The sequence below is a fragment of the Shewanella intestini genome (assembly GCF_018221465.1).
Classification (GTDB): domain Bacteria; phylum Pseudomonadota; class Gammaproteobacteria; order Enterobacterales; family Shewanellaceae; genus Shewanella; species Shewanella intestini.
In genome coordinates this window covers 173,015-230,685 of sequence record NZ_JAAIKR010000002.1, presented here as the reverse complement: position 1 = coordinate 230,685, position 57,671 = coordinate 173,015, and the positions used below count along the sequence as shown (strand labels likewise).

Below are 57,671 nucleotides of genomic sequence, written 5' to 3'. Positions count from 1 at the left end.
TGTCCAACCATGCCATTACCTATGACCACTAACTTAGGTTTTGTGATTGCCATTACCTGCTCCCTTGGTTGTGCAAAACTGCCTGTGTCGATGTTGTTAAACACTTCGGTTGCAACTACGCATTAATAATTAGTCTTGGTTAAATATTGCAGCGACTGTGCCAATAATATAAGCATCTGTTAAATAAGTACTTTGTGATTTTATTACGCCACCAACGCCGTTTTAAATGCGCTATTAATGAGCAATCGCACCAAATCAATGCGAACAAGCAATGTTTTTAAGATGCTGTTTTTAAACATAAAAACCTTCAATTACATACCTCTTTATATGTATCCAATCTATTGTAAATGATGGACTTAAACAGATAAGTAAGGAGAAAGTTAGACGCAAGAGAGAATAATCATAAAGCAGAGATTAAATTGGCCAATTTTCGGTTTTCTTTACGCTTTAACGGCCTTTGTATAACCACCAGCAAGCGGTAAATTAAGTGTGTGTTCCCCCAAAAATAAACAAGCCTCGCAAGTGCGAGGCTGAAGATATAAATGTTTCAAGCCTAATCACCTTGACGATTAGGCTTGGAAATTACCTATGACGATCGTCCCAACATTGTTTGGCGTAATTAAGCGCTGATTGACTCAACTCATTAATGTCGAACATGTTGTTTGATTCGCTGTGTTGCATCATGTCAGAGTCTGAAGAGTATATTTGTAAAACATTAAACAACAACGCGAGCGTGACAATAACACTGGCATTAGCTTGAGTTAACTGTTGATTTTTATGTTCGGTTTGTTGCTTAGCACTAAATAATCCTGCGCCATTTTTTTTAGCTACAAACCTACTGTCACTAGAACTGTCACTAGAACTGTCACTAGAACTGTCACTAGAACTGTCACTAGAACTGTCACTAGAACTGTCACTAGAACTGTCACTAGAACAAAGCTTGCCATCAGCCCACAGTGAATGTAAATCTTCAGCTGTTAATTGTGCCTGACCAACTTTTGCCCCTGAAAATGCTTCAAGAACAGTGGGCACAGTCACTTGCCTTAGCTTAGTGTGGCTTGTTGAACTATCATCGAGAAATAGCTTATCGCTTCCCCTTATAGACTCAACAATACTGACTTTAGTCGTCACTCTTGGGTTAATTTCTGTCTCGCCTTGTAAGCCTTTAAAAATAACAATTTTTGTTGTTGGCTGTCCCGTGTTATCGGATTTCGATAGAATGCTTGTTGCTTTTGTCGCTAAAAATGCTGCCATTAACTTGGCAATTTCAATATGGCTAGTATCTAAACCAGCATGAAAATAACTACGAAGTGAGATTGCAGCATTGGTCGGATTAACACACCGAACCGCCATTTGAACCAAACTTCTAAGCCCAAGATGCTGGTGAATAGCGCGGCAACGACCCACCACGGGTAGCATATAACTGATATCCACATAAACAATATTGTGTTGATTAAGATGATATTGCGCCTGCAAAGGTGTGTGGCATGACTCAATTCCTAATGCATGAATATAATTAGCAACATGGCGACGATGTGAGAGTGATTGATGATCGCCATGTAAAAACACTTTAATCCCCTGTTTAGCTAATACCTTTGCTGCCAATAATAGCCAAGGTAATTGTTCACGCTTACCAGCGTACACAGGCCAATCTATATCTGTGGTCAACTGTTCCCAATTAGGGTAAAGTAAATGCTTTAGCCCAAGCGCTACACCTGCTAGCTCTTGATTTGTCTCCCCTCTGACTCGCATTAACATCAATGCGGTTGCCATTTGCATATCGCTGACTTGTCGGCGAGCAAAGCCGATAAAAAACGCCATTGATTCAGTTACAGACAAAGTCCGCGATCCTTTTTTACCTCTACCAAGTGCCTTAATTGTTTGGGTAAAATCAGTGTTTTTCACATCAAGTTGTTGTTCGATAAAATGTTGCTCATCAGGTTGATAGTTATTGTCGCTCTTATTGTCATTGTCTTCTACAGGCATTGTTGCCACTAACTCTTGCGAGAATGTCGAATTTATTGCGCTTGGCGTTATCTTGCTAATTTGTATATCTTCGTTACGCGCAGCAAGCACTGAAGCGACATATTGTGGGGCTGATAGTGCTTTAGCAATTTGATGAGATATTTGATTTTTACTGCTAATCCTATGGTTATCAGTCATTGTGCAACGACTGCCATCATCATGAGTTGTCTGCACTGCGTTAACTTTACTCACACTTGGCATAACCAGCCTCTTGTGACTTATTATCGATATCTTCTATCAAGGTCTGTAGTTCATGTCCCACTTGCACAACCTCGCCAATAATCATCAATGTTGGGCCGCTACTAATGATATTTTTTGCTTGCTGAGGCATTTCTGCAACCGTGGTATAACGGATAATTTGGTTTCGTCTGCCGCCATTAGTGACAAAAGCGACCCCAAGTTGCGGCGCACAACCTGCCGCTAAAAGCCCGGCACTAATAGATGGCGCTTGTTCTTTGCCCATATAAAACACTAACGTTGATTCAGCTTGCAGCAGCGCTAACCATTGACGTGCGCTTTTATCATAATGCTGAGCACTTTGTTTGGTACCAGTAATGAGCGTAACACTTCGCGCTACCCCACGATAGGTTAGTGGAATATGACTACTTGAAGCACAACCTAAAGCCGCCGTTACCCCTGCAACAAAGTGGCTTTTAACGCCATGTTGCGCTAAATATAATGACTCTTCAGCCCCACGACCAAAAATATGCGGATCGCCCCCTTTCAAACGCACAACTTTTTTACCTTTTAAGGCCAACGCTAATAGCAATGCATTGATGTCATCTTGTTTTGCACTTGGTTGACCGCAACGCTTGCCAACAAAATGGCGCTCACATTCTGCTGAAACCAAGGTTAATATGTCGTGACTGACCAAACTGTCATACACTAGCGCTGTAGCCTGTGACACGGTATTAGCTGCTTTTATGGTCATGAGTTCAAGCTCACCACAACCGGCACCAACAATCGCCACCTCGCCAGCCATTAACCCAGTGTTAATGGTGTTGTTTTTGGCGAAGTTGAGAATATGACTCATTCGTGCTTGTTTATCCATTAAGCCACACCCTCTTTTGTTGTTAACAGCCTTTTTGCCGTCGCACTATGTGGTTCATTATTGATTAGTTGCCATTGTTGCTGCACGCAGCGTTGCACCTCGCTTTGACAACTGCCGCACTGCCTGCCACAACCTAACTTTTGTTGCGTATTTTCCAATACCCTTACCAATTGCCAGTCGGTGTCCGACCCGTTAGAACCTTGTCCAATTGCTGAGCGTAGCTGCGTTAGCTCAGCGGCAATATCGGCCTCAGTAACACCGGTGCACACACAAATTAGTGGGCTACTTCCCGCCTTTAACAGTCCATGGAGTTGGTTAATCAATGCAGAATTTAGTGGTTGTGAAATAAGTTGCGACATTGCTTCTAAGTCAGCACTAATTACTGTTTGTGACAGGATTTGAATACCCGTAATTCGGTCTTTGTTAGCCAAACAAGTAATTTGAATTTGCTGTGATGATGGCAAGTGTAATGACCAGTTAAGTTGGCGTTGACTGGAATATTGAGCATCATGACTATTGCAAGCGAAAGCCACATGAAAGCATTGCCCATGTTTCAGGGTTTGTTGCACTTTCCAACGCAGTTCACCATTAAGCTCAGCATTGGTTTCAACCTCACCAAACCACATGCCTTGTAACCCAACTTCATAGCGACTGACACGCACAAGTTGATGCTTGAACGCAGGTTGCTTTGAAATATTATCAACCAAATAGTGGGTTGCGTAATTAACTCCAGCAGTAAGTGAAAATTGCTTAGACCAATGCATGCTTGTATTTAAGGTGTTTTCCAATATTGTTTCGTCAAAAACAACGCGAGCAACATATCCACCACCCAGGATATCTTGTGAATTAATTTCACACTTAATAAAATCATGTTCAGTCAGTTGTATTAGCTTTGCTGTTTTAGGATGAATAGCCACAGTAGGCTGGGCAACACTGGCACGTAATGAGGCTATATGACCTGTGCGGGTCATGGTATGCCATTGATCTCGTGAGCGCCCAGAATTGAGTAATAATACATCAGGGGCATCTGCTACGGGTTGATGATGAGTATCAACATTAGCAGCAACAAAACGGGCCTTACCAGAAGCAAAGCTAAACTGATGATCTTGGTACACCCTTGTAGAATATTGCCCAATATCATCGCTTGACTCTATTGGCCACTGTGTTGGTGCTAAATTATCGTACTGGGCTTTAGTCAGTTTCTGCAGTCCTGAAATAGTAAATTTTTGTTGGTTAAATGTGTGTTTTACTTTGGCAGATAAGGCGGCGAACTCGGTGAAAATTTGATGACTTGATTGATAATCAAAACCTTTAAAGCCCATCGTTTTAGCCACTTGGGCTAACGCCCACCAGTCAGCTTTAGCTTGACCACTTGTGCTAATAAAAGCGCGTTGGCGGGTGATCATACGTTCGCTATTGGTCACCGTGCCATCTTTTTGTGACCATCCTAACGCTGGTAACAATAGATCAGCGTATTGCGCAGTATCCGTATCTGCACACACATCTGAAACTACCACAAAGGGACATGCCTTTAAGGCTTGGTTTACTTCATGGCTATTAGGCATCGATACCGCAGGGTTTGTGCCTATTATCCAAATGGCTTTAATTTTGCCTTGTTTCACCGCTTTAAACATCTCAACTGCACTTAATCCAGCTTTACTGGCAACAGATGTTGTTTGCCAAAAATCTGCCAATAAAGCTTGCTGCTGCTGACCAAATCCCATATGACAACTCAACTGCGTTGCTAACCCACCGACCTCGCGTCCCCCCATGGCATTAGGTTGGCCTGTCAGTGAAAAAAAGCCGCTACCCGGTTGTCCTACTTGGCCTCTGGCTAAATGACAATTGATAATTGAATTGCTGGTGTCTGTACCGCTAACGGATTGATTAACCCCTTGACAACTTGCAGTAACGACCTTAGTTGAGGCACTAAACAAATCAAAGAATAGCGCTAACTGTTTAGCGGATAATCCAGTAATGTCCTGCACACTTAACGCGGTTGTATTATTGACCTTGTTCACATGTGCCGTTGCTTGAGTTCGATGTTGGCTGTTTTGCGCAATGCGACCAGTTTTTGCATCAGTCTTGCTGGGTGATGTCATTTGTTTAACAGCATAAGCCGATGTTAACGCGAGATTTTCACGTGTTTGTGCAATAACAGTGTCAAAATCTTCAGTGTGTGCACGAATAAATTGATGATCAACTAACTGATTATCGACTAAATGCAATAACAGTGACTGAAACAACACATTGTCGCTACCGGGCTTTATCGCCAAATGTAGATCCGCTTGCTGCGCGGTAGCCGTTGTTGCAGGGTCAATTACGACAATGTGCGTGCCGCGTTTTTCACGCGCCTTCATCATTCGCTGAAAAAGCACGGGATGCGTCCATGCAGCATTAGAGCCGATTAAAACGATAACATCACATTGTTCAAAATCATCATAACAGCCAGCAACAACATCTTCGCCAAATGCACGTTGATGCGCTGAAACCGCTGATGACATGCATAAACGCGAATTAGTATCGACATTTGCCGTTTTAATGAAGCCTTTAGCTAATTTATTAGCAACATAATAATCTTCTGTCAGTAACTGACCTGACAGATAAAATGCCACTGAATCTGGGCCGTATTGTGTAATGGTGTCAGAGAATTTGCCTGCAATCGTGCTGATGGCTTGTTGCCAATCAATTGGTTTAGCCGCGCTGTTTAATGGATATTTCAACACCGAAGGTTGATCTAAGCTCTGTAACAAGCTTTCACCCTTAGCGCATAATTTACCGCGATTTGCAGCATGGCCACTATGACCACTTACGACTAAGTTAGTTGCGCTTTTAGCAGGGAATGTATTTTCATGAATAGCAAATGTGTTAGCATCAATGCATGCTTTAGTCGATACCTTTACCCCACACCCAACCCCGCAATATGCGCAGCTCGTAATGACAGACTCCATTGTATACCTTTAAGATTAATCCTTATAAAGTATAGAAAGCGATTCTTATGCCAATACCTAAGATGTTGTAAAGTTAGCCTTTTTTATAATGTGGATGTGTCAGGTGCGCATGAATCGTGCATAAGCGTGCACCAAAAATGCCCACAAGTAGCATCAGTGTTGATTTTTATAAGCAAAAAAAAAGCCAGCAAATGCTGGCGTTTTAATCGTTAGGTTCGTATTACTGCTTGTTGATTTTATCAGCAGTACGACCGTCATCATGACAAGAACTACATTCTGGTCTGTCACCGACATTTGTGTCATGTGGGGCATGACAATCAGCACACATCAGTTTGCCATCATGTGATTGGTGAACTTTATCCATTTCTGATAAAGCACCGTGACAGCTTTGACACTGTTCAAACTCATATGCACCATCAGCAGACGGTTCGCCATCAGCATGACAGTTTTCACAGCCACCCATTTCAACATGGAAATCTGCAAGGTTTTGTTTTTCATCAGCAGCGAAACTCGCCGTTGAAGATAATAATGCAAAACCCGCAGCAAATAGTGCAGTTAGTAATTTATTGCTCACTTTAAAATCCTCCATTTGCAGTTAAATGCTCTCATTCTTTTGTATTGATGGGAGTCAAAAACTGAATTAATCACAACACTCAATCCACTAAAATACATTTAACAAACATAGTTAACGTTGCCCAAATTGGCAACCATAAAGCAGCCACGTAATTTAACAGCTTGTTCTTTACTAAAACGTGCTCTACTTCATGTAAACCATTCAAGTATTAAGGTTATTTTAAGATAATCAATTGTGAGACAAAAAAAAAGGAGCAAAGCTCCTTTTTTGTAAATGATTTTATTTTTAATTAACGGTTCTGCAAAGCAGCAATACGTTTTTCTAACGGAGGGTGACTCATCATTAACTCAGCCATACCACGTTTACCATTAATACCTAACGCTGACATTTGTGCAGGCATTGCACCAGACTCAGGCCCTTGGCGTAAACGCTCTAACGCTGCGATCATTTTGTGCTTACCCGCTAAGTGAGCAGCACCTTCATCGGCTTTGAATTCACGAATCCGTGAAAAGTAAGCCACAATCATGGAAGCTAAAATACCAAATAGCATATCAAGCACGAAAACCACACCGATATAAGCAAACGTACCTAACCCTTCTCCTTCTTCATCATTGCTAGCCACCACGTTATTGATAATGCCTGCAACCACACGCGCAGCAAAAATAACGAAGGTATTCACTACGCCTTGGATCAAGGTTAATGTCACCATATCACCGTTAGCAACATGGCTTACTTCATGGGCTAATACGCCTTCAATTTCATCTTGGGTCATGCCATAAAGCAAACCCGAACTCACGGCAACCAATGCGTTATTTTTAGATGGGCCTGTCGCAAATGCGTTTAGCTCTGGTGATTGATATATCGCCACTTCAGGCATATTAATGCCCGCTTGTTTTGCTTGGCGCGCAACGGTATCAACTAACCATTTTTCGATATTGTCACGAGGTTGAGTGATCACTTCACACCCCATGGTTTTCTTGGCCATCCATTTAGAAATCGCTAAGCTAAGGAACGCACCACCAAAACCAAATATTGCAGCGAAAATTAATAGCCCAGTCATTGAAGAAGTGTTAACCCCTAAAATAGACATGACAATCGATGCAACAAGTAAAATAGCCATGTTGGTGGCAATTAATAAAAAAATCCGCTTCATATAAGCTCCTGTTTGACGAAAGGGTCAATTACAATGGTTTAAGACATAATATGTCCAAAATAATCAATTTCAAGGGTTGATTAATTAAATAATTTTTAGATGATTATTTTTAAAAGACATGCCATAGATTTTGCGGATTCTACTAAGTGAATATTAATAGATACTTAATCTGACGATTGATTTATCACGACTTTTGGTAAGTTATTTTCTTTGCTACACTGCCAAAAAACCAATGAATTAAAGGAAGTTATATGTCAGTTAATGCCTTAATGTTAAGTGCCTCACGCGTTGGTGATACCCCTTATTTATCTCATACAATCGATTTTATTCGTCCGTTATGTTCACCTGGTCAAAAGTGGTTATTTATTCCTTATGCCGGTGTCAGTATGGATTACGATCATTACCTGACGCTTGTCCAAGAAGGTCTAGCACCCCTTGGGTTATCCATTGAAAGTATCCACCAATTTAACGACCCTAAACAGGCAATAAAACAAGCCGATGGTATTTTCGTCGGTGGTGGAAACACATTCCACTTATTGCATGAGCTTTACCGTTACGACTTAGTGCAGTTAATTAACGAACAAGTTTTGTCAGGTAAACCCTATGTAGGTTGGAGTGCAGGCTCGAATATCACTGGGCAAAGCATCCGAACAACAAATGACATGCCAATTATTGAACCCGTGTCTTTTACTGGCTTAAGAATTTTACCTTTTCAGCTCAATCCTCACTACAGCAATGCCACACTCGCTGGACATAATGGTGAAACCCGCGCCCAGCGACTGCTTGAATTTACAAAGGTAGACCCAATAACCCCTGTTATTGCGATTCAAGAAGGCACCGCATTACGACTTAAAGACCAAAAGCTCACACTAATTGGTGACAAAGAAGGTTATTTATTTAAAGGCGATATTCAAGCACAACCGATTGCTGTAGGAACCGACCTCAGCGTTTATTTAGACAAGAAACCAACCACATAATCTCGCTGGTGTCCTTATCATGTTTAGGGCTTTAGCCTGGATAAGAACCTCCTTGTTCATTCACAATGAACGCTTAACGGTCAACTAGCGGTTGTTACAAGATAGGCAACAAACACTGTATGCGATGCCAATCTTGACACTGTCTGTCGATCACTATTTTCATTAATCATTACTGACCTTAACTATTGATGTGCACTGGCATTGCACATCAATAGCGGCAACCTAAATACCACTACTGACACAATTCCTGCCTTTAATTGTAATTTATTGATTAACCTCACCTGACATATCTTGTAAAATAGCGCTTTAAAAATGTTCTATATTTTCAGTATGTTTTACGATTACTGAATCTTTACAAGGTAGCTTCACCCATAATATGAACAGCAAACGCACATACAGTATCCACAGGCATTTTGGGTTGTCATTATGCTTACTTTGCACATTAATCTCTCCGCTATCTCACGGCGCAGATATTGCCTCCAGTGTTTCCCAAGGCGAAACAGACCGTTTAGCCGATGGCGGCTATTTTGAGCTTGGTGCAGGTGCTTTTTCCTCAAACAAAGTTGACGTTCGTCAAACCGATCATCAAACCATTGAACCTGCATTGTTAATAAGCGGCGTATATCAATACAAAGGCTTATTTGCCGAAATGGTGCATCAATCTCAAGATGGTATTAACCTTGGCTATAATATCTGGAACTCAGCGCATTGGTCAGTTGATATCCTTTTAGCCAACATTCAAACCACGTGGCGTCGTCCTGAAGGGATTGATCCCAAACTGCTCGATGAAGCCGAGCGCAATGTATATTTATTATCAGAAGAGTCTATTTACGTTGGTGCAGGCATTAGAGCAACACGTTACTGGGACGACCATTATGTGTTTCAATTTCGTGCTGTCAGTGATTACTTTGACGACCAAGGACTGCAAAGCAGCGCTCGATTCGGAAAATCTTGGCAAGTGCGTAATTGGAATTTTCATGCCTTAGGTAGCGTTACTTATTCATCAGCCAAATTGAATCGCGCTTTATTTGGTGTGACCGCTGATGAAGCGACTGATTTATTTCCTCAGTACACACCTGATAGCTCTTTAAGTTATGGCATTGAATTAGGTGCAGCCTACCCCATTACCTCAAATGTCGTGTTTAGGGCAATGTATCGCTATAACCTACTCCCTGATGTCATTACCGACAGCCCCTTTAATCAAGCTGGATATGCGTCATTTTTGAACGCCACTATCAGCTATGTGTTTTAAGGTGGCTTATGACTAAATTACTCACTCGATGGTGGCATTTATTATGGTTGGGATTGATTTCCCCCGTCAGCCATGCACAAACAGATATCACTGACTTTACCGCCACACCTGAACAATGTGTCGCTTTGCACAAAGGTCAAATGTGCTATCAGGATGTCACCTTTAAATGGTCTACTCCCAATGCAGGCAAATATTGCCTTATGCAGTCTAATACGAATGAAAATCCCCCTCAGCAACCCATAACCTGCTGGGAAGGACAAGCTCTGACCCAATATTCTTATAGTTTTGAAAATACCACTACCACAACATTTCAATTAATTCGCCAAGGCCAACCACAACCGCTAGCCAAAGTGAAAGTGGTTGTGACCTGGGTTTATAAAGCACCCAAACAAAGTCAATCCGGTTGGAGACTGTTTTAATGCAAGATGAGCAAAAACATATTTTAGTAGTAGAAGATGACTGTTCATTAGCAGAATGGATCAGCGATTACCTGTTAGACCACGGCTATACCATTACCGTTGCCAGCCAAGGTGATTACGCCCTAGAGATGATTGAAGAAGAAGTGCCAGATTTAGTCTTACTCGATGTAATGATGCCAGTTAAAAACGGCTTTGATGTCTGTAAAGAAGCACGTTCATTTTACCGCGGCCCTATTTTGTTTATGACCGCTTGTGTTGAAGATGGTGATGAAATTAAAGGCCTAGAAGTCGGTGCTGATGATTACTTAACCAAACCTATTCGTCCACAAGTCATGCTCGCGCATATTAAAGCGCTGCTGCGACGTGCTACAGATGACAAAGTTAAACAACAACTTGAATTTGGCGATTTAGTATTAAATGCCAATGCTAAATCGGTCAAAATTGGTTCGTTTTCACTTGAGTTAAATGCGAATGAGTTTGACGTATTTTGGCTACTGGCATTAAACGTCGGCACTGTCGTTGCGCGTACCGAGCTGATAACGCAATTACGCGGCATCGAATACGATGGTTTTGATCGCTCAATAGATATTAGAGTATCACGGCTACGTAAAAAACTGCTCGACGCCCCCAATCAACCCTACAAAATAAAAACCGTGCGCGCCAAAGGCTATTTATTTTGCCGCGAAGAACAAACTGAAGATTAATCCCGTCGCCACATACCAATGGCATCACCACTAAGCAAATGGCATCAATATGAAAAAGCTCATTATTTCTTTGGTTTTAGTGGTAATTATTGCCATTGCAAGTTTAGGTTGGACCATCACCCAAATTGCCGCAGTAACCGAATCTACAGATGGGCAAGCGAACACCATTGAGAAGATTAATGCCTTGAAATGGGTAGGTGAATCACTTGCTAAAACCTTAAACGACCCTCTCATTGACCAACAACAGTTTATTCGTCATTGGAACAGCATAAATGACGAAAAAATGTCAATTATTGCTGAATCTGCCTTTGCATTGCCGCCGTCACTACACAAACAATTTATTCAACAAGCAGCATTAGTACTTGATTCAGATGAAGGGATTTCACTGCATTATCATCTGGACAAAACCCAGCAAGTATTAAATATTAGCACCACTTTAGTGACCCCTGATGAGCAACTACAGTCCAGTAATGAACATTACACCATGCTATTTTACGGCGGTGTCAGCCTGATTTTATTGCTATGGATATCTCCGCTAATTCGCCAACTGATCAACTTAAGTAAAACCACAAAAGCGTTTGGTATGGGACAATTACAACAACGTATTAAAATCAAAAACACCTCTTATATTAGTGAAATTGAAATCGAATTTAATCGTATGGCCGATCGCATTCAGCAACTTGTTGACGATAATAAATTGCTCAGCCGCGCGGTATCGCACGATTTAAAAACGCCGATAGCCAGATTACGTTTTGGCATTGAAGCATTAGAAGAAACCAGCAATCCCGCCCTAAAAGTGAAGTACTTTGCACGTTTAAACACTAACCTCGACACCATGGAAGAGTTGGTTGCGACACTATTAAGTTACGCCCGTCTTGATGAAGCGAATATCTCGCCAGCATTAAGCGTATTTGACCTTAATCAATGGTTAATCGAACGCTATGCAAACCAGCACTTTGAGCAGCATACCTTCACGCTTTTGTCAGCGTCACAGCCCATATTGATTCAAAGTGATCGCCAGTATCTAGCCATGCAAGTTAGTAACTTGCTCAGTAACGCCGAGCGTTTTGGGCAACAACATATTCAAATAAGCATTGTAGTTAACCCTGATACCGTTCAAATACGGGTTGAAGATGACGGCAAAGGCATTGATGACAATGAAGCCCTAGAAGTGATTAAGCCGTTTGTTCGTGGTCAACATAGCCGAGATAATGCAGGGCATGGTATGGGGCTGGCAATTGTTGCCAGAATTGGTAATTGGATGGACTCGAAGCTAACAATTGATCGCTCAGCACAATTAGGTGGCGCTTGTATGATATTAACCTTAGTTCGAATAAATGAGCACGAGTAACAAATAAACCCAAAAAATTACGCCACAAAGTAGCCATAAAAAAAGCGCTAAATTGACGGTATCTATTATAGATAAACTCAATTTAGCGCCTATTTTAAAAAACGCGGGTTACAACATATTATGCTAGTTACGCGTAACCTTCGCGTGGTATTGATTTCCAGTAGTTATTAATTGTCAACTTTTACATGGTTCAAAATGTAGTTGACATCATAGACTCGTGTATTAGCTTGAGCGGGTTTAGTTTTTAAACCTGTCACTTCAACCACTGTTGATGTTTCTTTATCTATGCTGGTGCTACCAAACAAAATATTATTGCTTTGACTGCCCGCACCAAATTGCCCTACAGCATCACTATTAGTTTGTGCATTTGTGTATTGGAAATAATCGTAACCTGCTTTTTGGCACAGCTCTGCGGACTTAATCATCACATACTTTTGAGTTAAAGCACGATCAGTATTAGTATTTCCAACAAAACTAATCTGCCAGCTATCGGGAGCAATCTGCACGGTTTCAAAGCCTTTACCAAATGTCCAAAAACTTTTTTCGGTGTTATAAGGTGTGGCGCAAGCACTCAACAAACAGGCTACTATCGCTAACATTGATATGTGTTTTAAAATTTTCATGATTGACTCCAATTAGAGATTAAAAGTGGTAATTAACACCCACTGAGGTTGCCCACTGGTTTTGACTTCCGATTAATGGTGAATCAGCCATGTCAGACCCTAAACGGGTATAGCCTGCTGACTGAACAATGTCTAAATGCTCAGTGACAGGTGCCACTAATACATAACCGGCACGATAAGCTAAGGTTGATGATGCTTGGTATTCGCTGCGAACATTGGTGGCATCTTTTTTACTGACACCGGTATAGTAATTGGCAAAATCTTTACTGTAATAATGCACGCCTGCATATGGAACAATGTCAGCAAAGCCCACTTTTATTGGATAATAATAAGTCATATCGGCTTGGTAACCGTTATAAACATCAGTCACATCATGTTGGAACTTACTTGAAAGCGTACCATTACCTAAATGTAAATCGAGGTTTAACCCAAGGTCGCCGCTTGCCTTGCGGTCTTTCATGCCATCTAAGATGTCGGCATCTTTTGCATCAAATTCGGCATTAGCTGTCACAAACACGCTCATATTCAATAGTGACTCATTGTCACCAAGAAAGCGATAGTTAACCCCGCTAACATCGGCATTAAAATCGCTACCATGAAATCCACCGTTTAAATATGCAGCTGTTTTATGGTCTTGCCCTTTATAAAACTCACTTCCAGTTACCACACCCGCACCTGCAAAAAATTTACCCTCGTGGCTATACACATTACCGTTACGAATATAAGTATTGTCTGCTGCTAGCGCTGATTGAGACAACAATAGTGATGAGATGACTAAGGTTAAATATTTCATTTTGTGTCCTTTATTTTTATCGTTAATGTTGCTGTAGAACAACTATATGCAATTAATAAAAACAACTCTGTATCCTACTGTAACCTGAGATACAAATAAGCGGGTGTAACACGTAAATTTTCAATATTCCAATTGATACATCCATAATGACAAGGCAGATTTCACTAAAAAAAGGCAACAAAAAAAGACGTCCTAAGACGTCTTTTAAAACCACTTTACTCATCAGTCACATAAAGAGACTTAACAGCAAAGGATTACCAACCAGTACGGGTACGCAATGCAGAACCGATGTCAGCTAATGAACGCACAGTCGTTACGCCTGCGGCTTCAAGAGCGGCAAACTTATCTGCTGCAGTGCCTTTACCACCGGCGATGATTGCACCAGCATGACCCATGCGCTTACCTTCTGGCGCGGTTACGCCAGCAATATAAGACACAACGGGTTTCGTCACGTTAGCTTTAATGTATTCAGCCGCTTCTTCTTCAGCAGTACCACCAATTTCACCAATCATTACAATTGCTTCAGTTTGTGGGTCGTTTTGGAACATTTCCAATACGTCGATGAAGTTAGTACCTGGAATTGGGTCACCGCCAATACCGACACAAGTCGATTGACCGAAACCTTCATCGGTAGTTTGCTTAACCGCTTCGTACGTTAATGTACCAGAGCGAGAAACAATACCGACTTTACCAGGCTTGTGGATGTGACCCGGCATGATACCAATTTTACACTCACCAGGTGTGATAACACCTGGACAGTTAGGGCCAATCATACGTACGCCAGTTTCTTCAAGTTTCACTTTAACTTGCAGCATATCTAACGTAGGGATGCCTTCAGTGATACAAACGATAAGCTCAATGCCACCGTCAATCGCTTCAAAAATAGCATCTTTACAAAAAGGAGCCGGTACATAGATAACTGAAGCCGTAGCACCTGTTGCAGCCACAGCATCTTTAACCGTGTTAAAAACAGGAAGGTCTAAATGCACTTGGCCGCCTTTTCCTGGTGATACACCACCGACCATTTGCGTACCGTATGCGATGGCTTGCTCAGAGTGGAATGTACCTTGCCCGCCAGTGAAACCTTGACAGATAACTTTAGTATCTTTGTTAATTAATACAGACATTACTTGCCCTCCGCAGCGGCAACAACTTTTACAGCCGCGTCAGTTAATGACTCAGCAGCAATAATATCTAAACCAGAAGTGGCAAGGACTTCACGGCCTAGTTCAGCGTTAGTTCCTTCAAGACGTACAATAACAGGAACTTGAACACCCACTTCTTTTACTGCACCAATAATACCTTCTGCAATCATGTCACAACGGACAATCCCACCAAAAATGTTTACCAGTACGGCTTTAACATTGGCATCAGACAAAATGATTTTAAACGCTTCCGCAACACGTTCTTTTGTTGCTCCGCCGCCCACATCAAGGAAGTTAGCGGGTTTGCCACCATGTAAGTTAACGATGTCCATTGTGCCCATTGCAAGGCCAGCACCGTTTACCATACAACCAACATTTCCGTCTAAAGCAACATAGTTAAGCTCAAACTTTGCTGCGTGTGCTTCTCGCGCATCATCTTGTGATGGGTCATGCATTTCACGGATTTTAGGTTGACGGAATAAAGCATTACCGTCGACACCAATTTTGCCATCAAGACAGTGAATGTTACCTTCGTCAGTGATAACAAGTGGGTTGATTTCAAGTAAAGCGAAATCATGGTTTTCAAACATTTTAGCTAAGCCCATGAAAACTTTAGTGAACTGCTTCATTTGAGTTGGGTTTAAACCTAACTTGAAGCCAAGATCACGTGCTTGGTATGGCTGAGGGCCCGCTAATGGGTCAATAATTGCTTTGTGAATTAATTCAGGTGTTTCTTCCGCCACCTTCTCAATTTCAACGCCGCCTTCAGTTGATGCCATAAACACAACACGACGTGTTGCGCGGTCAACAACAGCGCCAAGATATAATTCATTAGCAATGTCGGTGCAGCTTTCAACTAAGATTTTAGCTACAGGTTGACCGTTTTCATCTGTCTGATAAGTGACTAAGTTTTTACCTAACCAGTTTTCAGCAAATGCTCTGATTTCTTCTTTATCGCCAGTGACTTTGACACCACCTGCTTTACCACGGCCGCCTGCGTGTACTTGACACTTAACAACCCACATATTACCGCCAATATGACCTGCTGCTTCCACTGCTTCTTGCGCAGTATCACAAGCAAATCCTTCTGACACTGGTAAACCATATTCGGCAAATAGGGCTTTTGCCTGATACTCATGCAAATTCATGATGATCTATCCATATACTTCTAGTTATATCCAGTTGGCCATCTAGGCCAACAGCGAGGGGGTAATCTACAACTTACAGATCAAGTAGCAGACGCGTTGGATCTTCTAAGAAGTCTTTAATGGCAACTAAGAATCCAACAGACTCACGGCCATCGACAATACGGTGGTCGTAAGAAAGAGCAAGGTACATCATAGGTTGAATAACAACCTCACCATTAACAGCCATTGGGCGATCTTTAATCGCATGCATGCCCAAAATGGCACTTTGTGGCAAATTCAAAATTGGCGTCGACATTAATGATCCAAATACTCCACCGTTAGTCACAGTAAAGTTACCGCCAGTCATGTCATCGACAGATAACTTACCGTCACGGCCTTTAAGGGCTAATTCACGAACATTTTTTTCAATATCGGCAAGGCTCATCGTATCGGTGTCACGCAATACAGGTGTCACCAAACCACGTGGCGTTGAAACCGCAATGCTAACATCAAAATAGTTATGATAAACAATATCATCACCGTCAATTGATGCATTCACTTCTGGGAAACGTTTTAGCGCTTCAGTTACCGCTTTGACATAAAAAGACATAAAACCTAAACGAATACCATGACGTTTTTCAAACACTTCTTGGTATTGCTTACGAATGTCCATGATAGGTTTCATGTTCACTTCGTTAAACGTGGTCAACATTGCCGTTGAGTTTTTCGCTTCAAGTAAACGATTAGCGATGGTTTTACGTAGACGTGTCATCGGTACACGTTTTTGGCTGCGACCTTCAAGCGATGCAACTGGCGCAGGCGCGGCAACAGGTTTTGCAACTGGCGCAGATTTAACAAACGCTTCTACGTCTTCTTTAGTTACGCGTCCGCCTACCCCACTACCTTTAATTGCAGTCGCATCAAGGTTGTGCTCTGCAATTAAGCGGCGCACTGACGGGCTTAAGTTATCGTTACTGTCATCTGAATCAGCAGCTGGCGCAGCATTTGCTTGTGCTTTAGTGACTTCTTGACCCGCTACCGCACCAGCAACAAAGTTAGCAATAACTTGTTCGCCTAAAACCGTATCGCCTTCTTGAAATAATAATTCACTGATAGAACCATCTTCTGGTGCAACAACCTCTAAAACGACTTTGTCGGTTTCGATATCAACTAGGTTTTGATCGCGCTCTACGGGTTCACCAGGTTGAACATGCCATGTAGCGATTGTTGCATCAGCAACTGATTCTGGTAGAACGGGTACCTTAATTTCGATACTCATGGAAAGCTTTCCTTTTATAAATTATCTGTTACGACAGTTTTAATGCGCTATTCAATAAAGATTCTTGTTGGCGTAAATGTAACCCCGGGTAACCACATGCTGGTGCAGCTGAAGCTTCACGGCCAGCATAAGTTAGTTGAGCACCGGCGGGAATATTTGCCCAAAAATGATGTTGACTACAATACCAAGCCCCTTGATTTTGTGGTTCTTCTTGGCACCAAACAAAATCTTTAACGTGTGCATATTTTTCTAATGCAGCACGCATTTCAACTTCAGGGAACGGGTAAAGTTGCTCGACACGTAATATGGCGACATTGGTGAGATTTTGTTTACGGCGTTTTTCGAGTAATTCGAAATATACTTTACCGCTACAAAATACCACTCTGTCCACTTGAGTCGGGTCAAGGTCGTCAACTTCATTAATAATGTTTTGGAACTGACCATTGGCAAGTTCATCCATGCTTGAAACCGCAAGTGGATGACGCAGTAATGACTTAGGCGACATCACCACTAACGGACGACGCATAGGACGGACTACTTGACGACGAAGCATGTGGTAAACCTGCGCAGGAGTAGACGGCACACAGACTTGCATATTGTGGTTAGCACATAATTGTAAGAAACGCTCAAGTCTGGCACTTGAATGTTCAGGGCCTTGGCCTTCATAACCATGTGGCAATAACATGGTCAAGCCACATAATCTGCCCCACTTTTGCTCACCAGATGATAAAAATTGGTCAATTACCACTTGCGCGCAGTTAACAAAGTCACCAAATTGCGCTTCCCAAATCGTTAAGCCTTCAGGTTCTGCTGTGGCATAACCATATTCAAATGCCAGTACCGAGGCTTCTGACAATACCGAATCGGTAATGTCAATTTCACCTTGTTGAGGCGCAACATTGCGAAGGGGTAAATAAGTAGTTGCGTCATTTTGGTTATGTAATACCGCATGACGGTGGAAGAACGTGCCACGACCTGAGTCTTGACCTGTGATTCTCACTCGTTGGTTGTCTTCAAGAATTGATGCGTAAGCCAGTGTTTCAGCAAAGCCCCAATCAAGTAATTTATCACCCGCGGCCATGGCTTTACGGTCGCCATAAATTTTAGCGACACGTGATTGCAGTTTATGGCTTTCAGGAATATCGACAATTTTATCAGCTAGGTTTTGTAACCGTGTTTTGCTCATTCCTGCTTGATATGATTCGTCCCATTCTTTATTAAGATACGGTGACCAATCAACCGTATTGAGTGTCATTGGGCGCCACTCTTTAACCACACAATCACCCGCATCTAATGCGTCACGGTAGGTATTAACCAATCCAGTGACATCATCTGCTGAAATGCTTTGCTCTTCAATTAAGCGGTCGGCATAGATTTTACGTGGTGTAGGATGCTTTTTAATTTTGGCATACATCAGTGGCTGGGTCGCACTAGGTTCATCAGCTTCGTTATGGCCATGGCGGCGATAACACACTAAATCAATCACCACATCACGTTTAAATTCATTGCGATAATCTACCGCGAGCTGAGAAATAAACGCTACCGCTTCTGGGTCATCTGCATTGACGTGGAAAATAGGTGCTTGCACCATTTTGGCGATATCGGTGCAATATTCAGTTGAACGCACATCAGCATGATTAGAGGTGGTAAAGCCCACTTGGTTATTCACCACAATGCGAATACTGCCGCCGACTTTAAAGCCACGAGTTTGAGACATATTAAATGTCTCTTGCACAATGCCTTGCCCAGTAATAGCAGAGTCACCATGAATGGTAATAGGCATGACTTGTAAGCCGTCTTCACAGCCACGTCGGTCTTGTCTTGCTCTGACTGAGCCAATCACAACTGGATTTACAATTTCTAAATGCGATGGGTTAAACGCGAGCGCCAAATGTACATTGCCGCCGGGCGTTTCAAAATCTGATGAGAAACCTTGGTGGTATTTCACATCACCAGAACCATTGACATCAGCATGTTTACCGGCAAATTCGTCAAACAACTCAGCAGGTCGCTTACCAAGAATATTAACTAACACGTTTAAACGGCCACGATGTGCCATACCAACGACAATTTCTTTCGTTCCAGCTTCACCTGCACGATAAATTATCTCGCGCATCATTGGTACTAATGCATCGCCACCTTCTAATGAGAAACGTTTTGCCCCAGGAAATTTAGCTCCCAGATATTTTTCCATACCTTCTGCTGAATTGAGGCCTTCTAAGATACGTTTCTTGACATCGATAGCATAATTCGTTTTACCTAAAGAGGGTTCAAGGCGTTGCTGGATCCAGCGTTTCTCTTCAGTATCGGTGATATGCATATATTCAGCACCAATTGAACCACAATAAGTGCTTTTCAATGCATGAATGATATCGGCTAACTTCATGGTATCGCCAGCATGAGCAAAAGAGCCTGTATTGAACTCACGTGCCATGTCTTCAGCGGTTAAACCATGGTGTTTAGGATCAAGTTCTGCAACAGGCTCACGTTTCCATAATCCAAGCGGGTCTAGATTAGCACCTTGATGGCCACGAAAACGGTGGGCGTTGATTAATTGCAGGACTTTAACTTGCTTAGCATCGAGATCGGGATCGCTAACTCTCGCAGCGCCTTTACCACGTGTTTCTAATGCTAAACTTCGAAAATATTCACGGACTTTAGAATGAGCTGCTTCAGGAGCCTCAATTGCTGCTTCACTGACAGGGGGGAGATTATCAAAGACTAGCTGCCAGTCATTAGAAACTGACTGTGGATCGTCTTGATAGGCTTCATACATCTCTTCTACGTAGGTCGAGTTCGCGCCGCTTAAATGAGACGACTCGAGCCAGGCTTTCATGATGCCTTGGTGCATTGTAATTCCTTTCCAACTTGATACACGTACTTAGCCATTTGCTATTGTGACAGTATCGCCATCATAGCCAAACTGCAACAATAAAAACAACTTGTTACAGCTAATTCTTCAATCTATTTTTGCACCAAAATAACTGCCCAAAAAAGGTGCAAAAAATGAGCTAATAAATCCTTATTAGCTCATGGTCGTGCTACACCGCTCGCTTCAATAGCATTGACTTAATATGGCCAATGGCTTTGGTTGGATTTAAGCCTTTCGGGCAAACATCCACACAATTCATAATGCCATGACAACGGAATACGCTGTAGGCATCATCTAATTCAGACAAACGAGATTCCGTGGCGGTATCGCGACTGTCAATTAAGAAACGGTATGCATGCAATAACCCACTTGGACCAACAAACTTATCTGGATTCCACCAAAACGATGGACAAGCCGTAGAACAACAAGCACACATAATACATTCATAAAGACCGTCTAAATGCTCACGCTCTTCTGGTGATTGTAAATGCTCACGTGCTGGGGTTTTTTCGTCATTGATTAAGAAAGGTTTGATTTTTTCATACTGTTTATAAAACTGTGTAAGATCAACAACCAAGTCTCGCACAACTGGCATGCCAGGTAATGGACGGATTTCAATTTTGTTACCTTTGAATGTCGACACTGGCGTAATACACGCCAAGCCATTTTTACCATTCATATTGATACCGTCACTACCACAAACACCTTCACGACAAGAACGACGAAATGCTAATGTTGGGTCTTGCTCTTTCAGTTTTATTAACGCATCTAACACCATCATATCCGTGCCTTCTTGCACTTCAAGGGTGTAATCCTTCATGTAAGGTTTGGTATCTACATCAGGATTATATCGATACACTGCAAATGTTAAATTCATCTTTGCAACTCCGCCTTAGTAGGTACGTTTCTTAGGAGGGAAAGCTTCACGAAGCTTTGGCTCCATATTCACAGCACGTTTTTTCATTGACTCTGTTGTTGGGTCAAATACGCTGTGACATAACCAATTTTCGTCATCACGCTCTAGGAAATCTTCGCGAGAATGCGCCCCGCGGCTTTCTTTCCTAAAGTTAGCGGCATACGCTGTCGCTAACGCCGTTGCCATCAAATTATCGAGCTCTAAACATTCAATACGTTGTGTATTAAATTCACGCGAATTATCAGATAACTTGGCATTGTTAAGACGTTTTTCGATGGCCTTTAACTGCTTAAGCCCTTCAGCCATGGCATCGCCAGTTCTGAAAACAGAGAAGTTAAGCTGCATACAAAGCTGTAAGTCTTTACGGATATCAGCAGGGTCTTCACCGTCTTGGTTTGATTCCCAACGGTTTAGACGAGCCAATGATGCTTCAACATTGGCATCGGTCGCATCTTTAGGTGTTGGCGTCTCATCTAACGCTTTACCCAAATGCTGACCAGCTGCACGGCCAAAGACAACTAAATCCAACAACGAATTACCACCTAAACGGTTAGCGCCGTGAACGGATACACAAGCAATTTCACCAACAGCAAATAAGCCCGTGATATCTTGCTCAGTGCCATCTTCATTTTGACGAAGCACTTGACCGCTAACTTTTGCAGGTAATCCGCCCATCATATAATGACAAGTCGGCAATACCGGAATTGGACCATCTGCAGGATCAATATGGGCAAACGTGCGAGAAAGTTCACATACACCCGGTAAACGCGCTTCTAGCGTTTCTTTACCTAAGTGGTCAAGCTTTAATAAACAATGTGGCCCTAATGGTCCGTCTAAGCCTCGACCTTCACGGATTTCAGTCATCATTGAGCGAGCAACTACATCACGCGATGCCAGATCTTTTGCATTGGGTGCATAACGTTCCATAAAACGTTCGCCATCTTTATTTAAAAGATATCCCCCTTCACCACGACAACCTTCTGTGACGAGTACACCAGCACCAGCAATACCTGTTGGGTGGAACTGCCACATTTCCATGTCTTGCATTTGTACGCCAGCGCGCATTGCCATGCCCACACCATCACCAGTATTAATGTGTGCATTTGTGGTAGAGGCATAGATACGCCCTGCACCACCTGTCGCTAATACTGTGGCCTTGGCTTTGAAATAAACGATTTCACCTGTTTCTATTTCAATGGCTGTACAACCAACAATCACGTCATCTTCATTTTTAACTAAATCAAGTGCATACCACTCAGAGAACACTTCAGTTTTGTGTTTAACGTTCTGTTGATAAAGACAATGTAATAATGCATGTCCAGTTCGGTCAGCTGCCGCAGCAGTACGTGCCGCTTGTTCACCACCAAAATTACGTGATTGACCACCAAATGGACGTTGGTAAATAGTGCCGTTTTCAAAACGCGAAAACGGTAACCCCATATGCTCTAGTTCAATAATGGCTTCTGGGCCGGTTTGGCACATAAACTCAATAGCGTCTTGGTCGCCAATAAAGTCAGAACCTTTAACCGTGTCATACATATGTTGTTCCCAGTGATCTTCATGGGCATTACCCAGCGCAACGGTGATGCCACCTTGCGCAGAAACAGTATGAGAACGTGTTGGGAAAACTTTAGATAAAAGCGCACAGCTCTTACCTTCTTTAGAAATTTGTAATGCAGCGCGCATACCCGCACCGCCTGCACCAATTACAATCGCGTCAAATTCGCGTACAGGAATACTCACTTAAACACCCCACACAATAACGATGCCAGCCGCAAGATAACTCAATGCGGTCACAACAAAGATAAACTGCAAAACACCACGTAAAGCCGTGTTCGGTACATAATCAGTTAGCACCTGCCAAACACCAATCCACGCATGAATTAGCAGAGCAATGAGGGCTAACAGTGTGAAGACTTTCATTGGCAAGGTGCTAAATAAACCTTGCCAGATCTCGAACGTTAACGGTGCACTACAAGCAATAAATCCAATTAGAAAAATTGAATAACAGGCTAAGATAACCCCACTTGCGCGTAATAAAATAAAGTCATGAACACCACTGCGTCCAAAACTTGCTGCATTAGTTACCATATCCAAATCCCCACAACGACTGAAAATACTAAGGCAATGACAAAAAGTGCCTTAGCAGAAGCAATACCAGAAGTTAGCTCTTCCCAACGACCGGTATCCATTATCAAATGACGTATGCCACCGAATAAGTGATATCCAAGCGCAGTTAAGATGCCCCAAAGGATAAACTTCATTAATAAATTATCGAAAAGAGATTGGACACTAGCGAACCCTTCAGCTGACGTTAAAGATGAATTTAACAACCAAAGAAGAATACCAATAGCAAATAACATTATGACACCAGATATACGGTGTAAGATCGACGCGATCGCTGTAGCAGGAAAGCGTATTTTATGCAGGTCTAGATGGACAGGTCTTTGCTTTTTCACGTTCTGCTCACTCAGCTCCATTGAGCATTATTTTTGTTTTTATCAGTTACCGCTCGCAAATACTTAACATTAAATTAACTATTAACGAAAATTGTACTGATTTACCCCAAACACACAACCAATTGAGCAATCACTAATTTAGAGTTGTAATAAAATATTTCTCAAACTGTGACATTCGTCTCTCAAATAGGCGCGAGCAAGTATACTCGGGCAGAATGTCAAATACAAACATCACATTATCAAAATCTATTTTTTTATTAAAAATTATTTAAATACGATGCAAAACCGCATTACAGCTAGCTTAAGCAAGATATATACCATCATAATAAAAAATTTAAACGCTTATTTAAATTGAAATGTAAACCAAGATCACTGTAAAGTAATGACCGCTTAACATGCCGCACTCACAAGAAAAGAATGAAGTAAGGAGAACGGGGTATGGCTGAACATATAGCCAAATTAGAATTACCGAATAATGATTCAATTGACCTACCAGTCAAACAAGGAAGCGCTGGCTTTGATGTTATAGACATCAGTAAACTAGGTTCTAAAGGTTATTTCACTTTTGATCCAGGTTTCTTGGCAACAGCATCTTGTGAATCTGCCATTACGTATATTGACGGTGCAAAAGGCATCTTAACCCACCGTGGTTACCCAATTTACGAACTTGCCACACAGACTAGTTATTTAGACGTTTGTTATCTGTTATTGAATGGCGAATTGCCGACTAAAGCACAATATCAAGCTTTTGAATCTATGGTAAAAAACCATACGATGGTCAATGAACAATTAGCTGATTTCTTTAGTGGTTTCCGTCGTGATGCACACCCGATGGCAATGCTATGTGGTGTGACTGGTGCGCTGTCTGCGTTCTACCAAGATTCTTTAGACGTCAATGATGTTAAACACCGTGAGATTGCGGCGTTTAGACTGATTTCTAAAATGCCAACCATTGCAGCAATGTGTTACAAATACTCAGTTGGCCAGCCGTTTGTATACCCTCGAAATGACTTATCTTATGCAGGTAACTTCTTATCGATGATGTTCGCAGTGCCTTGTGAACCATACAAAGTTAATCCCGTTGTTGAAAAAGCAATGGATAGAATCTTTGTATTACATGCAGACCATGAACAAAATGCATCAACATCAACTGTACGTTTAGCAGGTTCTTCTGGCGCTAATCCATTTGCTTGTATTGCAGCCGGTATTGCCTCTCTTTGGGGACCTGCCCATGGTGGTGCTAACGAAGCATGCCTTGAAATGCTTGAAGAAATTGGCAGTGTTGAGCGCATACCTGAGTTTATTGCGCGTGCCAAAGATAAAGACGATCCCTTCCGGTTAATGGGCTTTGGTCATCGAGTTTATAAAAACTTTGACCCGCGTGCTAAAGTCATGCGTGAAACTTGTCATGAAGTACTTGATGAGTTAAATGTACAAGATCCACTACTTGATGTCGCAATGGAACTTGAGCGTATCGCACTTGAAGACGAATACTTTGTATCTAAGAAATTATATCCAAATGTCGACTTCTACTCTGGCATTATCATGAAAGCCATTGGTATTCCAACAAGCATGTTTACTGTGTTATTTGCATTATCACGCACAGTAGGTTGGATTGCACACTGGAAGGAAATGTTAGATCAACCTGGTCATAAAATCAGTCGTCCACGCCAATTATATACAGGTGCTGAAGACAGAGATTTTATTGCTTTAGATAAACGCTAGTTTATTTAAAATACAAAAAGCGCCGATTGGCGCTTTTTTATTACTCTCACCTCTTACTTCATTTACGAGCGTGTAAAAAGACAAAATACTGGTCATTTTTAATAAAAATTTAGTTATATGATAAAAATTTTAATTCTAAAAAAATGATTAAATATGCAGGTGAGCAATTAAAAATCACCACTTATTACAACAAATCAAATTATACAATCGAAATAATTTTAAATTTTGTCGATTATATATACAAACGTAACTTGAATATTTTTCAGTTTAATTAGTTATCACTAAATAAAGTGCAGCCAATTTGTTACATTATTGTTATTTACCAAAACCTGTTAATAGTATATTTCTTAGCCAAATATAAATTTATCTAACTCAAATATATAATAACGACCAATCATGATTTTAAGCATCATAGTTATTATCTAAACTTTGCTTTCAATTCATCATTTAGCCCACAACTTAGATAATAGCTGGCTAACATTCAAACAAATCAATGTAATATTATTTCGTTGCGGACATTCAAACCCATAAATAAACGCTCGTTACCGTTTATGACAATGAATAAACCCACTTGCATGTTCAATATTGCGCAAACACGGCGTAATAATCACATCCAGAAACAGCTTCCAACTTTATAAGTGGGTGTTGCTTATCAAAAAGTAGCAAAACACAGTAACAGCACTCTGCTTTTGTTGAAATGACATTAAGCATAAATAGCATTTATAGAGTTTGACTTACAGCCATCTTCACCTCATACCGTATAAGAGAGTATCAATGCTGATGAGGCTGTTAACAGTGATAAGTCTTATTGGCATATTGGCATATCGTTTCGCATACCTGTTGATCATCACTTACTAGTACAAAGCAGTTTAGTCTCGTTGCAATGCAACGATAGGGTCTAGTTTTGCCGCTTTTTGAGCTGGATAAAAACCAAACCCGACACCTATTCCCATACAAACAGACAATGATAAAACGACAGAAAACAGTGACCAAGCAACAGGCCAACCTGCAGCCGATGAAATAATGGCGGCGAGAATAAATCCAACAAATATTCCAATGACACCACCAGTGGCTGAAATTGCGATACTTTCAATTAAAAACTGCCGCGCAATGTCACTACGTTTAGCACCCAACGCCCTTAATAAACCAATTTCAGCAGTGCGCTCTAATATCGTCGCCAGCATGATATTCATAATACCAATCCCACCAACCAGTAACGAAATACCCGCAACACACGCCATAACAATATTAAAAATTTGCTGCGTTTTTTGGTGCTGCGCCAATAAATCAGCAGGCACAATCACTTCAAAATCACTTTCACCACCGTGACGGCGTTCCAATAAATGGGTTAAGCTTTGAGCCGCTAATCTTGGGTCATTTCCCGCTTTCATTGCAATCTTGAATGAATCTAATTCATCCTCAAGTATGTTAAATTTGAGTTTTTTATGTGCTGTAGCGAGTGGAATAAACACTTGATTGCGCTCGCCACCTAACTTTACGCCTTTGATGGTGGAATGATGATCATTTTTTTCAGCAAGGATGCCGACAACAGTAAACCATTGATGATTTATTTTCACAGATTGATTTAATGCTTGGCCTTGAGGAAATAAGCTTCTTGCGGCTTCAGGCCCTAACACTGCCACTTGGTTAAAGTGGGCATTGTCGTTTGCGGTTAATTCCCTTCCTTGATTTATTTTTAAGGCCGTTAAACCAAAGTAAGACGGCGATATGCCAACAACTTTAGCATTACTGCGTCCTTGTAAACTAAACAAACTAAATAGCTTAACCTGTTTTTGTGCACTCCAATTTGCAACAAAAGGCAAGGTCACTATTGCACTTTCTATATCACGCATGCTCAAGCCAATACTGTGCTCTCTCACTGCTTTACGCGCATCGCCTTGTGACGGCCGCGCTTGAACAACAAGGTTATTTACCCCCATTGATTCAATCATTTTAAGCGCTTCTTTTTCAGCGCCTTCACCAACACTGAGCATTGCAATGACGGCACCTACGCCAAATATCATCCCAAGTAAGGTGAGTAATGTTCTGAGTTTATGGTGGCGCATTTCATTAAATGCTTGGCCGATACCCTCTATATAGGTTTTATAATGTTTATTGATGGTTGGCAAAAAGGCGATGCTCATTGCACTTGGCTCCTTTTTGACGGCATGGTGAGAGCGATAACATCATTGGCGTTAATTCCCGATGTAATTTCAGTGCAATTAATACTGCGCGTCCCAACTTCGACGGTTTGCTTCACAAACCCTGTTGGTGTACGTAAATAGACCCAGTTTTTACCTTGATGTTGAAAAATGGCCTGATTAGGAATGGCAATCACATTGGCAATATTAAACGCATGAATTTTGGCTGTAACTTGCCGGCCGGGTTTCATTATTTTGGTAACGGTGTTGGTTAAACTAATGGTTATCTCAAAATAATTTACTGGGCTATTTTGATCTTTTGCTTTGGCCAAGGAATCAACTTGGGTGACTTTACCGCTAAATTTTTTATTCGGATAAGCATCTAACACGACAGTGGCCGTTTTTCCTATGCTCAAGCCCAAGGCTTCTGATTCAAGAACAAACATTTTTGCTTGCATGGTTTTGGTTTCGGGCAACTTACCTATGGTTAATCCTGACCACAACATATCGCCAGCACTTGGCGTTAGCCCATTCCAATTACGGGTAGCAACAAATAAGCCTGCTTTTGGCGCTTTAATCTCCATTTGCTGCAGGTTATTGCTATACAGTTTAATTTTACTCAAATGGCTTTTTTGTTTCAGGCTAATTAAATTTTGTTCTGCTTGCGCTTGTGTGCTGTGCTGCGTTAATCCCCAATCAAAATAATCCATTTTGGCCGCCAGATAATCTTTATTGCGCATTTGGTCGATTATGTCGATTTTGGTGTACACGCGTTCATCTTCACTATAAAACTTGTCAGCCAATATTTGCTCTTTTGTCGTCAGCTTTGTGTCGGTTGTCAATGACTTATCAATGGTGGCGTCTTTTTCTTTTTGTATTTTACTGTCTAAATCTAAGCGGTTAACGTTTAGCTGCTCTTTTGAAAGATCAAAGCGTTGCCTTGTGCCATCCATTCTTGCAATAACATCACCTGCTTTCACATAACTGAAATTATCAATTATCCACGACAAAGATTGCGGCCCGCGAAGCCCAGAAGGCACATTGATCAATACTGACTTGCTGGCTTCTAGTTCACCTGTGGCTGGGATATCGACCACAAAATCACCGCGGTTAACTGTCATCGTAAGCACATCAGTTTGTGCAGATGGATTACAGCCACTGAGGGTTAACATCCCACAAGCAAGTATGTTGAGTGTAATGACATTGGTAATAAAGTTCTTCATGGTAATACCACCTCATCTCCGGCTTGCAGTCCCGTTAATACTTCGACTTGATGTGTGCCCATTTTGCCCAAGGTGATTGATTTGAGTCGGTTTTGAAAAAAACCCTCTATTTGCACAAAGGCTTGGCCATTTTTATATTCAATGGCATCGAGAGGCAGGAGTAATTGCGGTTTATTTGATGTGACATCAATTGCCACTTTTGCCGTCATGCCAGGGCGCATTAACGAAGAGTCAGGCTTTGTCACCGTAGCTACGGCATCAAATATGGTTAACGGCACATCTTGGTTTTTAACCCGAAATACCGCGCCCAATTGCTTAATTTTGCCATTAAAAATTCGGTCTGGGTTGGCATCTAAGCGCACTTTTAATGTTTGGCCTACTTTCACTCTACCCGCTTCGACTTCGGGAATGGTCATATTCACTTGCATATTGTCTAGTTCTGGCATACTTAATATTGCATCACCCACATAAATAGACTGACCTTCAGCCACTTTATTGCCCATTGCATCAATGCCATATACCACCATGCCGCTGCGCGGCGCAATAAGAGTTAATGATTGGATGCCCTTTTTTAACGCAGCCACTTCAGAGGTAAACTTTTGTTTGTCCCCAACAAGCATTTTCTGTCTTTGTTTAGCACCATTAATCTCAAGCTTTATTTGTTGTTGCACTAAGGCCACCTTGTCATTGGCTATAGTGGCTTCAATGACATATTTTTTCTTGTCAATTTCTGACACAGTGGCATCAGATATATCCACTTTTAACTGGGCTTTTTTCTGATTCATTTCCGCTTCAGCAAGGCTGAGTTTCAAGTCTTGAAGCTTTTGTGCATTGCGTAATGTTGAGGTTTTAATGTCTTGAATAGTGGTTTCTAGTCGGGCACTTTTCACTGACAAACGTTGAACTAATTCAGACGTGTCAAGCTGTGCAACCACTTGACCTTTAGCCACTTGTGCCCCTTCAGCGACTAACATTTTTATTTGGTATTGCCATACACGGCGGATCACCGGAGGTTTTAAATTGATGGTATCAGCAGACACCAGCTCACCAGTGACTTCAATTTTTTGATCTAACACGCCACGGTTTACGGTATATGTCACATCCTTAGAGCAAGCAGTTAATAACCCTAATGTGGCCAATAATATTAAATGATGTAGCTTCATGTTGTTGGCTCCACGTTTACCATCACACTCATACCAGGTATTATCTTCGCTCCCGCTTGGCCTTGATAGTCAATAAGCACTTTAAACCAGTTACTTTCACCCCATGAAGCTTTGCGACTAGCTTGACTGCTTATTTGAATAATTTTGCCAGTTAATTTAATCTTTGGCTGCGCATCTAAATGAATGCTAACCTTTTGTTGCAAAGCAATTTTATCAACATCGACCTCGTTAACCCACGCGGCTATTTGTAGATTATTCATGGCCGGAATGGTGGCAATTTTTCTGCCTATTTGAACCGTGTCACCGACTGCGAACTTTTTATCTGCGCCATAATCACGTTCATACAGTAACGGACCATTAATGGTTGCCTTAAGCTCAAGTTGGTCTATACCATCTAGGGCATAATTAAGTGCTATTTGGGCTTTTTTTCTGTCGATGGATAGTTGTTGTAATACTGCAGTTTGTTTATCGGTGATTTCTTTTAATGCTTGTCTTTTTTTACTCACGTCTGACTTTGCAGTTAATAGTGCAAATTGATTATCAGCATACTCTTTTGCAGCAATAAAATTTACCGGGATAGCACCATCTAGTGCGGCTTTATCAAACTCAAGTTTGGCTTTAGTTAAGTCAAATTGTGCTTGTAACCGTTGGCTGTTAAGTTCTATGGTTTGGCTTTGTTCTTGCGCAGTCACACTTAACAAGGTGGCCTCCAATTGCTCAACTTGACTGGCTAAATCGCTTTTATCAAAGATCACCACAACTTGTCCGGGCTTAGCTAATGTCCCTTCTGGTAGCATCCATTTTATTTGATAGCGCCATGCGCGCCCAGCTTTTGGCACAATAAATGGCTGTGACTTAGCCGAGGCGACCTGCCCTGTTAGCAACAATGCAATCTCTGGTAAGTTATTAGTATGTTGCTGCTCAATACCACTTGGGGTAATCACATTTACCCTATCTTGCCCTTGTTGGGAATCGGCTTTAGCCACACACAAATGAGATGCAAGCACACAAGTTAACACACACAGTTTAATAATGACGCAGGGACCTTTGATGGGGAAAAATGGCAAGGGTGATGGTGTTGATTGAGTAAGCATTGTTAAGCCTTTTGTTCAATGTCGACAATAGCGCCATCGCGCATTCGAATAATACGCTGCGCATAAGCCGCAACGTCTTCTTCATGGGTGACTAAAACAATGGTTTGCCCTGCTTGATGTAACTCAGTAAACAGCGCCATAATTTCAACCGAAGTTTTACTGTCTAACGCGCCTGTTGGTTCATCGGCCAATAAAATTGCAGGTTTATTCACTAAAGAACGAGCTATTGCAACCCGTTGTCGTTGGCCGCCAGACAACTGATTAGGTCGATGATCAGCTCTTGAGCCTAAACCGACTTTTTCAAGCAATCCCCTTGCATAACGGTCATCTGTTTCTGGCACCTGCGCTGCAAACCGTAATGGTAAAGTCACATTCTGTAATGCACTTAACCTCGGTAATAAATGAAAGCTTTGAAATACAAAACCAATGGCTTTATTACGGACACTGGATAATTCATCATCGCTTAACTTAGCCACCGATTCATTATTAAGCTCATAATTACCTGATGTTGGTTTATCTAAACAACCAATAATATTCATTAAGGTTGATTTACCAGAACCAGAGGGCCCCATAATGGCAACAAATTCATTGTTGTTAATGGTTAAACTCACTTGTTTCAGGGCCTCTACGACAGTATCTCCCATGGGATATTGTTTTGAGATATTGGTAATATTTATCATGTCAGCAATGCGTCTCCGAAAATACTTTCTCTAACATACTAACAAGCTTGCTGATTGATACATGTTTTATGAATAATATTTTATCGCTTTTATGTTGCTTTTAACGCCAATTAACAGTGTCACTGATTAGATGTTAAACACAGTAATTTTTGGCTTTATGTAATGACCATTGGCAATGCACAGTTTAATAAGCCTTACCCATATCCTATCGATTATGCTTTCCTTGGTTTAAATCGTAACCAGTGCAGCGTAAAACACGGTATAAAATTGAGTTATCAACCGTCGATGCTTATCAGGGCATTAGACTATTTCGGGCTCAGCAGTTGGACATAAATTAAAATCAATGACGTACAGGTTTTTTATATTTGGATATATATCGGCAATGACTTTTTGTAGCATCGGTAATGACATGTTTTCTTGCTTTGCATGTCGCTCTGTGAGTTCATTAAAGTGTATTGGCTGCACTGAATTGATTTTAATATGAGTAAATAATCGACCGGTTTCGAGCTCTCTAACTTCAACAATGGTATCGGCTTTATAATGGCTTTCGCTGCTATCTCTGATCGTAATGGTTTTGCTTCCGGCTAAAATATCTTTAGTAAAACGTTTGTAAAAAGTCATCTTTTTTGGATCAAACATGTCACGCCTCAAATTATTTATTAACAATTAACGATGAATAAGGTGTTTATCTCAAAATAAACATCTGATTTTTCATCATTTTTAATTAGCACTTCAATATTGATGTAAGTATTTCATATTTTAAAAAATATTTTTAAACTTAACTCAAAAAACTACAATCAATGTATTTTTAACTTTGGTACAACTTACCATTGCCCAAGTGCTATTAGCATTTAATTTTATTGAATAACTCCTCCTAAAAAATTAAATAAGTACCAATATGGCCGCTTCACGCTGTAATTAGTTATCAGCCAAACACCAACTAGCACAGTTGCACATTTGCGCATACGTGCTAACCTCATTTCCTTCTTTTAGATTGATGAGATAAAACTGTGAACGATAAATTAATTATTGCCTTAAATGAATTTGTACATGTTGGGGGGAGTTTAGTTGTTATCATCGCCATTGTTTCAGTACTTACTGGGATCATGCGAGAATATATCCCACAAGATGCACTGCAACAAAAACTGACTAAACATGAAAAATGGGGATCGTTATTAGGTGCTGCTTTTGGCATGCTAACGCCCTTTTGTAGTGCGTCAGTTATCCCTGTCACGATGGGTATGGCCTCTGTGGGTGCATCACTGGGAACAATCATGAGCTTTATATTGTCAGCACCGTTATGTAATTTTATCGTGCTTGCAATGATATACGCCACCTTTGGTTTAAAAATCACCTTCGTGTATTTTGTCATTACATTTACTGCAGCCATACTTGGCGGTTGGTTAATTTCTAAATCACCTTGGCGCAATGAAATAAAACGTGGTGACGAATTAGAAGGCACCAAAGTAAAAACCTGCAGCGACAGTAAAACCAGCAGTGATTGTAGTAATGACAACGCTTCAAGTAGTCGCAGTGCACCAACTCAACCGAGCAGTTGTGGCGGCGCGGTTAACCCTGAAGCATCAAGAATACAAAATGCAATGCAAGGCGCATGGTCGTTATTTAAACGCATTATTCCGTATGTATTATTAGGCGCGGTAATAAGTGCTTTTTCTGCTGCCTACTTACCTGCTGAGTTAGTCGAGAAATACGTGGGTGGCGACAGTTTTGTCTCTGTCATTGTGGCCGCTTTTGTTGGTGTTCCATTGTATTTACGCATTGAAATGGCCATTCCATTACTCAATGTTCTAATTGCAAAAGGCATGGGACTGGGCGCAGCATTAGCCCTTATCATTGGCGGTACAGGTGCAAGTTTGCCTGAAATCGCGATAGTATCGTCGGTGTTAAAACCAAAAGCCGTTATTGCCTTTGTGACGATTGTTTTAACAACAGCAATTGTAGGCGGAGCTATTTTTCAATACGTAGTATAATTCTCTCACCATCAATGGGATGGACCAAATAGTAAGGTAACAACCGTAATGGATGAAAAGTATATTGATGCACTAAAAGCTTTGTCTGAACCAAATCGGTTACGGTTGTTTTGGTTGTTATTGCATGTTGATAAACGGATGGCCGTTGCTGAAGCGATGGATGTGATTGGTGATACGCAATACAACATATCGCGCAACCTTAAAATGCTCTACCGAGCGGGGTTACTAGAGCATCATAAAAAAGGCAAATGGGTGTATTACAGTTTAAAAGCGCAATGCGCGCCACATTGTAAAGCCTTAGTAGACTCAGTTAGACACTTGCCAAAAGAAGACTTTCAACAGGTAATGGAACATTGCATTTTACGCTTGTCTTTAAGAGAAAATGGCGAATGTGTTTTAGGTGCCGATTCTGCTCAATGGCACGAAAAAATACGTTAACCAATGTGCTCAATTCATGTTCATGATAACAAGCAATCATCCTGACTACAGCTTGCTGTTGAAGGTCAGTGTTGTAAATCAAGCGACTCTAGTTAAGGTGTGTAGATTGGTAGATTGGTAGATTGGTAGATTGGTAGATTGGAAGATTTTTCCAAATCATAAACGCAAAAAAGCCGTTGATAAACAACGGCTTTTTTGACTTAAATATGGCGGAGAGATAGGGATTTGAACCCTAGAGGGGCTATAAACCCCTGCCGGTTTTCAAGACCGGTGCATTCGACCACTCTGCCATCTCTCCGAACGCGGCGAATAATAGGTGAACCGCGTGGCACTGTAAAGTCCAAATAGTTAATTTTTTCATAAATCTCTTTCAACTGCTCAATATAAGTTCGCATTGCTAGCAATTTAACCAAAATTAATGGAAACACAGCAGACTGTAAACATCAAAACAGATTACGGATTTATCATAACTTCTGAACATGTCTGCGAGTGACAATCGACCAGACCTTAGTTAACAGTAAGATTTTAAGATCAAATGGAAATCTCTGCTCTTTAAGAGATTTGGACAAACAGATGTCGGGGATAGGTGCAATTTGTCGCGCGGAATAAGTGCATTGTATCAGTTAATCCTGTTGGACTATTCTGAAATGCATTAGATACAAAAAAGCCGTTGATAATCAACGGCTTTTTTGTTTTGAATATGGCGGAGAGATAGGGATTTGAACCCTAGAGGGGCTATAAACCCCTGCCGGTTTTCAAGACCGGTGCATTCGACCACTCTGCCATCTCTCCGAACGACGCGAATAATATGACAACTCACGATGGGTGTAAAGTATTAATTGACTTATCGCGATGAAGTGCCTAAATAGCCATCAATCTACTCTTTTTCATGCCCTATTCCCATTCGTGCAGACTCAGGGTGAGTAAAATATTGTCCTAATTCGTGCCAAGATTGAACACGACTAATCATAAATGCGACAAATACCAGTAATGATGATATCAATATGCCTAAGCCTATTGCCTTTGCGCCCGCATGAGCAAAAGAAGCCACAATACTCGATGCACCAAAAGCGATTGAAATTTGGATAAAGTTCTGCAAACCAGCCGCTTTAGCTGCATCGCCACTAAAAGTTTGTAATGCATTATTGACCACTATCGGATAAATAGCGCCATTTGCAGCAGCCATAAACGCAAACACAATCAATAATGGATAAATAGAGGTCATATTAAAAACTAAGGTAATTAAACTAATTAATACGCTGGTAATAAAGAATAATCCAAGTTTCCATAGCAACGCCTTTTTACTACCCAATTTATTAATCAGTAATTTTCCGCCGTAACCACCCACAATAAACATGATGGTCTGCGGTATAAAGCTTAAACCAATAGCTTTTGCATCATAACCAAATTGATCCATCACAGCAGGCCACAAAGTCAGATAAGAGAAAAATGCCCCCGAACAAGCAGCAAACATCAACACGTTCCCCATATAATAGGGGTTGCTGAGCATATGTTTAAAGCTCGATGGCACCATTGCTTCATCACAATGGGCTATGGTTGTTGAAGTATCCTTTGCAACATAAAGCTGTGTCATTATCACTAATAACAATCCAATAATGGCAAGACAGATAAAAATACTTTGCCAATTCCAATACGACAATATGAAAGAACCGATAAGTGGAGCTAAAGCAGGTGATAACGCCACTAATGGCATAATACTCGAAAGCATCTTTTGAGCGTGTTTTTCATCGTACTTTTCTATTACCAGTGCTTGCCAGATAACGCCTGTACTACATACACCAATGGCTTGAAAGAAGCGGCCAATGTTCATCATTTCAATACTCTCACTCAAGGCAATGATTGCGCTGGCAACAATAAATAGCACAATACCGAATATGAGTGACTGTCGCTTACCCCAATTTTCAACCAACTTGCCATATAAAAGCTGACCAATGGCCAGTCCCGCTAAAAAAGTCGTTAATGACATTGCCACCTGCGAGGTGGTCGCACCTAATGAGCTTTCAATTGTTTTAAATGCAGGTAAATACATATCTGTTGCGACGAAACCGAGCATACTTAACAAGGTTAGATAGAGAAAGAATCCATATTGGCTTATAATTGAAGTAGTTTTACTGCTGTTGCACATTTTTTAATTTTCATTGAATAAACAAGGCCGCTATTTTATTGATACCGGTATTAGCCGTGAAACGTTTATTTTTGCACACTGCTTTCAAAATAAATCACAGCCAGGTTAACTTATGATTTCGGAACAATCCCTCACTATGATAGACATTGTTGCTCGTTTAGGCAGTTTTACTGCGGCGGCTAATGAACTACATAAAGTCCCTTCTGCTGTTAGCTATGCAGTTAAACAAATTGAGTCTGACATTGGGGTGACATTATTTGAACGTCATCATCGCTCAGTTAGCTTAACAACGCCTGGAAAACATTTTTTAGAAAATGCGCGTGAGTTGTTGCGACAAATGAATGATCTTAAACAATCAACTCAACGCATTGCTAATGGTTGGCAACCCACTTTATCCATTGCACTGGACAACATTGTTCGCGCTGACCGAATTAGTGCGTTAATCGCTGACTTTTATCGTCACTTTGATGATGTTGAGCTGATAATTCGTATCGAAGTATTTAACGGTGTATGGGAGTCTTTAGCCACAGGACGAAGTGATATAGCCATTGGCGCGACAACGGCTATTCCGATTGGTGGTGTTTATCAATATAGAGACATGAAGGAGATTGATTGGGCATTTCTTGTCTGTAAAAATCACCCTCTTGCTAATATAGACCGTCCTTTGCTTGATGATGAACTGGTTCAGTACCCAGCCATTTGCTTAGAAGACACCTCAAGGGAAATCCCTAAGCGCACTACGTGGTTATTGGACAATCAACGCCGTTTAGTCGTACCAGATTGGATACGTGCCATTAATTGTTTTTGTGCAGGCTTAGGTGTAGGTTATATGCCTATTCATTTAGCTGAACCGTTTATTTCTAGCGGCATTTTAGTTGAAAAAACATTACAAAACCCAAAGCCCAATAGCCCCTGCTGTTTAGCATGGGATCAAGATAAAATGTCACCAGCGCTGCAATGGGTGCTTGATTATCTTGGCGACAGCGATAAATTGCATAGAGATTGGTTGGTTTAGCCTAATTTCTTTTAAAAATGCACAATAAGACGTATCGGTGTCACTTCCCTTTTTAAACAGGGGCAATTTTAATACTCAGTTAAGTAAGTTTTATAACAATGGTTATTATTATTTTAAGGGTCTGATTGTCTTGTTTGCGTTATTATCAAGCAATCAATTTAAATAAAAACAATTGTTTTACTCGATAGCTTTATGCTTAACCCGAGCTAGGTTATCATCAATTTTAGCAACAACTTATTAATGGTATCTCCTCTTCGGGTTTACCATATTATTGATAAATCTTGGAGAAGGTTATGAATCAACAAACTTTGTCGGGCCAACATGCCACGACGATGGAAACCAATAAGCTGATTAAAAACACGTATATGCTTCTATCAATGACATTGGCATTCGCTGCTGTAATGGCGGGTGTGGCAATGATCATGAAAATTGGTCCTTTCATGTCAATTGGCCTGTCATTAGGCAGTATTGTTGTGATGATGGTGACATTGAAAAAAGCGGATAACGCTTCTGGTTTAGCTTGGATTTTTGCTTTTACTGGTATGCAGGGGGCATCGTTAGGTTACATTTTAAATCATTATGCCGGCGCAACCAACGGCCCTGAACTTATCATGCAAGCTTTTGGTTTAACGTCTGTTATCTTTATTTCTTTATCTGCTTATGCGATTACTACCAAAAAAGACTTTAGCTTTATGGGCGGTTTTTTATTCGCAGGCCTGCTCGTCGTTATTGGTTTATCACTGATTAACATGTTCTTTGTTAACAGCGGCGCAATGTTCATGGCGCTTCAAGCAGCAATTGCAATGATCATGGTCGGATTAATTTTATTTGATACAAGCCGTATTGTTAATGGCGGCGAGACTAACTACATCCGCGCAACCATTTCATTATTCCTTAACTTTATCAATTTATTTATGGCGCTATTGCACTTATTGGGCATGGGTAATGATGATTAAGCTGTGTTCTTTAAATAGATTCTGTTGGCCTCGCGGCTGTGAATCAGTTTAGAACTACGCTAAAATGGCTCCTAATTCAGGAGCCTTTTTATCATTTATGAGTCAATTTATTATTCAAGTTAACGGTTCAGTATATGGCTCATTTGCCAGTGTTAGCGCGTTTCATTTTTGCCAAGCGGCATTAGCACAGGGTCATCGCATTCATAAGGTGTTTTTTTATCAAGACGGTGTATTTAATGCCAATCAGCTAACCTGCCCTGCATCTGACGAACCCAACCTACACCAACAATGGCTCACCTTAGCCACTGATCACAACATTGCATTAGTTAACTGCGTGTCAGCGGCGTTAAGACGAGGAATTGTCTCAGCACAAGATACTACTGAAAATGGATTACAAAGTGTTAATTGTGCACCACAGTTCACCATGGGAGGACTCGGCGAGTTAATTACTGGTATAGAAAAAGCAGATCGATTAATTAGTTTTTAATTTATGAAAAAAATCAGCATATTATTTCGACACAGCCCTTATGGTAATGCAGCCTCTCGCGAGGGACTTGACCTTGCTTTGCTCAGCGCGAGCTTTGAGCAAGAGGTTTCGGTGATATTCATCGGCGAAGGTTTGCTAAATTTATTACCCAATCAACAGCCACAATTAAGTGGAGTAAAAGATTATATCGCCACCTTTAAGGCAATGCCTCTTTATGATATTGAATCGGTATTAGTGTGTGAACAAAGCCTTGCGCAATTAGGTATCGGTATTAACGAACTCTCGCTTGACTGTGAAAGTGCCTCAGCAGCGCTAATTAGCCACCATTTAACTCTCAGCGATGAGGTGCTGGTATTTTGAACCTACATCACATACAAACATCCGCTTATACCGATAATGCATTATCGTTATGTCTTCGATATTATGGCGTTGATGACGCCATTTTACTTGCTGGAGATGCGATTAACTGTTTATTAGACGTTAATTGGCAAACACAGTTACAAGGTAAAACACTTTACCTACTTGAGTCGGATATGCTTTCACGCGGGTTAAAAACAAAACTTGAAAACAGTTTAAACAGTTCTCATATTACTGTTATTGATTACGCTGGTTTTGTTTCTCTTAGCTTACAATTTTCAAAGGTTATTACATGGTAAATTCGTTCGAATTCGAAGGAAAACAAATACACACTGACCATCAAGGTTATTTACTCAATGTTGAAGATTGGGCCGCGCCGATGGCAGATATCATTGCCGCGACTGAAAATATTGAACTTAGCGCAAACCATTGGGAAGTCATTAATTTTGTACGAAGTTTTTATTTAGAATATAAAACCAGTCCTGCAATTAGGGTGTTGGTAAAAGCAATTGGTCAGTCTTTAGGGCCTGATAAAGGCAATTCTAAATATTTATACACCTTATTCCCTGTTGGCCCAGCTAAACAAGCAACTAAAATTGCCGGATTACCTAAACCTGCTAAGTGTATCTAGGTGTTGTATGTAACTTTAGCATTGGATATTTCATGGCAGGTTTTGTTATAAGCAACACTTTTGAGTACAAGCTGCTGATTAAACAATTGAATCAGCAGCTTAGCTGACATAATAACGTTTTAACAAGCGTTAAAATCAACATAAGCCATTAACTTGGTTTCAAAAAATTCCTACCTGTTTTAGTCAAGTCACTATCACCCATCGTTTTATCATTTAACGCCGCACCATAGTTTTCCCGGCAGTGGTAACATGGACTCATGGTATTAATTAAGCGGCCTTTTTTGGCATACTTGCGAATATAAGCATGGGAAATAGTCACATTTGTTTGATTAAGTTGGGTGTTATCTGCAAGTTTTGCTTTTAAATCGGTAATCGCGGCATCTTCTGCGCACATAGTATTGTCGGCGCGCCCACAGCCAATAAACTCCTCACCCTGTTGATTGACATAGCGCGCAGCAACCCAAGGGCCACTATGGTGGCCAGTTGGTTTGCCGCTGGGTAAATAAGATGGTCTATTAGCAAGCTCATAAGGGATCAACTCAAGTGGATCACTTGGCGCGGCTTCACAACTTACATCTAACGCTGAGTTAGGGTTCTTGGTGACAAAAAAATGATGATTATGGCTATACTTTACGTCACGCAGTTTACTTACGAGTAAGGGAGCAGGTCGGCGCGTATCAATTGGCGTCACACTAATCACACAAGCTAGATTTCCACTACGGGTAATGATGACATCGTTGGCTTTAAGCTCGTTAGCCGTTATCCACTGTTTATTTTCAAAACAAAAATAATGCGTATTTTTAACGAACATTAACGTCGTTAACTCATCTATAGCATAGCTAATTTCTAACATGTATTTCCGCTATCATGATTATTTTAACCAACTTAACCTACGCGATTAAGCCACTATAACCCACAAGATTTACTCATAAAAAAACCAAACACTGGGTTTGGTTTTCATCGTCTTACAATGTTAAAGGTTAAATTATAACGGCATTACCGTCATTTAAATAACCTTTTAGCAAAGTTAAAATGCAGCTTAACCGATTTTTTCAAGGCCACCCATGTATGGGCGAAGTACTGGCGGTACAGTAATTGAACCATCTGCATTTTGGTAGTTTTCAAGTACCGCGACTAAGGTACGACCAACCGCTAAGCCTGAACCATTTAGGGTATGAACTAATGCAGGTTTGTTGTCGGCTTTATTTCTAAAGCGCGCTTGCATACGACGTGCTTGGAAATCTTTCATGTTTGAACAAGAAGAGATTTCACGGTAAGTATTTTGTGCAGGCAACCATACTTCAATGTCAAACGTCTTAGCTGCGCCAAAGCCCATATCACCGGTACAAAGCACAACCGTGCGGTATGGTAATGCTAATGCTTGTAATACTTTTTCAGCATGACCTGTTAGTTCTTCAAGTGCTTGCATAGATTGTTCAGGATGCACAATTTGCACTAATTCAACTTTATCAAACTGATGCTGACGAATTAAACCTCGAGTATCACGACCGTAAGAACCCGCTTCACTTCTGAAACACGCGGTTAATGCAGTCATTTTGATAGGTAATTCAGCTTCTTCAACGATGGTGTCACGAAGCATGTTGGTTAATGGCACTTCTGCAGTAGGAATTAGCGACAAGCTTTGCGCTTCTTCTGTAGCAGGTTTGGTGTGGAATAAGTCTTCACCAAATTTAGGCAATTGACCTGTGCCTAATAAACTGTCTTCATTAACCAATAATGGAACATAAGCTTCAGTGTAGCCATGTTCTTGGGTGTGTATATCTAGCATGAATTGACCCAGTGCACGGTTTAAGCGCGCCACTTGTCCTTTCATTACAATAAAGCGTGATCCGGTAATTTTTACCGCTGTCTTAAAATCTAAACCATTCACGCCTTCGCCAACATCAAGGTGATCTTTGACTTCGAAGTCGAACGTTTTAGGTGTGCCCCAAGTTCGCACTTCAACATTGTCATTTTCATCGGCACCGGTTGGTACAGCTTCATCTGGCAAGTTGGGTATACTCATGGCAATCGAGTTTATTTCAGTTAAAAGTGCGGCTAACTCAGCTTTTTTTGCATCAAGCTTTGCGCCTAAGTCGCCCACTTTCGCCATGATAGGTGCAATGTCTTCACCGCGTTGCTTTGCTTGTCCAATGGATTTTGAAATAGCATTACGCGACGCTTGTAGTTCTTCAGTTTCAACTTGTAACGACTTACGCTTTTCTTCAAGCTTAGTCATGTTATCAACATCTAGGATGAAACCACGAGTCGCTAGGCGCTCAGCGGTGACTTCAAGTTCGTTACGCAAATATTTTGGATCAAGCATGTTGTCAGTTCTTATATAGTTAAACGCGAGAAAAAATTAAAAGTTGTCCTAAATACACCATGACTAAACACAGCGATACGTTGAGCAACACATTCAAAAAACCTTTCATCCATTCGCCCTGTTGCATCAGCAATAAGGTTTCATTTGAAAAGGTTGAAAACGTTGTTAACGCTCCTAACAGCCCAACACCCACCATTGACTTTAACTCTGGACTTAGGTGGCTAAGTTGACCTAGTGCGTAAACAATACCCATTAAAAATGAGCCTAATAAATTAACGACCAGTGTACCAAAAGGGAAACTTGTACCAAACACTTGCAGCATAAATAATGAGATTAAATAGCGCATAACTGCACCAATTGAACCACCAAGTGCCACAAAAAGCACATTAATCATATCTTTTTACCTTACTTTGTTGGTCAAGTAGTTCCAACTGAGTCAGTTTATCTTGAATTCGTTTTTCAAACCCTCGTGCTGTAGGGTGATAAAAACGACTACCTTGCAACGATTCAGGGAAGTAGCACTCACCTGCGGCATACGCCCCTGCTTCGTCGTGTGCATAACGATACTCTTCACCAAAGCCCATGTCTTTCATTAAATTAGTTGGGGCATTACGCAGGTGATGAGGTACCGGTTCATTGCCCGTCTCCTTAGCAAGTGCGCGGGCTTGTTTAAATGCAGTGTAGACAGCATTACTTTTAGGCGCACAGGCCAAATAAACCACCGCTTGAGCAATGGCACGTTCACCTTCAGCCGGACCAATGCGGTGGTAACAGTCCCACGCATTTAACGCAACGGTCATCGCTACTGGATCGGCATTTCCTATATCTTCAGAAGCAATGGCCAATAAACGCCTTGCAACATATAACACATCACCGCCGCCTTCTAAAATACGACAACACCAATAAAGTGCTGCATCGGGCGATGAACCGCGGATTGACTTATGTACTGCCGAGATCAAATCATAAAATTGATCGCCATTTTTGTCATAACCCGCAGTTTGATGACCTGCTACTTGGGTAAGCATTTGAGCGGTGAATTGGCCCCCATCGGCAACTAAATCACTCATTAATTCAATTAAGTTTAGCGATTTGCGGGCATCACCATCACTTAAACGACATAATTGAGTTGCCACATCGTCTGGCAAACTCAACCGACGTTTACCTAAACCACGCTGCTCATCACTGAGCGCTTGTTGCACGACCTGTTTAATTTCATCATTCGTTAAGCGGTGAATTAAATACACCCGCGCCCGTGATAACAAGGCATTGTTAATCTCAAACGACGGGTTTTCAGTGGTCGCGCCAATAAAAATAACGGTGCCATCTTCAATAAAAGGCAAAAAAGCATCTTGCTGACTTTTATTAAAACGGTGTACTTCATCAACAAACAATAATGTCCGTTGGCCACGACTTTGCGCAATGACTTTTGCTTGCTCAATGGCAGAGCGGATTTCTTTTACACCAGAGGTAACAGCTGAAATGCGTTCCACATGTGCATTAGCATAATGGGCGACAATTTCCGCAAGTGTCGTTTTACCCGTACCTGGGGGTCCCCAGAGCAACATGGAATGAGCACGTTTGGCCAATAGAGATTGACGTAAAGGTTTACCTTCCCCTAATAAATGGTGCTGACCAATATATTCTTCAATCACCCGTGGGCGCATGCGCGCCGCAAGTGGACGAAAGTCTGGGGCGAAATCAAAATCAAGATTAGACACGCGTGACCTACTGCGGCTGTTTCAGGCGTTGATCGTCAATATCAACATTGTCCGGTAATACGAACGTAAAAATAGCGGTTTCATCGGCTTTGACTTCACGCTGCTCAGCTAGTGAGAATTGGCTTAAGTTGCCTTGACCATCAACTAAACTAAAGCCGGTTAAGGTTTGTTGATTAAAGCAAACATTGACATCAACTACGCTTGATTGATCACCTTTTGGGGTAATTTGATAACACTGGTTATTAGCATTACCCGATGTTTGAGCCACATTGTATTGGGCCCATGTTTTATCATCACGGTGCACCAGCAGCGCCATTGGTGAAGCTTCAATTGCTTGGCTAATATCCATAACCGTTACTTCTTCTGCAAAAGGGTTATAAAGCCATAAATTTGTGCCATCGGCGACAATTAAGGATTCATCAGGCTCGGTTAAATGCCAATAAAATTGATTTGGGTAGGCTAGTGCAAATAAACCTGAACCGCTTTGAATCACCTTATTGTTTACGTCGGTGACTTTTTGAGTAAACGTGGTATGTAAGCTGTCTATCCCCGCAAGTTTATCACGCAGTGCACTTGCATCATCAGCAAGCGCACCAGTAGTCACCAATAAACTGCCGATGAGTAGCGTCTTTAAAAATGTCATGATAACTGTCCTAATTAATGTTTTGGTGGCGGCGGCGCTAATACTTCGCGATTACCATTATGCCCTTGTGTACTCACAATGCCTTGGGCTTCCATTGACTCAATAATACGAGCGGCGCGGTTATATCCAATTTTGAACTTGCGCTGCACACTTGAAATAGAGCCTCTGCGGGTTTCAGTAACAAACGCGACGGCTTCATCATAAAGCGCATCTAAATCATCTTCTGACTCTGATGTTTCACCAGGGAGTAACACTTGCTCGCCGTCACTGGCCCCATTTAAAATTTCCTGAATATATTGCGGTTTACCACGGGCACACCAATCGGCGACCACGTTATGCACTTCATGGTCATCAATAAATGCACCATGTACCCGACTTGGCACACTTACGCCAGCAGGTAAATAAAGCATATCACCCATGCCCAGTAAGGTTTCAGCCCCTTGTTGGTCTAAAATGGTACGCGAGTCAATACGTGATGATACTTGGAAAGCTATTCGCGTTGGAATATTAGCTTTAATTAAGCCAGTAATAACATCAACAGAGGGCCTTTGAGTTGCCAAAATCAAGTGAATCCCTGCTGCACGGGCTTTTTGGGCTATACGAGCAATCAGCTCTTCTACTTTCTTACCGACAATCATGATCATGTCGGCAAATTCATCAACGACCACGACAATTGACGGCAGTTTTTCAAGCGCTGGCGCCTCTTCTAACATGCTTTCATTCGCTTTCCAAAGCGGGTCTGGAATAAACTCACCTTGTTCAGCCGCTTGCTTAATTTTTTGGTTATAACCTTTTAAGTTACGTACCCCAAGCGCTGACATTAATTTATAGCGACGTTCCATCTCACCAACACACCAACGCAGCGCATTAGCCGCCTCTTTCATGTCGGTAACCACTTCACATAATAAGTGTGGAATGCCTTCGTAAACAGAAAGCTCAAGCATTTTCGGGTCGATCATGATAAAGCGCACATCATCTGGGCCCGACTTATACAATAAGCTGGTGATCATAACATTGACCCCAACAGACTTACCCGAGCCAGTCGTACCTGCCACTAATAGATGTGGCATTTTACCTAAATCAACAACCACTGGATCACCGGCTATGTCTTGCCCTAAGACCATTGACAAGTTCGACTTACTTTCTTCAAACGCTTTGCAGTCAAGTACGTCACGCATAAATACCGTTTCTCGGAATTTATTCGGTAGCTCAAGGCCGACATAGGCTTTACCCGGAATAACTTCTACAACACGTACGTTTTCGGATAATAATGAACGGGCTAAATCTTTTGACAAATTAGTGATTTTTGATGCTTTCACGCCTGGTGCTAACTCAAGCTCAAAACGGGTAATCACAGGGCCAGGGAAAACACCAACCACGGCCGCTTTAATATTAAAGTCGGCTAGTTTGGCTTCCACTAAACGGGCGACTTGATCAAGTTCTTCTTCACTAATTGGATTACTTTTACGGTCCGGTACATCAAGCAAAGAAATGCTGGGTAATGGCGTTGTTGGTTTTTGTAACTCTTGGCTGGTTTTACCTGGGATAACCACAATACCGTCAACAATTTTGGCCTCTTTTTCTGGCGCACGCTGGGCAACTAATTTACCCGCGCAGTGGATAACACCGGATGCTTGCTCAAGGCTAGACTGTTCAAATTCAGTCGCGCTAGCATGTTGTTCAACGCCTGCTGCGTCACTTGGACTAATTTTTGCCACTAACTCGTCATCTTCGTCACTGGTATTTGCACTAAGTGGAGTAACATCTGCATTGGCATTACCACTAGCTTGTGCGGCTTCATCCCAAATTGACATAGTGGGTTCTACGCGGCCGCTATTGTCATCTGCAGCCGAAATAAACGGTTGCGATTGAGGTGCATTGACATCAAGTGATTGTGGCTCACTTTTTAACACATCAAGCGAGTCACACGCCGCGTCGTCAATAGTGTTATCTTTACGTTTGCCAAATAAACGTTTAATTGAAAAGCCTTTATGTTCAGTACGTTCTTGCTGTTCACCTGTATTTGATTGTTCGATATCAGTGTGTTGTTCTAGGGCCGGCTTTGCAAGTGTATCGGGCTGTTGTTGCGCTAATGATTCGGTATTAGTTGCACTGGTTTCATTTTCAGTTAACGCATGGTGTGCTTGTTTTTGCTTAAACTTGTCAGCCACACTCATAAAGCCGCGGGTGTCTTCCGTTTCTGAGCCCCCTTTAAATGTCTGTGGCAATGCCCATAATTTTTTTGCCATCCAAATGGTAGCAAAACCAGTTAATTCGATGATGGTTAGCCATGACACCCCCGTTGCTAAAGTGAACCCTGCGCCAATAAAACAAAGCAACAACAGTGTAGTGCCAAGAATATTAAAATAGGGTTGCATAGCCTGACCAATAACATCCCCTGCCACTCCGCCGGCAGAAAAAACGTAAATGTTATCAGCGTTCATACTGCTCAATGCTGCAAATGCTAATACCATCAACATAAAGCCAATGATGCGCAAGCCAACAGAAAAGTAATCAACTTCGAGTAGTTTGTGGGCGCGATTAAAAGAAAACCAACCCGTGGCAGCAATAATTATAGGAAATAAATAGGCAATAAAGCCAAAGAAATAAAATAAGATATCAGCAATCCATGCACCAACGGCACCCGTCCAGTTGTGGATTTCGCCTTGAAAATGAGATTGACTCCAACCGGGGTCATTAGGATTGAAACTGGCTAATGCAAGCAACACATAAGAGGCAACCATACAACAAATGATTAAGCCACCTTCAAGTAGGCGCTGAACACCACTAAGTGTTTTGAGGTTATTTCCTTGAGTCAAACGAACAATTCCATAAACGAAAAAAGATTCATAAACATATCAGAATATGAGTGTATTTGCAGTGATTATCCTAACCAAAATGGTTAACTTCAAGCCAAACTAAATGCGTATTTATTTCAATTGGCTAATAACAGTTCGCTTTGTATAAATATTCACCGAATTGAGCATTAAACACAAAAAAAGGGCTCATGCCCTTTCTTTCAAATCTAACCTAAATTCACTAACACTAAGCCTCACTAAGATTACTCAACGCCACTTTATTGGTTTGTTTTACTTCTTCCATAACCACGTAGGTACGGGTGTCAGAAACAGAAGGTAATTTTAATAGTGTTTCACCTAGTAAACGACGATAAGCAGACATGTCAGAAACTCGGGTTTTGAGTAAGTAGTCAAAGTCACCAGAGACTAAATGGCATTCTTGAATGTCATCGAGTAACTGTACTGCACGATTAAATCGGTCGAAGATGTCTGGGGTATCCCGATTTAAGGTGATTTCGACAAAAACAAGTAAAGAAGCACCTAAGAAATGCGGATTAACTAACGCGGTATATCCGTTAATATAACCTTGCTTCTCTAACCTTTTTACCCTTTCTAAACAAGGTGTTGGGCTAAGACCAACACGTTTGGATAACTCAACATTTGAAATGCGCCCGTCAGCTTGCAGTTCGGTGAGGATATTACGATCAATACGGTCTAAATCTTTTATAGAATTACTTTTATTATTTACCATATTTTTAACCACATATTATTAATAAAACAACATTTATATCTAGTTATAAACCATCTTCAGCAGCATAAACTGCTTAAGCGATACTATACTAGAGTTCCCTCGAATAAGCACGTTCGTAGGGCTTAAATACAATAACAATAACGCTCACTTATCCTACAAAGTGGGCTTTTTAGTAAACAGAGGCTCAAAATGATTATTGGTGTACCTACAGAGATAAAAAATCATGAATACCGTGTTGGTATGGTTCCTTCAAGTGTACGTGAATTAACCAACCATGGACATGAAGTTTATGTGCAATCAGATGCTGGTATGGGGATTGGATTTACTAACCAAGACTTTATTAATGCTGGGGCCAAAATCCTGGAAACTGCAGCACAGATATTTGCAACGGCAGAAATGATTGTCAAAGTAAAAGAGCCACAAGCAGTTGAACGTGCCATGTTACGCCATGATCAAATCTTGTTTACGTATCTTCATTTAGCGCCGGATTTACCGCAAACCCAAGACCTCATTGAAAGCGGTTCGGTATGTATTGCATATGAAACTGTCACTGACGATCGCGGTGGCCTGCCCCTACTTGCTCCGATGTCAGAAGTCGCTGGGCGGATGTCAATTCAAGCAGGTGCGCGTGCATTAGAAAAATCACTTCAAGGCCGTGGAATGTTATTAGGTGGCGTACCGGGTGTTGAACCTGCAAAAGTGGTCATTATTGGCGGCGGAATGGTCGGTTCAAATGCGGCGCAAATGGCTGTAGGCATGGGCGCAGACGTTGTCATCCTCGACCGTAGCATTGACGTGCTACGTCGTTTAAATGTGCAATTTGGTTCCAGTATCAAAGCTATTTATTCAACAGCAGACGCTATTGAACGTCATGTGCTTGAAGCTGATTTAGTCATCGGTGGTGTATTAGTACCTGGTGCTGCAGCGCCAAAATTGGTCACCAAAGATCACATCAAACGTATGAAGCCTGGCAGTGCTATCGTCGATGTTGCTATTGACCAAGGTGGCTGCGTAGAGACCTCTTATGCGACCACTCACCAAGAGCCAACATTTATCGTTGATGATGTCGTTCATTACTGTGTTGCTAACATGCCTGGAGCTGTTGCGCGTACATCGACATTTGCACTTAATAATGCCACCTTACCGTACATTATTAAGTTAGCTAACTTAGGTTATAAAGCTGCGTTAAACCAAGACAAGCATTTATTAAACGGCTTAAACGTCATGCATGGTCAACTGGTCTGTAAAGAAGTCGCTGAGGCGTTAAACTTACCTTTCACTGCGCCGCAAACTTTACTTAATTAATAACGTAAAATTTTGTATCAGATGATGAAAAAACCGCCTTTAACGGCGGTTTTTTAGTCACTCGTTTTAACTGCAACTTTTAGGTATGATTATTTACTTAAATACATCACTAAATACGCTGTTTATCGCCCAAAACAGCCCATTTATAATCCCCTGCTTTTCCTATTAATCTCAGCACATTCAACTTTATTATTAGCGGTTTTTGAATTAAGGCTAGGTTGCTTTTTGATTGGATACGCTTAGCTAATAAACGCACATTGCCAAGCACTGTAGATTTGCACGCCAATAACACCACATCGATACTGTTAGTGTTTGGCATTATTGGTTTGTTTTTACATTTATCACGGGCTTTGGTTTTGATTTTGATTTTGATTTTGGCGCGCGAGAATAATGACAAAAAAAACAGCACCTTTTTAGGTGCTGTTTTTATATACGGCGACTAAGAGCAAGTCACTATGCTTCGATTCTGCGCATTCTCGCTAAGTAAAAGCCGTCAAAGCCATGATCAGCCACATAAATATGTTCTTCATCAACTAGGGTGAAATGCGGATTTTCTTTTAGGAAACGGGCAACTTGCTCACTGTTTTCTTGAGGCATGATTGAACAGGTGGCATAAATAAGCATTCCGTCAACTTTGACCATTCTGCTGTAACTTTGCAAAATGGTTTTCTGTAACTCAACTAACACAGGCAAGCGTTCAGGTGTATCCCGCCATTTTGCATCGGGATTACGTTTTAGCACCCCAAGTCCAGAACAAGGCACGTCAAGTAATACTCTATCTGCCGACAACTTTAATCGTTTAATGGTTTTAGAACTTGCAATAATGCGGGTTTCAACATTATGTGCCGCTGCGCGTTTAGCGCGGGTTTTCAAGTTATCAAGTTTCCACTGCTCAACATCCATTGCCAACAATCTGCCTTTACCTTGCATTTGCGCAGCAATGTGCAGTGTTTTACCGCCCGCACCCGCACAGGCATCAATCACCCGCATTCCCGGTTTGGCATTGACTGCATTCGCCACTAATTGCGAGCCAGCATCTTGTTGTTCAAACCAACCATCTTTAAAACAGTCAGTTCTAAATAAAGCTGAGTTAGATGTAATTTCTAACGCACTTTCAACACCATTAACCTCAATGGCTGTCACAGATTCTTTAGCTAAACGGGCAATTAATTGTTGTTTGTCGCATTTAAGTTCATTTACGCGAATAAAACGCTTAGGCGCTAACGCTAATGCGCTTCGCTCTGCTGGCCATTTGCCACCGAGTTGCTGGGCACCTAAATCATCTAACCATTGCGGACAACCATCCCACAATGCAGGGTGAGTTTTAGCCTGTTCAATGCGTTCATCGAGCTCTTTCGTGTCCACTTGTAATGAATATTTCATTTTTGGGAAATCAAGCTGATGGAAGTAATGCCAACCGTTTAACAGTTTAGATCCCACACGCTCAAAGTTTTCTGCTTCAATATCGACAACATAACAATATAAATTTAATCGCCTTAAAATATCACCCACGACAAAGGTGATACGTGCTTGTTCGTCTGAGGCTAACTTTAAACCTGAAAAGTGTTGCGAATAGGCTCTGTCTAGGGGTTTACCTTGACTCAAAACCATTGATAAAACATTAAGCACTAATTCAGAAGAGCTTCCAGAAAGGGGGTAAGTCAACATATCATTCTCGATAACGTGGGTTGTGGAATAAAACGCGCTGATCATAGGTTTTAATGCCCCTGATAGCAATAAAAAAGCGACTCAATTGAGCCGCTTTAGTCAAACTGTGATTAGAGCACTTTCGTTTACGCTTACATTTTTGCGCCTTTAGCACCATAAAAGATAATATAGCAGTAACAAAAGACCGGTAATATGAATGCAGTTTGTATGTCGGCACTATCAGCAATGACACCTTGAATAAGCGGCATAATTGCCCCACCAACAATAGCTAAACAAATAATACCACTGCCTTGAGAGGTATGTGGACCTAGGTCGCGCAATGCCAAGCTAAATATCGTTGGAAACATAATTGAGTTAAATAACCCAACCGATAAAATGGCGTACATGGCAATTTTACCGTCAAAATTAACGGCCACCAACACTAACATCGCCGCCATAATGCCGTTAAAGGCGAGGACTTTATTGGCCGACACTTTTTGCATCACAGCGGAACCAATAAAGCGTCCAACCATTGCCCCGCCCCAATAGTAGGTGATGTATTTAGCTGCGTCGGCTTCTTTTAAACCTACAATATGATCTTCGCCTAAAAAGTTAACTAAAAAGCTACCAATAGCCACTTCAGCTCCAACATAAACAAAAATACCAACCGCGCCCAGTACCAAGTGGATACTCTGTAGGGCACTGGTTTTACCTTTATAGCTCACCTCACCGGTTGTTGATACTTCTGCGTGCTCATCAATTACGGGCAATTTTAATTTAGAAAAAATGACCGCTAAAATAGCCAATGTTGCCGCTAAAAACAGATATGGCATTTTAACCACTTCCGCTTCAGCTTGATGATGGGTCATTTCACCTACCGCGCCAGTTGCGACGGATAATATTAATATGGCACCAAAGTATGGCGCGACGGTTGTTCCTAAGGCATTAAATGCTTGGGTTAAATTAAGCCGACTTGAAGCGGTTTCTTCACTGCCTAACGCGTTAACATAGGGATTAGCAGCAACTTGTAAAATGGTGATACCCGACGCCAGAACAAATAATGCCCCCAAAAATAAGCCATAAACTTCAAAATCTGCTGCAGGATAAAACAGTGCACAACCGATACTGGCAATGACTAAACCTGCGACAATACCGCGTTGATAACCTAATTTTTTAACTAAACTACCGGCTGGCAGGGACACTAAAAAATAAGCCCCAAAAAAGCAAAACTGAATCAACATTGCTTCGGTGTAACTTAATGAAAAAACAGCTTTTAAATGTGGTATTAAAATATCATTTAAACACGTGATAAACCCCCACATAAAAAATAACGAGGTTAATGAAACTAAGGCAAAACGGTATTGACCATTAGGGCTTGAGGTGTAAGTTGCTGAACCTGTTTGTGCAGTAGAAGCCATATTATTTTCTCTTATTATTTATTTTAATTTCAAGCGTAATTACACTGCTTAAAATCCATGTGTGAGCCTATATTTTTCGCTGTTCAATAATGAGCTTATTTAAAGCCCATTTATAAATCTAAATAACGCGCTGTTATAAACCGCATAAAAACGCAATGCAACAGGCTCACTGAACGAGCGATAAAGCGGTGCGAAAACATAATTGTTATCACGCTCTAACGGCCCTGCTTTGGGCTATTTACTTGTGTTAGTGAGCCTGTTAATCACCCCTTTTTATAACGACTTTAACCAAAAAAAGAGCCGATTTATGCACCGATTTTACAAGTGAAGGTCAAAACTAATTTTGTGCCATTTCAGTATAATTAACCCAGTGACACAGCCCTGACTATTAAAGGTTAGTTTATTTTGGCAAATACGCAGCTATAAGCAGGTAAGATATAACAATTTTTAACTTCACTTAGTTCACCATTCAGCAACCCATGACAGGTGAGGTTTTGTTCAATATTGTAATTTTCAAGTACAAATTGATGCTCATGTTCAGTTAAATTAAATAACACCAGCAGTTTTTCATCTGCTGTTGAGCGAATAAATGCCAATATATGCTCATTGGCATCGACAAATTCGATTTCGCCTTCTATTAATGCCTGATGAGATTTACGCCACTGCAGAAAATGTTGGTATGATTTTAATATAGAATTAGGGTCAGTTTGCTGCACATTTACTGCGTGTTGCCGATGTGATGGCGACAACGGCAACCAAGGTTGTTTATTAGAAAAACCCGCTTGTTGTTGGTCGCTATGCCACGGCATCGGAGTACGACATCCATCTCGGCCTTTAAATTGCGGCCAAAACGTGACGCCAAAAGGGTCTTGCAGTTGATCAAATTCTATTTCTGCTTCACAAAGCCCAAGCTCCTCACCTTGATAACTGCAAATACTGCCACGTAAAGAAAACAATAGTGCATTAAGCATTTTTATAAAGTCGGTATTATCGCTATCTTTAGCCCAACGACTAGCTACCCGTTGAACATCATGATTACCAATAGCCCAGCATGGCCAACCATCACCAATACTGCCTTCTAAGGCCTCTACAGTTTGACGAATATATGTAGCACTAAACTCATCAGTTAATAACTCGAAACTATACGCCATGTGCAAGCGCTCGTTACCTTGGGTGTACTCAGCCATAGTTGCTAATGAGTCTTCAGAGGAGACTTCACCAAGGGTAACAGCATTGGGATAACGGTCGATTAACGCACGTAATTGCTCAATAAACTGTACCGTTTGCGGACGGGTATTGTTGTAATAATGATATTGATACGCATATGGGTTGTCTTCACTAAAGCCACGCCCTTGGCGTTTGTCGGCGGGCTTTGCGGGGTTATCACGCAGTTGCTCGTCGTGATAACAAAAGGTAATGGCATCTAAGCGGAAACCATCAACCCCTTTTTTGAGCCAAAATTCAACGTTGTCTAACACGGCTTGGCGCACATCAGGATTATGAAAATTTAAATCTGGCTGACTTTTCAAAAAATTATGCAAGTAATATTGCTTACGACGCGGCTCCCATTCCCAAGCACAGCCACCAAATATTGCTAACCAATTGTTAGGCGCGGTGCCATCTTGTTTCGGATCTGCCCACACATACCAATCTTGTTTGGCGTTGGTTTGATTTTGACGGCTTTGTTCAAACCAAGCATGTTGATCTGAGGTGTGACTTAAAACTTGATCGATAATGACTTTAATACCAAGTCCATGCGCCTTGGTAATCAGTTCATCAAAATCATTCATAGTGCCAAACATCGGGTCTACGGCTAAATAGTCACTAATGTCGTAACCAAAATCATTCATAGGAGATTTAAAAAATGGTGAGATCCAAATCGCATCGACATGTAAGTTGGCGATGTAATCAAGTTTGGAAATGATGCCTTGCAAATCACCGATACCGTCATTATTGGCGTCCATTAAGCTTCGTGGATATATTTGATATATCACTGTGCCTTTCCACCAGCTAATTTGGTCCATTCCATCCCCTTAAATGTGTTTCACTCTCAATGATACATCGATGAAAGTTAAATCATTGTAACCACTAGGTTATCAACGCCTTTGTGTTGTTATACGACTGAGGATACGTGAAATTGGAAATCAGGTTCAATAGATCTGCATACGTATGCATTAAGCCGATATCGAACCCCGTATGCGTTGATACATTTTAAAACATTAAAAAACAATATCTTATGTATAATAACGTATCGGTAATATTTGTTGATTTTTGGTTAAATAGTTCGCTTTTTATCATCGACAACAGTTTGAATACGTATGCATCGTATTGTGAGTGATTCAAGCTCAAGAGTAATATCTCAACTGATTCATAACAATTCGATCATAACCTCAACACTTATGCAGTCAATTAAGCCTGTTGGGATAAATCACAATAAAGACTGTAACCAAAATATAAAGAACGCTAACAACTCGAACTGGACAGCCTGTTGTTAAGCATTCATACCAAGGGGAAAGATGAATGTCGTTATTTAAACCAAGCTTACTAACTTTAGCGTTAGCTGCTGCAGGCGCTAGCATGGGTGCTTATGCTGTAGAAGATGATGTTAACAATACCACTGCAGACGAAAGCATTGAAGTGATTAAAGTGTCAGGTATCCGCCGCAGTTTACAAAAATCACAATCATTAAAAATGTCTAACTCATCGGTTGTCGAAGCCATTTCTTCAGAAGACATCGGGAAATTACCTGATGTGTCAATTGCCGAATCATTAGCACGCCTTCCGGGTATCGCCGCTCAACGTCTTGATGGACGTGCCAATGTGGTGTCGATTCGTGGGCTTGGACCTGATTTCACCATGGCCACATTAAATGGTCGTGAGCAGGCATCAATTAACGATAACCGCGGCGTTGAGTTTGACCAATATCCGTCTGAACTCCTTGATACGGTTGTGGTATATAAAACACCTGATGCATCGTTAATGACTCAAGCCATTGGCGGCACAGTAGACATGCAAACTATTAGTCCACTTCGTTACGGCGAGCGCACTATTGCGGTTAACTTACGTGGTGAAAGTAATGATTTAGGCGCATTGAATTCAGGTTCTGATGATAAAGGCTATCGTGGCAGTATCTCTTATATTGACCAGTTTGCTGACGATACTATCGGGATAGCATTAGGTTACTCTCGTATGCAGTCACCCAACCAAGAAGAGCGCTGGCAAGCATGGGGTTACCCAGAAGACGCTAACGGCGACAAAATCTTAGGTGGCGCAAAACCTTATGTTCGCTCTTCAGAACTGGAACGTGACGGAGTCATGGCAGTATTTGAATACGTGCCAAATGAACACTACCGCTCAGTTGTCGATGTGTTTTATACCAAATTTTATGACGAACAAATCCTTAGAGGTGCAGAGATCCCCGGCGCATGGGGTGGTGGCTGGGCTAACTCAGGCACTGACTCAATTAGCAGTGAAAACGGTTTAGTCACCCAAGGTATTATTCGTGACGCTGGTATCTTGATCCGTAACGATGCGAATACCCGTGACGCGAATTCATTATCGATTGGTTGGAATAACGAATATCACATTAATACTAACTGGACTGTTGAAGCTGATATTGCAATGTCAAAAGTTGACCGTACCGATATTGGTATTGAAACCTATGCCGGTACTGGCCGTGGTAATGGCAACGGTGTCACTGAAGACCTGGGCTTTAGTTACAACGGTGAAGGCGGCTATAACTTTAATCCAGCATTGGATTATTCAGACCCGAACCTAATCCGTCTTGGTGGTGCATTTAGTTGGGGGCCTTCAATAGATAGCAATATGCAAGATGGTTTTATTAATAAACCTGAAATTGAAGATGAACTGAAATCATTACGTTTAGGCACCACCTATACCTTTGATGATGGCTTTATTCACAATATTGAGTTTGGTGTCAACATGACTCAACGTGAAAAAACCAAAGACGACAATGGTTATTACCTCACATTGAAAGGCTATGACATTAATACTGCGCCTGACTATATGATGACTGTGCCTGAAAAGTATTTGCTTAGTCCAACATCTCTGGCTTTTTTCGGCATGGGCAATATGTTGTCATATGACGCACTCGCTTTTTATAATGACGGTAATTACGATGAGTTAGACGCCAGCACAGTTCAATTAGATCGCTCAGTTAACTCTTGGCAAGTCGAAGAAAAAGTTAATACGTTTTATGTTAAAGCCGACTTTGAAACCGATGTTGGTCACATGCCATTAACGGGTAACTTTGGTGTACAAGCGGTTCACACAGACCAAAGCTCAAAAGGCACGGCTGCAACTGTATTAGCAGATGGCTCCATTGGTTTAACCCCAAGTTACGGTGAAGATTCATATCTTGAGTGGTTACCGAGTTTTAACGTTGCATTAGAAGTCGCTGAAGGTCAGCGTGTTGTATTCGCTGCGGCGCGAACCCTAAGCCGTGCGCGCATGGATAAAATGAATGCCAATGTCAGTTACTCATACGATAAAGATGGTATTGGCGGCGTGTATTACTCAGGTAGTGCAGGCAACCCAAGTCTACGTCCGTGGATGGCTCGTCAATATGATATCAGCTATGAGAACTACTTTAGCGACCAAGGTTACTTCTCTATTGCTGCTTATTACAAAGATTTAGAAAACTATGTATACGACCAGACGGCCTTTGTCGACTTTAGCGAAATTCTCCCGGGTGTCACCCCTGGTGAAGAAGCGGGTGAATTTAGTTCGCCACAAAATGGTCAAGGTGGATATGTTCAAGGCATCGAGGCATCTATTTCTCTCGATTTTGGCTATTTCGCTAATGCATTAGAAGGGTTTGGTACCATCTTAAACGGCTCTTACAATGACTCTGAAGTGAAAGAAACCTCACAAAGTGATCCAACTACCTTGCCGGGTTTATCAGAGAAAACATTTAACGCGACAGTTTATTATGAAAACTCGGGTTTCGAAGCGCGCGTGAGTTCACGTTACCGCAGTGAATTCTTAGGTGAAGTCACCGCAATTAGCTTAAGCCGAGTAAACGTTAATGTTGATGCTGAAACCGTGGTTGATGCGCAAATAGGTTATGACTTTGGTGAAGCAGGATTTAATTCTCTCGCTGGATTATCAGTGCAATTGCAAGTCAATAATTTAACTAACGAGCCATTTACTACCTACTTTGGTGAAGATGATCGTGAAGTACGCGACTACCAAAACTATGGTCGTAACTACATGTTAGGTGCTAACTACAAGTTCTAAGCTGTGTGATAAAAAAGCCTCTTTTTAGAGGCTTTTTTATTGTCTTTTGATCATAAACAATCGCAATCTCCAGCTAACTTTTAACCAG

At 41.3% G+C, this 57,671-nt stretch carries 50 protein-coding genes and 2 tRNA genes (1 of these 52 cut by a window edge); 16 read left to right on the top strand and 36 right to left on the bottom strand.

Translation table 11 applies throughout. The features are described from left to right. The 6 genes from nirB to htpX form a co-directional block, all read right to left on the bottom strand. Positions 1-53, bottom strand: partial view of a nitrite reductase large subunit NirB gene (nirB, locus tag G3R48_RS04135; protein ID WP_153663342.1) — the 5' portion only. It extends 2,563 nt beyond the left edge of the window; only the first 53 of its 2,616 coding nucleotides appear in the window; its start codon is at positions 51-53; the stop codon falls past the left edge of the window. Between the two features lie 529 nt (positions 54-582). Further along, on the bottom strand, positions 583-2,199 hold the full coding sequence (locus G3R48_RS04130; protein WP_212593209.1) for a hypothetical protein: 1,617 nt from the start codon (positions 2,197-2,199) through the stop codon (positions 583-585). Positions 2,200-2,209: 10 nt separating this feature from the next. Then, entirely contained in the window at positions 2,210-3,076 is an 867-nt protein-coding gene (gene cobA / locus G3R48_RS04125; protein WP_228497375.1) for a uroporphyrinogen-III C-methyltransferase, read from the bottom strand. Beyond that, positions 3,076-6,027, bottom strand: coding sequence for a nitrate reductase (locus tag G3R48_RS04120; protein WP_153663338.1), 2,952 nt, complete (start codon positions 6,025-6,027; stop codon positions 3,076-3,078). The genes cobA and G3R48_RS04120 overlap by 1 nt, the downstream gene beginning before the upstream one ends. A gap of 220 nt (positions 6,028-6,247) precedes the next feature. Further along, positions 6,248-6,601 carry a cytochrome c3 family protein gene (locus G3R48_RS04115; RefSeq protein WP_212593208.1) on the bottom strand — a complete coding sequence of 118 codons (354 nt, stop codon included), beginning with the start codon at positions 6,599-6,601 and terminating at the stop codon, positions 6,248-6,250. A 289-nt stretch (positions 6,602-6,890) separates the two neighbouring features. Further along, entirely contained in the window at positions 6,891-7,754 is an 864-nt protein-coding gene (gene htpX, locus G3R48_RS04110) for a protease HtpX (protein WP_153663334.1), read from the bottom strand. Positions 7,755-8,005: 251 nt separating this feature from the next. On the opposite strand from htpX, the gene pepE reads away from it, so the two are divergent. The 5 genes from pepE (at position 8,006) to G3R48_RS04085 (ending at position 12,457) form a co-directional block, all read left to right on the top strand. Further along, positions 8,006-8,731 carry a dipeptidase PepE gene (gene pepE / locus G3R48_RS04105; protein WP_153663332.1) on the top strand — a complete coding sequence of 242 codons (726 nt, stop codon included), beginning with the start codon at positions 8,006-8,008 and terminating at the stop codon, positions 8,729-8,731. 376 nt (positions 8,732-9,107) lie between these two features. Beyond that, positions 9,108-9,983, top strand: a complete 876-nt coding sequence (locus tag G3R48_RS04100; protein WP_153663330.1) for a MipA/OmpV family protein — start codon at positions 9,108-9,110, stop codon at positions 9,981-9,983. Between the two features lie 8 nt (positions 9,984-9,991). Next, a complete protein-coding gene (locus G3R48_RS04095; RefSeq protein WP_153663328.1) occupies positions 9,992-10,402 on the top strand; it encodes a DUF3019 domain-containing protein in 411 nt (136 codons plus the stop codon). Next, positions 10,402-11,106, top strand: a complete 705-nt coding sequence (locus G3R48_RS04090; RefSeq protein WP_153663326.1) for a response regulator — start codon at positions 10,402-10,404, stop codon at positions 11,104-11,106. The genes G3R48_RS04095 and G3R48_RS04090 overlap by 1 nt, the downstream gene beginning before the upstream one ends. Positions 11,107-11,155: 49 nt before the next feature. Beyond that, a complete protein-coding gene (locus G3R48_RS04085) occupies positions 11,156-12,457 on the top strand; it encodes an ATP-binding protein (RefSeq protein WP_153663324.1) in 1,302 nt (433 codons plus the stop codon). A gap of 167 nt (positions 12,458-12,624) precedes the next feature. On the opposite strand, the gene G3R48_RS04080 is transcribed toward G3R48_RS04085, so the two are convergent. The 10 genes from G3R48_RS04080 to sdhC all read right to left on the bottom strand — a co-directional run bounded on the left by G3R48_RS04080 (position 12,625) and on the right by sdhC (position 23,692). Continuing rightward, entirely contained in the window at positions 12,625-13,080 is a 456-nt protein-coding gene (locus G3R48_RS04080; protein WP_153663322.1) for a CC0125/CC1285 family lipoprotein, read from the bottom strand. A gap of 19 nt (positions 13,081-13,099) precedes the next feature. Then, on the bottom strand, positions 13,100-13,873 hold the full coding sequence (locus G3R48_RS04075; RefSeq protein WP_153663320.1) for a MipA/OmpV family protein: 774 nt from the start codon (positions 13,871-13,873) through the stop codon (positions 13,100-13,102). Between the two features lie 254 nt (positions 13,874-14,127). Beyond that, on the bottom strand, positions 14,128-15,000 hold the full coding sequence (gene sucD, locus G3R48_RS04070; protein ID WP_153663318.1) for a succinate--CoA ligase subunit alpha: 873 nt from the start codon (positions 14,998-15,000) through the stop codon (positions 14,128-14,130). Beyond that, positions 15,000-16,166: an ADP-forming succinate--CoA ligase subunit beta gene (sucC, locus tag G3R48_RS04065; RefSeq protein WP_153663316.1), complete on the bottom strand. Its 1,167-nt coding sequence runs from the start codon at positions 16,164-16,166 to the stop codon at positions 15,000-15,002. Before sucC ends, sucD begins: the two co-directional genes overlap by 1 nt. Positions 16,167-16,239: 73 nt before the next feature. Next, complete coding sequence (odhB, locus tag G3R48_RS04060) at positions 16,240-17,424, bottom strand: 2-oxoglutarate dehydrogenase complex dihydrolipoyllysine-residue succinyltransferase (protein ID WP_153663314.1); 1,185 nt, start codon at positions 17,422-17,424, stop codon at positions 16,240-16,242. A gap of 28 nt (positions 17,425-17,452) precedes the next feature. After that, positions 17,453-20,275: a 2-oxoglutarate dehydrogenase E1 component gene (gene sucA, locus G3R48_RS04055; protein ID WP_153663312.1), complete on the bottom strand. Its 2,823-nt coding sequence runs from the start codon at positions 20,273-20,275 to the stop codon at positions 17,453-17,455. A 190-nt stretch (positions 20,276-20,465) separates the two neighbouring features. Beyond that, positions 20,466-21,173 carry a succinate dehydrogenase iron-sulfur subunit gene (locus G3R48_RS04050; RefSeq protein WP_153663310.1) on the bottom strand — a complete coding sequence of 236 codons (708 nt, stop codon included), beginning with the start codon at positions 21,171-21,173 and terminating at the stop codon, positions 20,466-20,468. A gap of 15 nt (positions 21,174-21,188) precedes the next feature. Next, a complete protein-coding gene (gene sdhA / locus G3R48_RS04045; RefSeq protein WP_212593207.1) occupies positions 21,189-22,955 on the bottom strand; it encodes a succinate dehydrogenase flavoprotein subunit in 1,767 nt (588 codons plus the stop codon). Then, complete coding sequence (gene sdhD / locus G3R48_RS04040) at positions 22,956-23,303, bottom strand: succinate dehydrogenase, hydrophobic membrane anchor protein (RefSeq protein ID WP_153663308.1); 348 nt, start codon at positions 23,301-23,303, stop codon at positions 22,956-22,958. Beyond that, the gene (sdhC, locus tag G3R48_RS04035) at positions 23,297-23,692 is read right to left on the bottom strand and encodes a succinate dehydrogenase, cytochrome b556 subunit (RefSeq protein ID WP_153663306.1); all 396 of its coding nucleotides are present in this window, start codon (positions 23,690-23,692) and stop codon (positions 23,297-23,299) included. The genes sdhD and sdhC overlap by 7 nt, the downstream gene beginning before the upstream one ends. 417 nt (positions 23,693-24,109) lie before the next feature. Between sdhC and G3R48_RS04030 the strand changes: the two genes are divergently transcribed. Next, positions 24,110-25,396: a citrate synthase gene (locus G3R48_RS04030; RefSeq protein ID WP_153663304.1), complete on the top strand. Its 1,287-nt coding sequence runs from the start codon at positions 24,110-24,112 to the stop codon at positions 25,394-25,396. 869 nt (positions 25,397-26,265) lie between these two features. Here the strand turns inward: G3R48_RS04030 and G3R48_RS04025 are convergent. From G3R48_RS04025 to yqfB, 6 genes are all read right to left on the bottom strand, one after another. Then, positions 26,266-27,540, bottom strand: a complete 1,275-nt coding sequence (locus G3R48_RS04025) for an ABC transporter permease (RefSeq protein WP_194823865.1) — start codon at positions 27,538-27,540, stop codon at positions 26,266-26,268. After that, entirely contained in the window at positions 27,537-28,760 is a 1,224-nt protein-coding gene (locus G3R48_RS04020) for an efflux RND transporter periplasmic adaptor subunit (RefSeq protein ID WP_153663302.1), read from the bottom strand. Before G3R48_RS04020 ends, G3R48_RS04025 begins: the two co-directional genes overlap by 4 nt. Then, positions 28,757-29,923, bottom strand: a complete 1,167-nt coding sequence (locus tag G3R48_RS04015) for an efflux RND transporter periplasmic adaptor subunit (RefSeq protein WP_153663300.1) — start codon at positions 29,921-29,923, stop codon at positions 28,757-28,759. Before G3R48_RS04015 ends, G3R48_RS04020 begins: the two co-directional genes overlap by 4 nt. Further along, positions 29,920-31,017 (bottom strand): HlyD family secretion protein, encoded by a 1,098-nt coding sequence (locus G3R48_RS04010; protein ID WP_153663298.1) that lies wholly within the window; start codon positions 31,015-31,017, stop codon positions 29,920-29,922. Before G3R48_RS04010 ends, G3R48_RS04015 begins: the two co-directional genes overlap by 4 nt. 2 nt (positions 31,018-31,019) lie before the next feature. Beyond that, on the bottom strand, positions 31,020-31,697 hold the full coding sequence (locus tag G3R48_RS04005) for an ABC transporter ATP-binding protein (protein ID WP_153663296.1): 678 nt from the start codon (positions 31,695-31,697) through the stop codon (positions 31,020-31,022). Positions 31,698-31,997: 300 nt separating this feature from the next. Beyond that, positions 31,998-32,336 (bottom strand): N(4)-acetylcytidine aminohydrolase, encoded by a 339-nt coding sequence (gene yqfB, locus G3R48_RS04000; protein ID WP_153663295.1) that lies wholly within the window; start codon positions 32,334-32,336, stop codon positions 31,998-32,000. 371 nt (positions 32,337-32,707) lie between these two features. On the opposite strand from yqfB, the gene G3R48_RS03995 reads away from it, so the two are divergent. Then, a complete protein-coding gene (locus G3R48_RS03995) occupies positions 32,708-33,688 on the top strand; it encodes a permease (RefSeq protein ID WP_212593206.1) in 981 nt (326 codons plus the stop codon). 48 nt (positions 33,689-33,736) lie between these two features. Then, on the top strand, positions 33,737-34,126 hold the full coding sequence (locus G3R48_RS03990; protein WP_153663294.1) for an ArsR/SmtB family transcription factor: 390 nt from the start codon (positions 33,737-33,739) through the stop codon (positions 34,124-34,126). Positions 34,127-34,333: 207 nt separating this feature from the next. Here G3R48_RS03990 and G3R48_RS03985 read toward each other — a convergent pair. The 3 genes from G3R48_RS03985 to punC all read right to left on the bottom strand — a co-directional run bounded on the left by G3R48_RS03985 (position 34,334) and on the right by punC (position 36,272). After that, a tRNA-Ser gene (locus G3R48_RS03985) sits at positions 34,334-34,424 on the bottom strand. A 403-nt stretch (positions 34,425-34,827) separates the two neighbouring features. Further along, a tRNA-Ser gene (locus tag G3R48_RS03980) sits at positions 34,828-34,918 on the bottom strand. A gap of 85 nt (positions 34,919-35,003) precedes the next feature. Continuing rightward, positions 35,004-36,272, bottom strand: a complete 1,269-nt coding sequence (gene punC, locus G3R48_RS03975) for a purine nucleoside transporter PunC (protein ID WP_153663293.1) — start codon at positions 36,270-36,272, stop codon at positions 35,004-35,006. A 112-nt stretch (positions 36,273-36,384) separates the two neighbouring features. Here punC and punR point away from each other — a divergent pair, with 112 nt between their 5' ends. The 6 genes from punR to G3R48_RS03945 all read left to right on the top strand — a co-directional run bounded on the left by punR (position 36,385) and on the right by G3R48_RS03945 (position 39,718). Next, positions 36,385-37,287, top strand: coding sequence for a DNA-binding transcriptional activator PunR (gene punR, locus G3R48_RS03970; RefSeq protein ID WP_153663292.1), 903 nt, complete (start codon positions 36,385-36,387; stop codon positions 37,285-37,287). Positions 37,288-37,580: 293 nt separating this feature from the next. Further along, positions 37,581-38,243, top strand: a complete 663-nt coding sequence (locus G3R48_RS03965) for a Bax inhibitor-1/YccA family protein (protein WP_153663291.1) — start codon at positions 37,581-37,583, stop codon at positions 38,241-38,243. A gap of 97 nt (positions 38,244-38,340) precedes the next feature. Next, entirely contained in the window at positions 38,341-38,730 is a 390-nt protein-coding gene (gene tusD, locus G3R48_RS03960) for a sulfurtransferase complex subunit TusD (RefSeq protein WP_153663289.1), read from the top strand. A gap of 3 nt (positions 38,731-38,733) precedes the next feature. Continuing rightward, the gene (tusC, locus tag G3R48_RS03955) at positions 38,734-39,090 is read left to right on the top strand and encodes a sulfurtransferase complex subunit TusC (protein WP_153663287.1); all 357 of its coding nucleotides are present in this window, start codon (positions 38,734-38,736) and stop codon (positions 39,088-39,090) included. After that, positions 39,087-39,386: a sulfurtransferase complex subunit TusB gene (gene tusB / locus G3R48_RS03950; RefSeq protein WP_153663285.1), complete on the top strand. Its 300-nt coding sequence runs from the start codon at positions 39,087-39,089 to the stop codon at positions 39,384-39,386. Before tusC ends, tusB begins: the two co-directional genes overlap by 4 nt. Next, entirely contained in the window at positions 39,380-39,718 is a 339-nt protein-coding gene (locus G3R48_RS03945) for a TusE/DsrC/DsvC family sulfur relay protein (RefSeq protein ID WP_153663283.1), read from the top strand. Before tusB ends, G3R48_RS03945 begins: the two co-directional genes overlap by 7 nt. A gap of 148 nt (positions 39,719-39,866) precedes the next feature. Here G3R48_RS03945 and G3R48_RS03940 read toward each other — a convergent pair whose 3' ends face one another. The 7 genes from G3R48_RS03940 to lrp form a co-directional block, all read right to left on the bottom strand. After that, the gene (locus G3R48_RS03940; protein ID WP_153663281.1) at positions 39,867-40,571 is read right to left on the bottom strand and encodes a hypothetical protein; all 705 of its coding nucleotides are present in this window, start codon (positions 40,569-40,571) and stop codon (positions 39,867-39,869) included. 186 nt (positions 40,572-40,757) lie between these two features. Further along, entirely contained in the window at positions 40,758-42,044 is a 1,287-nt protein-coding gene (gene serS, locus G3R48_RS03935; RefSeq protein WP_153663278.1) for a serine--tRNA ligase, read from the bottom strand. Between the two features lie 19 nt (positions 42,045-42,063). Beyond that, positions 42,064-42,438 carry a fluoride efflux transporter CrcB gene (gene crcB / locus G3R48_RS03930; protein WP_153663276.1) on the bottom strand — a complete coding sequence of 125 codons (375 nt, stop codon included), beginning with the start codon at positions 42,436-42,438 and terminating at the stop codon, positions 42,064-42,066. Continuing rightward, positions 42,431-43,762: a replication-associated recombination protein A gene (locus tag G3R48_RS03925; protein ID WP_212593205.1), complete on the bottom strand. Its 1,332-nt coding sequence runs from the start codon at positions 43,760-43,762 to the stop codon at positions 42,431-42,433. The genes crcB and G3R48_RS03925 overlap by 8 nt, the downstream gene beginning before the upstream one ends. A gap of 7 nt (positions 43,763-43,769) precedes the next feature. Next, positions 43,770-44,408 carry an outer membrane lipoprotein periplasmic chaperone LolA gene (gene lolA, locus G3R48_RS03920; protein ID WP_380713662.1) on the bottom strand — a complete coding sequence of 213 codons (639 nt, stop codon included), beginning with the start codon at positions 44,406-44,408 and terminating at the stop codon, positions 43,770-43,772. Between the two features lie 11 nt (positions 44,409-44,419). Beyond that, the gene (locus tag G3R48_RS03915) at positions 44,420-47,224 is read right to left on the bottom strand and encodes a DNA translocase FtsK (protein ID WP_153663272.1); all 2,805 of its coding nucleotides are present in this window, start codon (positions 47,222-47,224) and stop codon (positions 44,420-44,422) included. A 226-nt stretch (positions 47,225-47,450) separates the two neighbouring features. Next, positions 47,451-47,954: a leucine-responsive transcriptional regulator Lrp gene (gene lrp / locus G3R48_RS03910; RefSeq protein WP_153663271.1), complete on the bottom strand. Its 504-nt coding sequence runs from the start codon at positions 47,952-47,954 to the stop codon at positions 47,451-47,453. 189 nt (positions 47,955-48,143) lie between these two features. On the opposite strand from lrp, the gene ald reads away from it, so the two are divergent. Next, the gene (gene ald, locus G3R48_RS03905) at positions 48,144-49,259 is read left to right on the top strand and encodes an alanine dehydrogenase (RefSeq protein ID WP_153663270.1); all 1,116 of its coding nucleotides are present in this window, start codon (positions 48,144-48,146) and stop codon (positions 49,257-49,259) included. Between the two features lie 109 nt (positions 49,260-49,368). On the opposite strand, the gene G3R48_RS03900 is transcribed toward ald, so the two are convergent. The 4 genes from G3R48_RS03900 to G3R48_RS03885 all read right to left on the bottom strand — a co-directional run bounded on the left by G3R48_RS03900 (position 49,369) and on the right by G3R48_RS03885 (position 54,348). Beyond that, the gene (locus G3R48_RS03900; protein ID WP_153663269.1) at positions 49,369-49,656 is read right to left on the bottom strand and encodes a hypothetical protein; all 288 of its coding nucleotides are present in this window, start codon (positions 49,654-49,656) and stop codon (positions 49,369-49,371) included. Positions 49,657-49,712: 56 nt separating this feature from the next. Beyond that, positions 49,713-50,927, bottom strand: coding sequence for an RsmB/NOP family class I SAM-dependent RNA methyltransferase (locus G3R48_RS03895; RefSeq protein WP_153663268.1), 1,215 nt, complete (start codon positions 50,925-50,927; stop codon positions 49,713-49,715). 131 nt (positions 50,928-51,058) lie between these two features. Further along, positions 51,059-52,324, bottom strand: a complete 1,266-nt coding sequence (locus G3R48_RS03890) for a sugar MFS transporter (RefSeq protein ID WP_153663267.1) — start codon at positions 52,322-52,324, stop codon at positions 51,059-51,061. A 395-nt stretch (positions 52,325-52,719) separates the two neighbouring features. Further along, positions 52,720-54,348 carry an alpha-glucosidase family protein gene (locus G3R48_RS03885; protein ID WP_153663266.1) on the bottom strand — a complete coding sequence of 543 codons (1,629 nt, stop codon included), beginning with the start codon at positions 54,346-54,348 and terminating at the stop codon, positions 52,720-52,722. 496 nt (positions 54,349-54,844) lie between these two features. On the opposite strand from G3R48_RS03885, the gene G3R48_RS03880 reads away from it, so the two are divergent. Beyond that, positions 54,845-57,583 carry a TonB-dependent receptor gene (locus G3R48_RS03880; RefSeq protein WP_153663265.1) on the top strand — a complete coding sequence of 913 codons (2,739 nt, stop codon included), beginning with the start codon at positions 54,845-54,847 and terminating at the stop codon, positions 57,581-57,583. Positions 57,584-57,671: the final 88 nt, after the last annotated feature.

Excerpts from the sequence above, each read along its gene's own strand:
- cobA (WP_228497375.1), bottom strand. The coding sequence starts at position 3,076 with ATGGATAAACAAGCACGAATGAGTCATATTCTCAACTTCGCCAAAAAC.
- G3R48_RS04120 (WP_153663338.1), bottom strand. The coding sequence starts at position 6,027 with ATGGAGTCTGTCATTACGAGCTGCGCATATTGCGGGGTTGGGTGTGGG.
- htpX (WP_153663334.1), bottom strand. The coding sequence starts at position 7,754 with ATGAAGCGGATTTTTTTATTAATTGCCACCAACATGGCTATTTTACTT.
- pepE (WP_153663332.1), top strand. The coding sequence starts at position 8,006 with ATGTCAGTTAATGCCTTAATGTTAAGTGCCTCACGCGTTGGTGATACC.
- G3R48_RS04100 (WP_153663330.1), top strand. The coding sequence starts at position 9,108 with ATGAACAGCAAACGCACATACAGTATCCACAGGCATTTTGGGTTGTCA.
- G3R48_RS04095 (WP_153663328.1), top strand. The coding sequence starts at position 9,992 with ATGACTAAATTACTCACTCGATGGTGGCATTTATTATGGTTGGGATTG.
- G3R48_RS04090 (WP_153663326.1), top strand. The coding sequence starts at position 10,402 with ATGCAAGATGAGCAAAAACATATTTTAGTAGTAGAAGATGACTGTTCA.
- G3R48_RS04085 (WP_153663324.1), top strand. The coding sequence starts at position 11,156 with ATGAAAAAGCTCATTATTTCTTTGGTTTTAGTGGTAATTATTGCCATT.
- G3R48_RS04080 (WP_153663322.1), bottom strand. The coding sequence starts at position 13,080 with ATGAAAATTTTAAAACACATATCAATGTTAGCGATAGTAGCCTGTTTG.
- G3R48_RS04075 (WP_153663320.1), bottom strand. The coding sequence starts at position 13,873 with ATGAAATATTTAACCTTAGTCATCTCATCACTATTGTTGTCTCAATCA.
- sucD (WP_153663318.1), bottom strand. The coding sequence starts at position 15,000 with ATGTCTGTATTAATTAACAAAGATACTAAAGTTATCTGTCAAGGTTTC.
- sucC (WP_153663316.1), bottom strand. The coding sequence starts at position 16,166 with ATGAATTTGCATGAGTATCAGGCAAAAGCCCTATTTGCCGAATATGGT.
- odhB (WP_153663314.1), bottom strand. The coding sequence starts at position 17,424 with ATGAGTATCGAAATTAAGGTACCCGTTCTACCAGAATCAGTTGCTGAT.
- sucA (WP_153663312.1), bottom strand. The coding sequence starts at position 20,275 with ATGCACCAAGGCATCATGAAAGCCTGGCTCGAGTCGTCTCATTTAAGC.
- G3R48_RS04050 (WP_153663310.1), bottom strand. The coding sequence starts at position 21,173 with ATGAATTTAACATTTGCAGTGTATCGATATAATCCTGATGTAGATACC.
- sdhD (WP_153663308.1), bottom strand. The coding sequence starts at position 23,303 with ATGGTAACTAATGCAGCAAGTTTTGGACGCAGTGGTGTTCATGACTTT.
- sdhC (WP_153663306.1), bottom strand. The coding sequence starts at position 23,692 with ATGGAGCTGAGTGAGCAGAACGTGAAAAAGCAAAGACCTGTCCATCTA.
- G3R48_RS04030 (WP_153663304.1), top strand. The coding sequence starts at position 24,110 with ATGGCTGAACATATAGCCAAATTAGAATTACCGAATAATGATTCAATT.
- G3R48_RS04025 (WP_194823865.1), bottom strand. The coding sequence starts at position 27,540 with ATGAGCATCGCCTTTTTGCCAACCATCAATAAACATTATAAAACCTAT.
- G3R48_RS04020 (WP_153663302.1), bottom strand. The coding sequence starts at position 28,760 with ATGAAGAACTTTATTACCAATGTCATTACACTCAACATACTTGCTTGT.
- G3R48_RS04015 (WP_153663300.1), bottom strand. The coding sequence starts at position 29,923 with ATGAAGCTACATCATTTAATATTATTGGCCACATTAGGGTTATTAACT.
- G3R48_RS04010 (WP_153663298.1), bottom strand. The coding sequence starts at position 31,017 with ATGCTTACTCAATCAACACCATCACCCTTGCCATTTTTCCCCATCAAA.
- G3R48_RS04005 (WP_153663296.1), bottom strand. The coding sequence starts at position 31,697 with ATGATAAATATTACCAATATCTCAAAACAATATCCCATGGGAGATACT.
- yqfB (WP_153663295.1), bottom strand. The coding sequence starts at position 32,336 with ATGTTTGATCCAAAAAAGATGACTTTTTACAAACGTTTTACTAAAGAT.
- G3R48_RS03990 (WP_153663294.1), top strand. The coding sequence starts at position 33,737 with ATGGATGAAAAGTATATTGATGCACTAAAAGCTTTGTCTGAACCAAAT.
- punC (WP_153663293.1), bottom strand. The coding sequence starts at position 36,272 with ATGTGCAACAGCAGTAAAACTACTTCAATTATAAGCCAATATGGATTC.
- punR (WP_153663292.1), top strand. The coding sequence starts at position 36,385 with ATGATTTCGGAACAATCCCTCACTATGATAGACATTGTTGCTCGTTTA.
- G3R48_RS03965 (WP_153663291.1), top strand. The coding sequence starts at position 37,581 with ATGAATCAACAAACTTTGTCGGGCCAACATGCCACGACGATGGAAACC.
- tusD (WP_153663289.1), top strand. The coding sequence starts at position 38,341 with ATGAGTCAATTTATTATTCAAGTTAACGGTTCAGTATATGGCTCATTT.
- tusC (WP_153663287.1), top strand. The coding sequence starts at position 38,734 with ATGAAAAAAATCAGCATATTATTTCGACACAGCCCTTATGGTAATGCA.
- G3R48_RS03945 (WP_153663283.1), top strand. The coding sequence starts at position 39,380 with ATGGTAAATTCGTTCGAATTCGAAGGAAAACAAATACACACTGACCAT.
- G3R48_RS03940 (WP_153663281.1), bottom strand. The coding sequence starts at position 40,571 with ATGTTAGAAATTAGCTATGCTATAGATGAGTTAACGACGTTAATGTTC.
- serS (WP_153663278.1), bottom strand. The coding sequence starts at position 42,044 with ATGCTTGATCCAAAATATTTGCGTAACGAACTTGAAGTCACCGCTGAG.
- crcB (WP_153663276.1), bottom strand. The coding sequence starts at position 42,438 with ATGATTAATGTGCTTTTTGTGGCACTTGGTGGTTCAATTGGTGCAGTT.
- lrp (WP_153663271.1), bottom strand. The coding sequence starts at position 47,954 with ATGGTAAATAATAAAAGTAATTCTATAAAAGATTTAGACCGTATTGAT.
- ald (WP_153663270.1), top strand. The coding sequence starts at position 48,144 with ATGATTATTGGTGTACCTACAGAGATAAAAAATCATGAATACCGTGTT.
- G3R48_RS03895 (WP_153663268.1), bottom strand. The coding sequence starts at position 50,927 with ATGTTGACTTACCCCCTTTCTGGAAGCTCTTCTGAATTAGTGCTTAAT.
- G3R48_RS03890 (WP_153663267.1), bottom strand. The coding sequence starts at position 52,324 with ATGGCTTCTACTGCACAAACAGGTTCAGCAACTTACACCTCAAGCCCT.
- G3R48_RS03885 (WP_153663266.1), bottom strand. The coding sequence starts at position 54,348 with ATGGACCAAATTAGCTGGTGGAAAGGCACAGTGATATATCAAATATAT.
- G3R48_RS03880 (WP_153663265.1), top strand. The coding sequence starts at position 54,845 with ATGTCGTTATTTAAACCAAGCTTACTAACTTTAGCGTTAGCTGCTGCA.